The 57153-nt window shown below is 67.4% G+C and carries 53 protein-coding genes, 2 tRNA genes and 1 pseudogene (1 of these 56 only partly in view); 32 read left to right on the top strand and 24 right to left on the bottom strand.

The window, feature by feature from the left end; all coding sequences use genetic code 11:
• Nucleotides 1–591, top strand: the 3' portion of a protein-coding gene (locus ACFWUR_RS24620; protein ID WP_378909898.1) for an MspA family porin. It extends 75 nt beyond the left edge of the window; only the last 591 of its 666 coding nucleotides appear in the window; its start codon lies beyond the left edge, outside the window; its stop codon occupies nt 589–591.
• A gap of 44 nt (nt 592–635) precedes the next feature.
• Here ACFWUR_RS24620 and ACFWUR_RS24615 read toward each other — a convergent pair whose 3' ends face one another.
• Nucleotides 636–2234 (bottom strand): MFS transporter, encoded by a 1599-nt coding sequence (locus ACFWUR_RS24615; RefSeq protein WP_378909897.1) that lies wholly within the window; start codon nt 2232–2234, stop codon nt 636–638.
• 98 nt (nt 2235–2332) lie between these two features.
• On the opposite strand from ACFWUR_RS24615, the gene ACFWUR_RS24610 reads away from it, so the two are divergent.
• Entirely contained in the window at nt 2333–3490 is a 1158-nt protein-coding gene (locus ACFWUR_RS24610; protein ID WP_378909995.1) for a DUF5925 domain-containing protein, read from the top strand.
• On the opposite strand, the gene ACFWUR_RS24605 is transcribed toward ACFWUR_RS24610, so the two are convergent.
• The 3 genes from ACFWUR_RS24605 to ACFWUR_RS24595 all read right to left on the bottom strand — a co-directional run bounded on the left by ACFWUR_RS24605 (nt 3487) and on the right by ACFWUR_RS24595 (nt 5891).
• Entirely contained in the window at nt 3487–3723 is a 237-nt protein-coding gene (locus tag ACFWUR_RS24605) for a hypothetical protein (RefSeq protein ID WP_378909895.1), read from the bottom strand. The genes ACFWUR_RS24610 and ACFWUR_RS24605 overlap by 4 nt on opposite strands.
• 19 nt (nt 3724–3742) lie before the next feature.
• Nucleotides 3743–4930 (bottom strand): MFS transporter, encoded by a 1188-nt coding sequence (locus ACFWUR_RS24600; protein WP_378909894.1) that lies wholly within the window; start codon nt 4928–4930, stop codon nt 3743–3745.
• A gap of 115 nt (nt 4931–5045) precedes the next feature.
• Complete coding sequence (locus ACFWUR_RS24595; RefSeq protein ID WP_378909892.1) at nt 5046–5891, bottom strand: NmrA family transcriptional regulator; 846 nt, start codon at nt 5889–5891, stop codon at nt 5046–5048.
• Between the two features lie 94 nt (nt 5892–5985).
• Here ACFWUR_RS24595 and ACFWUR_RS24590 point away from each other — a divergent pair, with 94 nt between their 5' ends.
• Together ACFWUR_RS24590 and ACFWUR_RS24585 are read left to right on the top strand one after the other, a co-directional pair.
• A complete protein-coding gene (locus ACFWUR_RS24590; protein WP_378909891.1) occupies nt 5986–6918 on the top strand; it encodes an AraC family transcriptional regulator in 933 nt (310 codons plus the stop codon).
• 7 nt (nt 6919–6925) lie between these two features.
• Nucleotides 6926–7342 (top strand): acyl-CoA thioesterase, encoded by a 417-nt coding sequence (locus ACFWUR_RS24585; protein ID WP_378909890.1) that lies wholly within the window; start codon nt 6926–6928, stop codon nt 7340–7342.
• A gap of 98 nt (nt 7343–7440) precedes the next feature.
• Here ACFWUR_RS24585 and ACFWUR_RS24580 read toward each other — a convergent pair whose 3' ends face one another.
• The 5 genes and pseudogenes from ACFWUR_RS24580 to pdhA all read right to left on the bottom strand — a co-directional run bounded on the left by ACFWUR_RS24580 (nt 7441) and on the right by pdhA (nt 12156).
• The gene (locus ACFWUR_RS24580) at nt 7441–7659 is read right to left on the bottom strand and encodes a hypothetical protein (protein WP_378909888.1); all 219 of its coding nucleotides are present in this window, start codon (nt 7657–7659) and stop codon (nt 7441–7443) included.
• Nucleotides 7660–7785: 126 nt separating this feature from the next.
• Nucleotides 7786–8589, bottom strand: a complete 804-nt coding sequence (locus tag ACFWUR_RS24575; RefSeq protein ID WP_378909887.1) for an SDR family oxidoreductase — start codon at nt 8587–8589, stop codon at nt 7786–7788.
• A gap of 180 nt (nt 8590–8769) precedes the next feature.
• Nucleotides 8770–10103 (bottom strand): annotated as a pseudogene (locus tag ACFWUR_RS24570) (dihydrolipoamide acetyltransferase family protein).
• Nucleotides 10103–11077, bottom strand: coding sequence for an alpha-ketoacid dehydrogenase subunit beta (locus tag ACFWUR_RS24565; protein ID WP_378909886.1), 975 nt, complete (start codon nt 11075–11077; stop codon nt 10103–10105). Before ACFWUR_RS24565 ends, ACFWUR_RS24570 begins: the two are co-directional and overlap by 1 nt.
• Nucleotides 11074–12156, bottom strand: a complete 1083-nt coding sequence (pdhA, locus tag ACFWUR_RS24560; RefSeq protein ID WP_378909885.1) for a pyruvate dehydrogenase (acetyl-transferring) E1 component subunit alpha — start codon at nt 12154–12156, stop codon at nt 11074–11076. Before pdhA ends, ACFWUR_RS24565 begins: the two co-directional genes overlap by 4 nt.
• Before the next feature lie 172 nt (nt 12157–12328).
• On the opposite strand from pdhA, the gene ACFWUR_RS24555 reads away from it, so the two are divergent.
• Nucleotides 12329–12820 carry an Lrp/AsnC family transcriptional regulator gene (locus ACFWUR_RS24555; protein ID WP_378909884.1) on the top strand — a complete coding sequence of 164 codons (492 nt, stop codon included), beginning with the start codon at nt 12329–12331 and terminating at the stop codon, nt 12818–12820.
• Here the strand turns inward: ACFWUR_RS24555 and ACFWUR_RS24550 are convergent.
• Entirely contained in the window at nt 12817–14019 is a 1203-nt protein-coding gene (locus ACFWUR_RS24550; protein ID WP_378909883.1) for a benzoate/H(+) symporter BenE family transporter, read from the bottom strand. The genes ACFWUR_RS24555 and ACFWUR_RS24550 overlap by 4 nt on opposite strands.
• Before the next feature lie 235 nt (nt 14020–14254).
• Between ACFWUR_RS24550 and ACFWUR_RS24545 the strand changes: the two genes are divergently transcribed.
• The gene (locus ACFWUR_RS24545; protein WP_378909882.1) at nt 14255–15079 is read left to right on the top strand and encodes a sulfurtransferase; all 825 of its coding nucleotides are present in this window, start codon (nt 14255–14257) and stop codon (nt 15077–15079) included.
• Nucleotides 15080–15142: 63 nt separating this feature from the next.
• Here the strand turns inward: ACFWUR_RS24545 and ACFWUR_RS24540 are convergent, their stop codons facing one another.
• A complete protein-coding gene (locus ACFWUR_RS24540; RefSeq protein WP_378909881.1) occupies nt 15143–15829 on the bottom strand; it encodes an HNH endonuclease family protein in 687 nt (228 codons plus the stop codon).
• 76 nt (nt 15830–15905) lie between these two features.
• Complete coding sequence (locus tag ACFWUR_RS24535; protein WP_378909880.1) at nt 15906–16268, bottom strand: hypothetical protein; 363 nt, start codon at nt 16266–16268, stop codon at nt 15906–15908.
• A gap of 190 nt (nt 16269–16458) precedes the next feature.
• Here ACFWUR_RS24535 and ACFWUR_RS24530 point away from each other — a divergent pair, with 190 nt between their 5' ends.
• On the top strand, nt 16459–19296 hold the full coding sequence (locus ACFWUR_RS24530; RefSeq protein WP_378909878.1) for a DEAD/DEAH box helicase: 2838 nt from the start codon (nt 16459–16461) through the stop codon (nt 19294–19296).
• Nucleotides 19297–20046: an SWIM zinc finger family protein gene (locus ACFWUR_RS24525; RefSeq protein WP_378909877.1), complete on the top strand. Its 750-nt coding sequence runs from the start codon at nt 19297–19299 to the stop codon at nt 20044–20046.
• Between the two features lies 1 nt (nt 20047).
• Here ACFWUR_RS24525 and ACFWUR_RS24520 read toward each other — a convergent pair whose 3' ends face one another.
• The 4 genes from ACFWUR_RS24520 to ACFWUR_RS24505 form a co-directional block, all read right to left on the bottom strand.
• Nucleotides 20048–20455, bottom strand: a complete 408-nt coding sequence (locus ACFWUR_RS24520) for a DUF3224 domain-containing protein (RefSeq protein WP_378909876.1) — start codon at nt 20453–20455, stop codon at nt 20048–20050.
• A gap of 40 nt (nt 20456–20495) precedes the next feature.
• Nucleotides 20496–21563, bottom strand: coding sequence for an amidohydrolase family protein (locus ACFWUR_RS24515; protein WP_378909875.1), 1068 nt, complete (start codon nt 21561–21563; stop codon nt 20496–20498).
• A gap of 82 nt (nt 21564–21645) precedes the next feature.
• The gene (icmF, locus tag ACFWUR_RS24510) at nt 21646–24897 is read right to left on the bottom strand and encodes a fused isobutyryl-CoA mutase/GTPase IcmF (RefSeq protein ID WP_378909873.1); all 3252 of its coding nucleotides are present in this window, start codon (nt 24895–24897) and stop codon (nt 21646–21648) included.
• A gap of 123 nt (nt 24898–25020) precedes the next feature.
• Entirely contained in the window at nt 25021–25572 is a 552-nt protein-coding gene (locus ACFWUR_RS24505; RefSeq protein ID WP_378909872.1) for a hypothetical protein, read from the bottom strand.
• A 247-nt stretch (nt 25573–25819) separates the two neighbouring features.
• Here ACFWUR_RS24505 and ACFWUR_RS24500 point away from each other — a divergent pair, with 247 nt between their 5' ends.
• A complete protein-coding gene (locus ACFWUR_RS24500) occupies nt 25820–26614 on the top strand; it encodes an enoyl-CoA hydratase (RefSeq protein ID WP_378909870.1) in 795 nt (264 codons plus the stop codon).
• Here ACFWUR_RS24500 and ACFWUR_RS24495 read toward each other — a convergent pair.
• The 8 genes from ACFWUR_RS24495 to ACFWUR_RS24460 all read right to left on the bottom strand — a co-directional run bounded on the left by ACFWUR_RS24495 (nt 26611) and on the right by ACFWUR_RS24460 (nt 32514).
• Nucleotides 26611–27663, bottom strand: coding sequence for a hypothetical protein (locus ACFWUR_RS24495; protein ID WP_378909869.1), 1053 nt, complete (start codon nt 27661–27663; stop codon nt 26611–26613). The two genes, ACFWUR_RS24500 and ACFWUR_RS24495, sit on opposite strands and share 4 nt — an antisense overlap.
• A 25-nt stretch (nt 27664–27688) precedes the next feature.
• Nucleotides 27689–28276 carry a MarR family winged helix-turn-helix transcriptional regulator gene (locus tag ACFWUR_RS24490; RefSeq protein ID WP_378909868.1) on the bottom strand — a complete coding sequence of 196 codons (588 nt, stop codon included), beginning with the start codon at nt 28274–28276 and terminating at the stop codon, nt 27689–27691.
• 37 nt (nt 28277–28313) lie between these two features.
• Nucleotides 28314–28385: transfer RNA gene (locus ACFWUR_RS24485), tRNA-Cys, on the bottom strand.
• Nucleotides 28386–28535: 150 nt separating this feature from the next.
• Nucleotides 28536–29912, bottom strand: a complete 1377-nt coding sequence (locus ACFWUR_RS24480; RefSeq protein WP_378909867.1) for a metallophosphoesterase — start codon at nt 29910–29912, stop codon at nt 28536–28538.
• Between the two features lie 57 nt (nt 29913–29969).
• Nucleotides 29970–30599 carry a hypothetical protein gene (locus ACFWUR_RS24475; protein ID WP_378909866.1) on the bottom strand — a complete coding sequence of 210 codons (630 nt, stop codon included), beginning with the start codon at nt 30597–30599 and terminating at the stop codon, nt 29970–29972.
• A 116-nt stretch (nt 30600–30715) separates the two neighbouring features.
• Nucleotides 30716–30788: transfer RNA gene (locus tag ACFWUR_RS24470), tRNA-Arg, on the bottom strand.
• A 110-nt stretch (nt 30789–30898) separates the two neighbouring features.
• Nucleotides 30899–31627 carry a DUF305 domain-containing protein gene (locus tag ACFWUR_RS24465; protein WP_378909864.1) on the bottom strand — a complete coding sequence of 243 codons (729 nt, stop codon included), beginning with the start codon at nt 31625–31627 and terminating at the stop codon, nt 30899–30901.
• On the bottom strand, nt 31627–32514 hold the full coding sequence (locus ACFWUR_RS24460) for a DUF3105 domain-containing protein (protein ID WP_378909862.1): 888 nt from the start codon (nt 32512–32514) through the stop codon (nt 31627–31629). The genes ACFWUR_RS24465 and ACFWUR_RS24460 overlap by 1 nt, the downstream gene beginning before the upstream one ends.
• An 89-nt stretch (nt 32515–32603) precedes the next feature.
• On the opposite strand from ACFWUR_RS24460, the gene argS reads away from it, so the two are divergent.
• The 23 genes from argS to murA all read left to right on the top strand — a co-directional run bounded on the left by argS (nt 32604) and on the right by murA (nt 56885).
• Nucleotides 32604–34265, top strand: a complete 1662-nt coding sequence (gene argS / locus ACFWUR_RS24455) for an arginine--tRNA ligase (RefSeq protein ID WP_378909861.1) — start codon at nt 32604–32606, stop codon at nt 34263–34265.
• Nucleotides 34266–34299: 34 nt separating this feature from the next.
• Nucleotides 34300–35724, top strand: coding sequence for a diaminopimelate decarboxylase (gene lysA / locus ACFWUR_RS24450; RefSeq protein WP_378909859.1), 1425 nt, complete (start codon nt 34300–34302; stop codon nt 35722–35724).
• Nucleotides 35721–37061 carry a homoserine dehydrogenase gene (locus ACFWUR_RS24445; RefSeq protein ID WP_378909858.1) on the top strand — a complete coding sequence of 447 codons (1341 nt, stop codon included), beginning with the start codon at nt 35721–35723 and terminating at the stop codon, nt 37059–37061. Before lysA ends, ACFWUR_RS24445 begins: the two co-directional genes overlap by 4 nt.
• 94 nt (nt 37062–37155) lie before the next feature.
• Nucleotides 37156–38250, top strand: coding sequence for a threonine synthase (thrC, locus tag ACFWUR_RS24440; protein WP_378909857.1), 1095 nt, complete (start codon nt 37156–37158; stop codon nt 38248–38250).
• Nucleotides 38251–38272: 22 nt separating this feature from the next.
• Complete coding sequence (gene thrB / locus ACFWUR_RS24435) at nt 38273–39199, top strand: homoserine kinase (RefSeq protein ID WP_378909993.1); 927 nt, start codon at nt 38273–38275, stop codon at nt 39197–39199.
• A 359-nt stretch (nt 39200–39558) separates the two neighbouring features.
• The gene (rho, locus tag ACFWUR_RS24430; RefSeq protein WP_378909855.1) at nt 39559–41625 is read left to right on the top strand and encodes a transcription termination factor Rho; all 2067 of its coding nucleotides are present in this window, start codon (nt 39559–39561) and stop codon (nt 41623–41625) included.
• A 331-nt stretch (nt 41626–41956) separates the two neighbouring features.
• The gene (gene rpmE / locus ACFWUR_RS24425; RefSeq protein ID WP_378909853.1) at nt 41957–42193 is read left to right on the top strand and encodes a 50S ribosomal protein L31; all 237 of its coding nucleotides are present in this window, start codon (nt 41957–41959) and stop codon (nt 42191–42193) included.
• A 98-nt stretch (nt 42194–42291) separates the two neighbouring features.
• Nucleotides 42292–43362 carry a peptide chain release factor 1 gene (prfA, locus tag ACFWUR_RS24420; RefSeq protein ID WP_378909852.1) on the top strand — a complete coding sequence of 357 codons (1071 nt, stop codon included), beginning with the start codon at nt 42292–42294 and terminating at the stop codon, nt 43360–43362.
• A 69-nt stretch (nt 43363–43431) separates the two neighbouring features.
• A complete protein-coding gene (prmC, locus tag ACFWUR_RS24415; protein WP_378909850.1) occupies nt 43432–44313 on the top strand; it encodes a peptide chain release factor N(5)-glutamine methyltransferase in 882 nt (293 codons plus the stop codon).
• Between the two features lie 269 nt (nt 44314–44582).
• On the top strand, nt 44583–45248 hold the full coding sequence (locus ACFWUR_RS24410) for an L-threonylcarbamoyladenylate synthase (RefSeq protein WP_056817909.1): 666 nt from the start codon (nt 44583–44585) through the stop codon (nt 45246–45248).
• A 13-nt stretch (nt 45249–45261) separates the two neighbouring features.
• A complete protein-coding gene (locus ACFWUR_RS24405) occupies nt 45262–46392 on the top strand; it encodes an MraY family glycosyltransferase (protein WP_378909848.1) in 1131 nt (376 codons plus the stop codon).
• A 28-nt stretch (nt 46393–46420) separates the two neighbouring features.
• Nucleotides 46421–46879 carry a hypothetical protein gene (locus ACFWUR_RS24400; RefSeq protein ID WP_378909847.1) on the top strand — a complete coding sequence of 153 codons (459 nt, stop codon included), beginning with the start codon at nt 46421–46423 and terminating at the stop codon, nt 46877–46879.
• A gap of 286 nt (nt 46880–47165) precedes the next feature.
• Nucleotides 47166–48020, top strand: coding sequence for a F0F1 ATP synthase subunit A (gene atpB / locus ACFWUR_RS24395; RefSeq protein WP_378909846.1), 855 nt, complete (start codon nt 47166–47168; stop codon nt 48018–48020).
• A 73-nt stretch (nt 48021–48093) separates the two neighbouring features.
• Nucleotides 48094–48342, top strand: a complete 249-nt coding sequence (locus ACFWUR_RS24390) for an ATP synthase F0 subunit C (RefSeq protein ID WP_056817903.1) — start codon at nt 48094–48096, stop codon at nt 48340–48342.
• Nucleotides 48343–48347: 5 nt separating this feature from the next.
• On the top strand, nt 48348–48902 hold the full coding sequence (locus ACFWUR_RS24385) for a F0F1 ATP synthase subunit B (protein ID WP_378909844.1): 555 nt from the start codon (nt 48348–48350) through the stop codon (nt 48900–48902).
• A 19-nt stretch (nt 48903–48921) separates the two neighbouring features.
• Nucleotides 48922–49734, top strand: coding sequence for a F0F1 ATP synthase subunit delta (locus tag ACFWUR_RS24380; protein WP_378909843.1), 813 nt, complete (start codon nt 48922–48924; stop codon nt 49732–49734).
• 58 nt (nt 49735–49792) lie between these two features.
• Nucleotides 49793–51433, top strand: coding sequence for a F0F1 ATP synthase subunit alpha (gene atpA, locus ACFWUR_RS24375; RefSeq protein WP_378909841.1), 1641 nt, complete (start codon nt 49793–49795; stop codon nt 51431–51433).
• Between the two features lie 59 nt (nt 51434–51492).
• Nucleotides 51493–52464: a F0F1 ATP synthase subunit gamma gene (locus tag ACFWUR_RS24370; RefSeq protein ID WP_378909839.1), complete on the top strand. Its 972-nt coding sequence runs from the start codon at nt 51493–51495 to the stop codon at nt 52462–52464.
• A gap of 25 nt (nt 52465–52489) precedes the next feature.
• The gene (gene atpD / locus ACFWUR_RS24365) at nt 52490–53938 is read left to right on the top strand and encodes a F0F1 ATP synthase subunit beta (RefSeq protein WP_378909837.1); all 1449 of its coding nucleotides are present in this window, start codon (nt 52490–52492) and stop codon (nt 53936–53938) included.
• 6 nt (nt 53939–53944) lie between these two features.
• Nucleotides 53945–54322: a F0F1 ATP synthase subunit epsilon gene (locus ACFWUR_RS24360; RefSeq protein ID WP_378909836.1), complete on the top strand. Its 378-nt coding sequence runs from the start codon at nt 53945–53947 to the stop codon at nt 54320–54322.
• A gap of 187 nt (nt 54323–54509) precedes the next feature.
• On the top strand, nt 54510–54938 hold the full coding sequence (locus ACFWUR_RS24355; protein WP_378909834.1) for a DUF2550 domain-containing protein: 429 nt from the start codon (nt 54510–54512) through the stop codon (nt 54936–54938).
• Nucleotides 54935–55513: a cob(I)yrinic acid a,c-diamide adenosyltransferase gene (locus tag ACFWUR_RS24350; RefSeq protein ID WP_378909832.1), complete on the top strand. Its 579-nt coding sequence runs from the start codon at nt 54935–54937 to the stop codon at nt 55511–55513. The genes ACFWUR_RS24355 and ACFWUR_RS24350 overlap by 4 nt, the downstream gene beginning before the upstream one ends.
• A 91-nt stretch (nt 55514–55604) precedes the next feature.
• The gene (gene murA / locus ACFWUR_RS24345; protein WP_378909831.1) at nt 55605–56885 is read left to right on the top strand and encodes a UDP-N-acetylglucosamine 1-carboxyvinyltransferase; all 1281 of its coding nucleotides are present in this window, start codon (nt 55605–55607) and stop codon (nt 56883–56885) included.
• Nucleotides 56886–57153 lie beyond the last annotated feature (268 nt).

The raw sequence follows: 57153 nt of genomic DNA, 5'->3' as shown, positions 1-57153 counted from the left end.
TCCACCGGCGCCGCGAACGCCGACACCTTCATCCCGCTGCCCGGCGGTGAGATCACCGAGACGCTGCCCGACGGCACCGCGGTGACCATCCGGCTGGTCAACGAATCGGTCAACATCAGCCCCTCCATGGGCTCGACTCCGTTGCACCGCAACGTCTGGGCCTCCGGCCGCGCCGAGGTGCAGGTGCACGGCGAGCACAACGGCGTCAAGCTCTACCCCGGCTATGTCGTCGGTTGCCAGGTCGACATCTCCGGCGGTAACGCCAACGGTGGAGCCAACGGTGCGGTGAACAGCTCGGGCAACGGCAGCGGCGGCGTGACCTCCGGCGGCAACCTGACGCTGGGCCCGGGCCAGGCGTCGACCTTCTGGCTGCTCCAGGTCGAGGGCGCGGACGCCTACGGCGAGGAGAGCTACGTCCCCGCCATCAAGTTCAAGGGCCAGGAAGGGTCGGTGACCTGGTCCGACTCGACCCTCGGGCTCGGGGGCTGCGCGGGCTACGCCCAGGCGCGCGCGTTCGTCGCCGTCGAGGTGACCACCCAGTTCGGCCGTTCCGAACTGCGCCTGTGGGGCCAGCCGTTCAGCCTCGGCTGATCGGAATCCGGCACTGAGAGCGGACTCTCGCTGACCCGTGACGGTCAGTGAGAGTCCGCTTTGCTCACCACGGGCTGGTCGGCGGACTCCGTCGCGGCGTGGTTCGGCGCGGGAATATGGCGGAGCAGAACCATCACCAGCCCGGCGGCGAGAGCGGTCAAACCGATGCCGACCAGCGAATTCACCTGCAGTGCGTGGGTATACGCCTGGCGGGCGACCGTGGTCAGTTCGGCGCCGAGTGTTTCGGGTAGCGCCGCCGCGACGTGCAGCGCACCGGCGAGGGTGTCCTCGGCGACGGCCGCGGCCTCGGGCGGAAGTCCGGCGGGCAGCTGGTCGGCCATCTGCCCGCGGTACACAGCGGTACCGATGCTGCCGATCACCGCGACACCCAGCGCGGCCGAAAGCTCCTGCCCGGTCTCGGAAATGGCCGACGCGGCGCCGGCGCGAGCCGGGTCGACCGCGCCGACGATCAGGTCGAGGCCGAGCACGAACATCGGGCTCAGACCGAGCGAGAACACCACCATGCCGGTGACGATCAGGGCGAGGTCGTCGCCGCCGGAGAGCTGGGTGAAGATCGCGAACCCGGCGATCGCGATCAGCAGACCGCCTGTCATCAGGTACGCGGGCCGGATCCTGGGCGCCAGCGCGCTCACCACGCCCGCCGCCACCACCATGGCCACCGCCTGCGGCACTGTCCACAGTCCTGCCTCGAACGCCGACAAGCCGAGCACGAGTTGCAGATACTGGGCGAGCAGCAGGAACAGCCCACCCATCGCCAGCATGGCGACCATCAACGCCACCAGCGATCCGCTGAACCGGACATTGGCGAACAGTCGCAGGTCGATCAGCGGATTGGTCAGACGCTGCTGGCGCAGGACGAAAACCGTACCGAGCACCAGACCGGCCACCAGCACACCGACGGCCTCGACCGACCACCCGTCCTTGGCGAGTTCCTTGATGCCGTAGATGACGGCCATCACCGACAGCAACGACAGCAACGCGCTGAGAATGTCGAGCTTGCCCGGATTCGGGTCCTTGTACTCGGGCAGCAGGAACGGGCCGGTCGCCAGCAGCAACACCATCGCCGGCACCGCGACCAGGAACACCGAGCCCCACCAGAAGTTCTCCAACATCGCGCCACCGACCAGCGGTCCGATCACCATGCCGACCATGAAACTGGTCATCCACACGCTGATCGCGGCGGTGCGCTGGCGGTCGTCGTGGAACATGTTGCGGATGAGCGCCAGCGTGGACGGCATCAGCGTCGCGCCCGCGATGCCGAGCAGCGCGCGGGTGCCGATCAGCATGTTCGCACTGGTCGAGTACGCGGCGATCACCGAGGCGGCGCCGAAGGCGAGTGCGCCGATCATCAGCAGTTTGCGTCGGCCGATGCGGTCGCCGAGGGTGCCCATGGTGATGAGGAAGCCGGCGACCAGGAAGCCGTAGATGTCGAGGATCCACAGCAGCTGTGAGCTGCTGGGTTCGAGCGCTTCGCTGATACGGGGGATCGCCAGGTAGAGCACGCTCATGTCCATCGAGATGAGCAGCGTCGGCAGCGCGAGTACGGCCAGGCCGATCCACTCCTTCAACCCTGCCGTCGAGAAGGATTCCGGCGGGGACTGGTCGTGCTGAGTGGACGTCACCCTACGACCGTACCGACCGATTCGCCTCCGGTGCCAGCGAGTTTTCCGGCGGGTGCTGGTGGTAAGTCATTGGACATTGCCCGCGGGTAGCCACGATGATGGGCTCGGTGTCCACACGTAATGAACAGCTCAGGCTCGTCGATTCGCCGCGTGCACCGCAGGATCAGGGCGAGCCGTTTCCGTGGTCTGCGACCATCGACTCCACCTATTCGACCCGCGACGCGATCGACGCGCTGGCCTTGGCGCCGTTCCTGCGCGGTGACCAGCCCTTCGCCCGTCAGGCTCACCTGGACCGGGTGCGTCCCGAAGCGACGCTGCGCCCCGTCGACTCGCGGATCGTGCGCTCGGTCGCCGATGACGACAGCAGTGCCTTGCTCGCGGCGGGTGAAGGGTGGGCGCTGCGCGCCGTGCGGTGGGCCAGCGGGTCGGCCACGATCGAAGTGACCGCGGTGAGCGACGAACTCGCTGTCGAGGTGTTGGCGCAGGCCACCGAGGGCGCGGCACTGTCACGTGACAGTGAGGCGACGGTCGAGATGGGCTTCTGGCACATGGATGTTCGACGCCCCGCGCGCAGACGGCGCCAGATCGCGGCGCCCGCGTGGGCCGAGATTCGGGGGAATTACACCGGCTCGGTGGCCTCGAGTATGGAGCGGTTGATGGGGCTCGGTGTCGCCGACATCAAGGGGCGGCTGGTGCTGCTGCACGGCGAGCCCGGCACCGGCAAGACCACCGCGCTGCGTGCGCTCGCACGGTCATGGTCGCCGTGGTGTCAGGTCGACTGTGTTGTCGATCCGGAAGAACTGTTCAGCAATCCCGGATACCTGATGGAGGTCGCGGCGGGTGCCGACGGCGACGACGAGGACGGGCGCTGGCGACTGCTGGTGTTGGAGGACTGCGACGAGCTCATTCGTGGTGAGGCGAAAGAAGCTGCGGGGCAGAAGCTCTCACGTCTGCTCAACCTGACCGACGGGATGCTCGGGCAGGGGCGCAATGTGTTGATCGCGATCACCACCAACGAAGATCTCTCCCGCCTGCACCCCGCCGTCGTTCGACCGGGGCGCTGTCTGGCTCAGCTCGAGGTGGGTCGGTTGTCGGCAGCCGAAGCCCACGAATGGCTCAGCCGCCACGACGGTGTTCCCGCCACGCCGAGCTTCCCCGACGGCGCGACTCTCGCCGAGTTGGTCGCCCACCGCGACGGCGGCATCCAGATCCAGTCGACCATCGACCACTCGACCGACGTCGGCATGTACCTCTAGCCGTCGGCACCGCGTGCTTCGACGACGTCCCTGGCCTCGATCAACGAGGCGTCCGGCCGAAGTTGTCGATACGCCCTGATCGCCTGGATCTTCTTCCCCTGGCGCACGAGGTCGTCGACCTCACGGAGATCCAGCTCCGATGCGGGGTCGCTGATTCCCAGGTGCCGCATGATCAGATCGAGCTTGCGTTCGATCCTCAGGAGTTTCGCTTCGTGCCTGTCTTGGGCGAACATAGTTCCAGAGTAAGTGACTTCAGCGGCGCACGACCGGCGCGGCGACGGCACAGCCGAGGGTGAGCACGAGGGGGATGAGCAGCGCCGCGGTGAGGGGGACGACGGCGGCGAGCCAGCCGATCATGGCGGGGCCCGCGAGGAGGCCCAGGTATCCGATGGTGAAGACGCGCGACATGTCGGTGGCGGCTGTCGTGCCACCGAGATTGCCCGCGGTCGAGAAGATCTGCGGAACGCCGCCGGCGAGGCCGAGCCCACACAGGGCCCAGCCGAGGAGGGTGAGCGGGAGCCAAGGGGAGCCGATGACCAGCGCGAATCCGGCTGCGGCGAGCAGGCTTCCGTAGCGGACGACGGCTACCGGGCCGAAGGCGCCGCTCACCCGGTCGGCGAGGAATCGGCCGAGGGTCATGGTGGCGGAGAAGGCGCCGAACGCGAGAGCGGCAGCGGCCTCGGACGTGCCGAGGCGTTCGCGAACCTGCAGCGCGCTCCAGTCGGCTGCGACGCCTTCCGCGAGCAGGAGCACAAACGCGATGCTCCCGAGCAAGAATACTTTTCGTGTGCGCTCGGCGCCGAGCCGAGTGGACACGGCGGCGTCGGCCTTGTCGTAATGCTCCGCATGCGAGGGTGATTCAGCCCGTTGGTGGTCGACCAGATGCGGTACCAGCACCGCGGTGACGAGCAACCCACAGACCGACGCACAGGTCAGCGTCACCTGTGGCGACCATCCAGCGTGCTGAGCAGCTGCGCCCAACAGTGAACCGGCGAACCCGCCCGCCGAGAACATCGCATGAAACGCGGCCATGATCGGTCGGCGATACGCTCGTTCGACCTGCACCGCCTGGGCATTCATCGACACATCGAGCGCGCCGTTGCCGATCCCGAAGCAGGCCAGAGCGATCGCCAAGGTGATCGGATCGGTCGCCAGTCCCGGGCCGAGCACCGTCACCGAAATGGCAGCCGCGGCCAGCATGACGAGGGTGCGGCTACCGAACCGGTCGGCGGCGGGGCCCGCCAGCCGCATACCGACCAGCGCGGCCCCCGCCATCAGCAACACGAGCAAGCTGAGCGCCGACGTCGACACCCCCGTCCGCCCGGTGATCGCCGGAATATGGACAACCCACATAGCCAGCAAAACCCCGTTCAGCGAAAAAGCCGCAAACACCGCCCCCCGAGCCCGCCGAAGACGACGATCGACCACCACAGAACTCACCGCCCAACGCTACCGGCCACCCTCGCACCCTGGCAGTTCAAGATCATCAGGCCGTCAGGGATTTTCGCTCTCGGGCGATGTCTCCCTGATGGCCTGGTGATCAATTGTCCAACTGCTACTGCTGGGGTGTCCAGGCTCCGGTGGCGGCGGTCTCCTTGGCGTAGTCGGTGAAATCGCGGGCTTCGCGGCCGAGGGCGCGGCGGACGCCGTCGGCGGTGGCGGTGTTGCGGCCGTCGAGGATGGTGCCGAAGAGGTAGTCGAGCAGGCTGATCGTGTCGTCGGGCACCTGGTATTCGCTCAGGGCCGCCACGAATTCGGGCCGGGACACGGGGATGAAGGCGATCTCGCGACCGGTGGCCGCGGCGATCTCACCGACCGCGTCGGCGAAGGTCAGGGCGCGGGGGCCGGTGAGCTCGTAGAGCTGACCCGCGTGACGATCGTCGGTCAGCGCGGCCGCCGCCACCTCGGCGATGTCGTCGACGTGCACGAATGGCTCCGGCACATCGCCGTTGGGCAGCGCCACCGCACCGGCGAGCACGTCGTCGACGAAGGCGCCCTCACTGAAGTTGTGGGCGAAGAAGGCACAGCGCACGATGGTCCAGCTCAGACCCGAATTCTGCACGATCTCTTCGCATTCCAGCGCTTCGGGCTCGCCACGCCCGGACAGCAGCACCACCGAGCGCACACCGGCGGACCGGGCGGCGACGGTGAATGCGCGGATGATGTCCGGGGCGCCGGGGACGGCGAGGTCGGGCTGGAAGGCGAGGTAGACGGAGTCGACGCCGGCCAGCGCGGGTGCCCAGGTCTCGCGGTCGGTCCAGTCGAAGGGGATCTCGGCGGTGCGCGAGCCGAGGCGAACCGGTCGGCCCGCGGCTTCGAGGAGAGCCGCCACCCGGCTGCCGGTCTTGCCGGTAGCGCCGGTGATGAGGGAAAGCTGCTGGTGAGAAGCGGTGTTTGTCATGAGATAAGTACACCGCCGCGCGGCTCACGGCAACATCGTCGTACCGCTCACGAACATGCGTTGTCGTCTACGGGTTGTCGTCTACTGTGGAAGGGTGGATGCGTTAGCCGGTCTGCTCGAAGGTCCACGCGCCCGCGGCGCGTTCCTCATGTGTTCGCTGCTGAACCCGCCGTGGTCACTGCGCGTGCAGGATGAAGCCCCGCTCACGGTGCTCGCGATGATCCGCGGAAAGGCTTGGGTCAGTACGGATTCGATGCCGCCGCGGCAACTCTCGGCGGGCGATGTCGCGGTGTTCCGTGGGCCCCAGCCGTATACGGTGGCCGACGATCCCGCGACCGAACCTCAGGTCGTCATCCAGCCGGGTCAGGTCACAACCACCCCGGAAGGTGAGATCCTGTGCGAGACACTGAGTCTCGGCGTCCGGCAGTGGGGCACCGATCCCGACGGTGAGACGCTGATGGTCACCGGAACCTACGAGTCGGCGGGCGCGGTGAGTCGGCGGTTGCTGCGCGCGCTGCCGCGGGTCGCGGTGCTACCGCGCGGTGAGCTCGACGCGCGCCTGCTCGACCTGCTCGTCGACGAGGCGACCAAGGACCTGCCCGCCCAAACCGTCGTCCTCGACCGCCTGCTCGACCTGTTGCTCATCGCCGCGCTGCGCGCCTGGTTCGCCCGCGACGACGCCCCAGCGTGGTACCACGCCTACAGCGATCCACTGGTAGGCAAGGCCCTGCGCCTGCTCCAGCACAATCCGGCGCATCCGTGGACGGTGGTCGCCCTGGCCGAGGCGGTGGGTATGTCCCGCGCCGCGTTGGCTCGCCGGTTCACCGAGTTGGTCGGTGAACCCCCGATGAGCTTCCTGACCGAATGGCGGCTCTCGCTCGCGGCCGACCTGCTCGCGGAATCCGACGCGACGGTGGAATCCATTGCCCACCAGGTGGGATACGGCAGCGCGTTCGCCCTCAGCACCGCCTTCAAACGGCACTTCGGGGTGAGCCCGCGTGATCACCGACAGGGCAGCGCGGCATGATGGCCCGATGAGCTATCCCGTCCTGTGGCCGATGCCGACCCGGTGGGCCGACAACGACCAGTACGGCCACGTGAACAACGTGACCTACTACTCCTACTTCGACACCGCTGTGAACGCCTGGCTGATGCGTGCCACCGGCACCGACATCACCGCGTTGCCCGCGCTCGGCGTGGTCGCGCAGACCTCGTGCCGTTTCCACGGATCGGTCAGTTTTCCCGACCAGCTACAGGTGGGGCTGCGGATCGCCCGACTCGGCAACTCGAGCATCACCTACGATCTCGCGATCTTTCGCGAGGGCGAGGCCGGTCTCGAGCTGGCCGCGACGGGCGAATTCGTCCACGTCTACGTCGACGCCGACACCCGCAAGCCGGTGGCGATCCCCGACGCGGTGCGCACGGCGGCCGCGGAACTGGTCACCGAGTAGCGCCTGTAACCCAGCCCGTCGTGGTGTTGCCGCTCAGGAGGCGATGACGCCTACCTCGGGCTGATGTGTTGCTCCGGACCCCGTCGTGGTGTTGCCGCTCAGGAAGCGATTACCCCTACCTCGGGCCATTCGCTGCCGCGGCGGGCGCGCAGGATGATCTGGCCCGCCGGTGAGTAGCCGGGTGGTCCGGGGAGGGCGGCGAAGGTGGTTTTGTCGATAACCAGCGACGAGTCGAGCTGTTCCCGGCTCGGCCCCCAGTGGTACTCGACCTGGGTGAGTTCGTCGCGAACCTTCTTGAAATACATCAGGTGTGCCATCGCCGGATCTCCGCCTAGACCTCCGCCGGTCAGCGGATCGTGACCGGCGGCTACCGACCATCGTGGCAGGAATCGAGCGATCTCGCGGCTACCTCGCCGAATTTTTTCGGGCGCACCGACCGGTTGTCATGCACGCAGCATGGTCTGGAATCGCCGCATACCGGAAATCCACCGGTCGTAGTCGGAACCCTTGTTGCGATACATCTGCAGTACCTCGGGGTGCGGCAGGATCAAGAAGTGCTCGGCGGCCATCGCCTCGACGACGGTGTCGGCGACTTCCTCGGGAGACAGCACCGCGCCCGCCGTCTTCACCGCCTTGATCGCCAGTTCGCCCGCTTCGGGGTTGTCCGGGATGAGCCCGCCGGTGAGCAGTTGGGTGTCCACGCCCATCGGGCACAGGCAGCTCACGCGAATTCCCTGGTCGCCGTAGGTGACCGAGAGCCATTCCGCGAACCCGACAGCCGCGTGTTTGGTCACCGAGTACGGGGCGGAACCGATTTGGGTGAGCAGGCCCGCCGCCGACGCGGTGGAGATGAAGTAGCCGCTGCCGCGCTCCAGCCAACCGGGGACGAGCAGTTTCGCCGCGCGCACGTGGGCCATCACATTCACGTCGATGGTGCTCGCCCACTGCGCCTCGGTGCTGTCGAGTCCGGGTCCTCCGCCGATGCCCGCGTTCGCGAAATACAGGTCCACCGGCCCGAATTCGCGTTGTGCTGTGGCGATCAGTTCCGCGACGACCTGCTCGTCGGCCACATCGCCACCGACCGCGACCGCGTGGTCGCCGAGTTCGGCCGCCACCTCGGCCGCACTGTCCGCGTCGAGATCGGCGACGACAACGCGCGCGTCGCCGGCGACGAGACGACGAGCGAGTGCGGCGCCGATACCCGCGCCAGCGCCGGTGACGATCGCGACCTTGCCTGCTATCTCCATCCCCGCACCCTATCGGCGCCACCCACGACCCGCACCGAATCCGCAGCCGGTGCGGACTCGTCCCGGCACCCACCGAGGCGAGTCCGCCGATGCGACTGCCGGGACCGCGCGGGTGGAGCGATCGTGGCACCCCGGCGAGTGGTCACCGACCGAAGTGTACGGACGGGGTCCGGTACTCGCTCAGATGCGGCTGAGCAGGGTCAACGGGTCCTCGAGGAAGCCTGCGGTGGTGGCGAGGAAGTGGGCGCCGAGTTCGCCGTCGACCATGCGGTGGTCGAAGCTGAGGCCGAGGGTGGTGACCCAGCGGACAGCGAGCTCGTCGCGGAACACCCACGGGGCTTGCGAATCGAGCCGATGCACAGGATCGCCGCCTCGCCCGGATTCACCAGGGGCACGCCGGTGTCGACGCCGAACACCCCGACATTGGAGAGGGTGAAGGTACCTCCGCGTAGATCGGCGGGGGTGGCGCTGCCGGAGCGGGCTGTCTCGGCCGCCCAGCTGATCTCGCGGCACAGCTCACGCAGGCTCAGTGCCTGCGCCTCTTTGAGATTGGGCACCATCAGGCCGCGATCCGAGGCGACCGCGATTCCCAGGTTCACATAGTGCTTGGTGACGATTTCCTGGTTCTGCTCGTCCCAGGAGGTATTGATTCCCGGATACTCCGCGATCGCCGCCAGTGCCGCTTTGGCGACCAGGGCCAGCGGGGTGAGGGTGAGGCCCTCGAAGGACTTGGTGGTGCGCAGGTGGTCGAGCAACTCCATCGACGCGGTGCAGTCGACGGTGACGAAGGTGCTGGCCTGCGGAATCGTGCGCGCACTGGCCTGCATCGCGGCGGCGGTGCGTTTGCGGATCCCCGTGACGGGGGTGCGTTCCTCGCGAGCGGTCGGCTCGATGAGGCCGTCGGCGTCGGTGAGATGTCCGTTCGACGGCGTCGGCGCGATGTCACCGAGGCGCGCGGGAGTGCGTGGCTGGGTCACCGGCACGGCCGAGCGCACGTCTTCGACGGTGACCGCGCCCTCCGGTCCCGAGCCCGCGACGAACCACAGATCGATACCGAGTTCCTTGGCCAGTCTGCGTGCGGCCGGGGTCGCCGCCGCGCGATGGGCGCTCGGGGTGTTCGACGCCATCGAAGGCGTGGATTTCTTTCTACGCGAAGTGGATTCGGCCTCGGGCCCGTAGCCGACGAGCACGTTGGTTCGCGGCTCGGCGGCGGGTGGCGCGCTCACCTCCAGATCGTTGCGCACCCGGATCAGCGGTGCGCCGACCGGCACGGTGTCGCCCGGCTGGGCCAGCAATTCCACCACGATCCCGGAGAACGGTGACGGCAACGCGACCACCGCCTTCGCGGTCTCCACCTCGGCGATGGTCTGGTTCAGTTCCACCGTGTCGCCGACCGCGACGGCCCAGGACACCAGGTCGCCGTCGGCCAGGCCTTCACCCAGGTCGGGAAGGCGGAACTCGAGAACATGACCGTCGTCGGTGGCGGCTGGTTCCGGCACGAGGGCACCTTTCATCACGCGGCTAGACAGCGATCGACCGCCGCCAGAATGCGGTCGGGGTCGGGCAGATGGTGCTTTTCGAGCTTAGCCGGGGGGTAGGGGATGTCGTAGCCACCGACGCGCAGCACCGGCGCCTCCAAGTGATAGAAGCAGCGTTCGGTGACGCGGGCGGCGATCTCGGCGCCGAGCCCGGCGAACACGGGCGCCTCGTGCACGACGATCAGCCTGCCGGTCTTGTCCACCGATTCGGCGATCGTGTCGACGTCGATCGGCGAGAGACTGCGCAGGTCGATCACCTCGAGCGAATGTCCTTCCTCGGCAGCTATCTTCGCCGCGGTCAGCGCGGTGGCGACGGTGCCGCCGTAGGCGACGACGGTGGCATCCGCGCCACGGGTACAAACCCTGGCCTTGTGCAGCGGCAGATCCGGTTCGCCTTCGAAATCTACGTCGGCCTTGTCCCAATAGCGACGTTTCGGTTCGAAGAAGATCACCGGGTCGTCCAGTGAGATGGCCTGACGAATCATCGAATAGGCGTCGGCGGGCGTACTCGGTGATACAACGCGAAGGCCCGCGGTGTGGGCGAAGTACACCTCGGGTGATTCCGAATGGTGCTCGACCGCACCGATTCCGCCACCGAACGGAATGCGGATCGTCAACGGGGCCTTCACTTTTCCGCCGGTGCGGTTGTGGATCTTGGCGACCTGAGAAACGATCTGGTCGAAGGCCGGATAGACGAACCCGTCGAACTGGATCTCCACCACGGGCCGATATCCGCGCAAAGCCATCCCGAAAGCCGTTCCGACGATGCCGGATTCGGCCAACGGTGTGTCGATGACGCGGTTGTCGCCGAAATCCTTCTGCAGGGTCTGGGTCACCCGGAACACGCCACCGAGTCGGCCGATGTCCTCACCGAGCAAGACGACCTTGGCATCGTCTTCCATCGCATGGCGCAAGCCGGTGTTGAGGGCGGCGGCGAAGGTGGTGATCATGACTGCGCTCCTTCGGCGAGGTGGGCCGAGAACTGTTCGCGCTCTTCGGTCATCAATGGGTGCTCGGTCGCGTAGACGTGGTCGAACATCCGCTCGGGATCGGGGTCGGGCATCTCGATCGTGGCGGTGCGTAGGCGGCGAGTGACATCGTCGGCGTCGTCGGTGACCTGCTGGGTGAACTCGGGGGAGAGGTCGCCTTCCCGTTCGAGGAGCAGACGCACCCGCTCGATGGGGTCGCGTTGTCCCCAGTACTCGGTGTCGGCGGCGGTTCGGTAGCGGGTCGGGTCGTCGGCGGTGGTGTGCGGGCCCATGCGGTAGGTCATCGCTTCGATGAAGGTGGGGCCGCCCCCGCCGCGAGCGCGCTCGACCGCTCGGCGGGTCACGGCGAGGACGGCGAGGACATCGTTGCCGTCCACCTGCACGCCCGGGATGCCGTACCCGTCGGCACGGCGCACCAGTGGCACGTGGCTCTGCACGCTGACCGGTTCGCTGATCGCCCACTGATTGTTCTGGCAGAAGAACACGACCGGCGCACTCCACGCCGCGGCGAATCCGAGTGCCTCGGCGATATCGCCCTGGCTCGTCGCGCCGTCCCCGAAATAGGCGATGGTGGCGATGTCGGCGCCGTCGAGGTGGGCGGCGAAGGCGTAACCGGTGGCATGCAGGCCCTGGGAACCGACGACGATATTGGCATTGGTCATGTTGACCTCGTCGGGGTCCCAGCAGTGGTGGGAGACGCCGCGCCACAGGGCGGTGAGCTGCTCGGGCGCGACACCGCGGCAGTAGGCGACGGCGGTTTCGCGGTAGGAGCAGAACGCGTAGTCGTCGGGGTGCAGTGCGTGCGCCGAGCCGACCTGCGCGGCTTCCTGACCCAACAGGGGCGGCCACAATCCGAGCTGACCTTGGCGTTGCAAGGCGGTCGCTTCGACATCGATCCGGCGGGTGATCACCATGTCCCGATACAACTGCCGCAACCGCTCGGCATCGATATCGGCGACCAGCGCGCCGTGCTCCCTGTCGAAGACCCGACGGCCGTCGGGCTGGACCAGCTGGACCGGGTAGGTCTGCTTCTGCGACATCGTGATCGCCTCCTCGCCACCGTGCCTTGTGGGCCGATGCAGGTACGCCACTTTCGCTGAGTGCGATGTGTATCACTCAGCATCCACGATTATGCGGTGTGCGCAAGCGGTACACGCACACCTGGGCAGAATGCATGGTCCGCCGGGGTTCAGCGCTGTCATACTCCGTTGTATGACCAGTCGTGGACCCGACGTGACACTCGACGCCACCGATGCGCGACTGCTGCGCGAGTTGATCGCCAACCCCCGGGCCACCGGGGTGGAACTCGCCGCGCGCCTCGGCCTGTCGCGCAATACCGTGCAGGCGCGGCTGGCCCGATGGGACTCCGGTGGGGTGCTCGGCAGTTTCGAGCGGCGAGTCGAACCCCGGGCCCTCGGCTACCCACTGGCAGCGTTCGTCGCGGTGGTGGTCGATCAGCACCGTCTCGACGCCGTGGTGGACGACCTCGCCGAGGTTCCCGAGGTCACCGAGGTCTGCGGCATGACGGGGGCGACCGATCTCATCGTCCGCATCGTCGCCCGTGACGCCGACGACCTCTACCGCATCGCGGGCCGAATCCTGAAGATCCCCGGCGTGGAACGCACCAACATGGCCCTGGTCATGCGCGAGTTGGTCGGCCCCCGCACCGGCCCGTTGCTCGACCGATTGGCCGACCCGAGTTAGGTGCCGGTGGGGAGGAAGCGGCGCACGGCAAGGCCCGCCAGGACAGCCCAGAAGGCGCCGCCGATGCCGAAGAGTGTGGTGCCGGAGGCGGCGACGAGGAAAGTGACCAGGGCTGCCATGCGGTGGGCGGGATCGCTCAGGGCGCCGGTCAGCGCCGCCGCGAGAGTCGCGAGCAGGGCCAGACCCGCGACGGTTTCGATGGTGCCCGCGGGGGCGGCGGCGATGAGGGTGACCAGGGCGGCCGACGCCAGGCCGAGGACGAGGTAGGTGGCGCCCGCGGTGGCCGCGGCGATCCACCGGCGTTTGGGGTCGGGCCCGGCCGACGGGGCGGCGGCGAGGGCGGCGCTGATGGCGGCGAGGTTGATCGCGTGGCCGCCCGCCGCCGCGCCGAGGATGGTGCCGATGCCGGTGACGAGCATGGCGGGGCGCCACGGAACCTGGAAGTCGAACGAGCGCATCACCGCGACGCCGGGAATGTTCTGGGAGGCCATGGTGACGATGTAGAGCGGAACGGCGATACCGATGATCGCCTGCCAATGCCAGTGGGGGACGGTCCATTCCACCGTCGGGATCATGGCGGAGGTTTCCAGGTGCCGGTGGTCGGCGACGATGTCGATGCCGGTACCGACCGCCGCGGTCGCGAAGGCGGCGAGCACCGCCCACTTCGGGGCGAAGCGTTGCAACACCAGCCACACCACGATGACCGGAACCACCACCGCGGGTGAGGTGCGCAGTGCCTGCACCGGCGCCAGGCACAGTGGCACGAGGACACCGGCCAGCATCGCCTGGGCGATCGGCACCGGGATCGCGGCGACCAGCGAGCCCAGTCGTTTCCACAGTCCGGTGATGACGATGAGCACGCCGGTCACCGCGAAGGCCGCGACCGCGCCGGGCCAGCCGCCCGCGACCAGTCCGGTGCTCACCAGCAGCGCGGCGCCGGGCGTCGACCAGGCGAGGGTGATCGGGATCCGGTACCGGAAACTCAGCAGCAGGATGCCGATGCCCTGGGTGAAGCACAGCACCAGCAACCCCGAGGCCGCCTGTGCCGGACTCGCCCCGACTGCCCGCAACCCGCTCAGCACCACCGCGAACGAACTGGTGAACCCGACCAGTGCGGTGATCGCGCCCGCGCCGAGAGACAGCGCGATGCCCGTCGGTTTGTCGGCGATATCAGGGGGAGTGGTGGAGACCTGCGACATTGTGCCGATATTGCCCGACGAATCCGCGGTCGTCGCCTGCCAGTCCCGCGAAACTGGACTGATTCACCCGCGCTGTTCGCCGGTCCAGTTCCGTAACCGGCCTGCGTATTTCTCGACTCGGTAGATGCTGCGGGCCGAGCGAGGGTCGGCGGCAGCCACCTCGCGCGCAATCGGTGCCGGAACTCGGGCGGGTGCGTAGGGTATCGGCAACGGTTTCGGGGGGCGGCTGGGAGGAATGGTAGTGAGTACGGTGTTGATCTCTGCGGCGGAACTTCGGGAAGAGCTGGCGGACAAGGTGATCCATCTACTCGATGTGCGCTGGGCGCTGGGTGATCCGGACGGTCCGCAGCACTATCTCGACGGGCATATTCCGGGCGCGGTGTTCGTCGATCTGGAGACCGAGTTGGCCGCCGCCCCATCACCCGCCCGCGGCCGGCACCCGCTGCCCGACCCCGGCACCTTCGAGAAATGCGCGCGCAGTTGGGGAGTGAGCGACGGCGAGCCGGTGGTGGTGTACGACGCGACCGGTGCGACGGCGGCCGCGAGGGCGTGGTGGCTGTTGCGGTGGGCAGGTGTGGACGACGTGCGCATCCTCGATGGTGGATTGCCCGCCTGGACCGCGGCAGGCGGGGCGCTCGCGACCGGCGCCGAACCTGACCCGATCGGTGGTTATCTGGTGGTGCGTCCCGGCGGGCTGCCGGTGATCGACGCCGATGCCGCCGCGAAGTGGCCGGGCGTGCTGCTCGACGCGCGAGCCGGTGAGCGGTATCGCGGCGAGGTCGAACCGATCGACCCGCGTCCCGGGCACATCCCCGGCGCGGTCAGCGCGCCGACCGTCGAAAACCTCGATGACACAGCGCATTTCCGTAGCGTCGAAGAACTGCGAACCCGATTCGCGGGATTCGGTGAAGGCCCGGTCGCGGTGTATTGCGGCTCCGGCGTCACCGCTGCCCATCAGATCGCGGCGCTCGCCGTCGCGGGCATCGACGCCGCGCTCTACCCGGGCTCGTACTCGCAGTGGTCGAACGACCCCAAGCGGGCCGTGGCCACCGGGGCGTAGGCATTTTCGGGGAGTCCGCCGCCGACCCTCGGCCGTACCCGCCTGCTCGTATCGGCCGCGGGTTCACGGGCAGCCCCGGGCGACTTCGTGGAGGGTCGCGTTGTCCGCGGCGGTGATGGGCAGGTTGTAGTCGACTGCCACCGTGAGGTATTTGGCGGCGTAGAAGCAATGGTTGGGGCGGGCGGGCGGTAGCCATTCGGCGGGGGTGTCGTCGCCTTTGGACTGATTGGTGGCGGCTCCGGTCGCGAGGAGATTCACCGCGAGGTCGTTGGCGAAGCGGCGTCGCCTGTCGGGGGTCCAGCGGGCGGCGCCCATGTCCCAGGCGGCGGCCAGTGGGTAGACGTGATCGATCTGGACGCGGCCCCCGTCGGACTTGCTGAAGGGGATGTCGGTGGCGGTGTAGGGGTCGGTGAGAATGCCTGCCACGACGACGCAGCGACCGCGATGCACTACCTCGCGCAATTGCGCGGCCAGGACATTGTTGCGGGTGTCGCAGCCGTCGTGGCCGCCGGGCGCGTCGGAGTCGTCGGTCCAGGCCGGGCCGAAGACGCACGCCTGGCCCGCCTTGCAGCCACGTTCGTAGCCGCCCGGTCGAGGGCGCGCGGCGATGACGCGCACGGAGTCGAGCAGGGCGGTGACCTCGGCTCGCGTGGGGCTGCCCGGTGCGGGAGCGACCGGCTCGGCCGGTCCGATCACCCCACACCCGGCGACCGCGAGCACTGTGACGAGCGACCACGCCTGTTTCCCCATACCCGCATGTTGTAGCCGGTGGCACCGACAACAACCACGGGGCGAGGGGAACAGTCGCGTCAGTCGAGGGCGCGGCCTATAACCAGGCTCGGGCCAGCAGATCGTCGGCGGCCAGTTCGGCCGGATGGGGCGGGAAGCGTGTCGCGGCGATCGAGGAGACATGGGCGCCGTCGTGGCCGACCAGCCAGGAGCCGCCACGGTCTTCGCATTCGGCGATCTTGGCGAAGACGGTGAGCAGGAAGGTGATGGATTCCCTGGGGTCGATGGTGTGGGCCAGGCGCTGGGATTCGCCGGGCCGCGACAGATCGAGCCAGACGCCCGCTTGGCCGTCCAGTCGCATGCCGAGGATCTTCGTGGTGTCGATGAAGGTGAATTTGCGCCGTTCCCATGGGGTGTTGGGTGTGTAGCTCTGCTCGAGAACCTGGAGCAGAATCGTCATCGCTGCCCTCCGCACGAATTACAAGGGGGTCATCGGCCGAACCGGATCGAGGCCGGTTCGCCTGGGTCGGTATGGAGTTGTCGCCGGTGGGTATTCCGGCCGTGACCAGGGGTTATTTAAGTATGTTCCCGTTGCGGCGAGAAATCCAGAGGTATGGCGGCCGTGATCGGTGTCGGTACCGCCTGCTTGGATGGTGTCCATGCTGCACGGTCTGTGGTCCCCCGAATCGGGCCTGCTGCTGTGGCACGACGGGGAGCCGGTCGCCGTGGGGTCGGTGCTCGGCGACATCCTGGACCGCGCCAGATTCCGCCACCGTGCCCAGGTGCTCGTCGTGGATGCCGCGGGGCAGTCCGGCACCGCCGAGGTTCGCGCGCACGCGCTCGCGCCACCGACGGCGGCCGTCGTGCTGCGCAGCCGACTGCCGCGCGAGAACATCTCCGGCGATCTGCGGTTCCTCGCGCACGTCGCGCGCGGCGTCGAACGATGGGTGCGGGCCGGCCGCGTGGTACCCCAGATCGAGCGAGCGGACGGTCAGTGGTGGGTGCGCTGGCGGCTGGTCGGCGGACAACGTCAGCGGGCGTGGCTGGCCGAGCTGGCCACCGCGATGCCGCCGGCGCTGCGCGTAGCCGGTCCACCTACCGCGGTGCTCGAGGACCTGTGCGCCCACCTCACCGACCCGATCGCCCGCGAATATCTCGGGCATCGCACCATGACACACCCGCTGCTGGCCGCGCTGATCGCCGATACCCCGCTCGACGTCGGGTCCTACCGCCTGTCGGAAACCTTGACGCTGTGGCGCGAGGGCTACGCCGCCGACGAGCCGGAACTCGTGCTGCGACTGTGCGAACCCGACGGCGAGTTCGGCACCGCCGACGAATCGGTGGCGCTGTGGCGGCTGCAGGTGTGCCTGCGCCCGGTCGACGACGCACCCGCACCCGTTGTCTTCGACGACGATCCGGTGCTCGTGCGAACCGCGGCGGAGAAACTCGGCCAGGCCCGCAAGGCCTACCCGCGCCTGCGTGACCTGCCGACCGATCCGCGCGGTCTCGACCTGCTGCTCCCGACCGAGGTGGTCGCCGATCTGGTGGCTCACGGCGCGCATGCCCTGCAGGAAGCCGGCATTCGACTACTCCTGCCGCGCGCCTGGAACATCGCCGAACCGAGCATGCGGTTGCGGGTGAGCAGCCCCGCCGCCGCCGAATCCACGGTCGGCCTCAGCGGACTGCTCTCCTACCGTTGGGAATTGGCGCTCGGCGATCTCGTGCTCACCCAGGCCGAGATGGAGCGGCTGATCAGCAGCAAATCCGACCTGGTCCAGCTGCGCGGTGAGTGGGTGCAGGCCGATCACCGAGCGCTGGCCGCCGCCGCCCGCTACGTCGCCCAGCACGCCGACGACAGCCCGATCACCCTGGCCGACATGATCGGTGAACTGGCCGCCGAACGCGTCGACAACGTCCCGGTCACCGAGGTCACCGCCGACGGGTGGGCGGCCGAATTGTTCTCCGGGGAAAGCGAACCGGAGCCGGTTCCGGTGCCGGTCGGCCTGAAGGCTCAGCTGCGCCCGTACCAGGAGCGAGGGTTGAGCTGGCTGGCTACCATGAGCCGACTGAACTGCGGCGCGATCCTCGCCGACGACATGGGCTTGGGCAAAACCGTGCAGGTCCTCGCGCTGCTGGTCCACGAGCGCGAGGTCGGCGTGGCAGGCGTGCGACCGGCGGCCATGGGCGAGTCGGCCGTCGGACCGACGCTGCTGGTGTGCCCGATGTCGGTGGTCGGCAACTGGCAGCGGGAAACGCAGCGGTTCGCGCCCGACCTGCGCGTGCTCGTGCACCACGGCCCCGGACGCCTCACCGGCGCGGAATTCGCTGCGGCGGTGGCTGATTCGGACTTGGTCATCACCACCTACGCGCTGCTCGCCCGCGACGTCACCGTGCTGAGCGAACAGCGGTGGGAGCGGATCACCCTCGACGAAGCACAGCACATCAAGAACGCCGCGACCAGGCAGGCGCGGGCGGCACGAGCGCTCACCGCTCGACATCGGTTGGCGCTCACCGGAACTCCGGTGGAGAACCGCCTGGAGGAACTGCGCGCCCTGTTCGACTTCGCCATGCCGAAACTGCTCGGCAGTCCGCAGTCGTTTCGCGCCAGGTTCGCCGTGCCGATCGAACGCGAACGCGACCAGCAAGCCATCGACAGGCTGCGCTTGATCACCGATCCGTTCGTGCTGCGCAGGCTCAAAACCGATCCGACGGTGATCAGCGACCTGCCGGAGAAGCTGGAGATGACGGTGCGGGCCAACCTCACCGTCGAACAGGCCGCGCTCTATCAAGCCGTGGTCGACGACATGCTGGACAAGCTCAAAGACGCGAAAGGCATGGCGCGCAAGGGTGCTGTGCTCGGTGCGCTGACCCGGCTCAAACAGGTCTGCAACCACCCCGCGCACTATCTGGGCGACGGCTCGCCGATCCTGCGCCGCGGCGGCCACCGCTCCGGCAAGCTGGCGCTGGTCGAGGACGTGCTCGACGCCGTACTCGCCGATGGTGAGAAAGCCCTGCTCTTCACCCAGTTCCGCGAATTCGGCGACTTGATCCTGCCGTATCTCACCGAACGATTCGGCACGCCGATCCCGTTCCTGCACGGTGGTGTGGCCAAGCAGCGCCGCGACGACATGGTCACCGGCTTCCAGAGCGAGAACGGGCCACCGCTGATGTTGCTCTCGCTCAAGGCCGGCGGTACCGGCCTCAACCTCACCGCCGCCAATCACGTGATCCACCTGGACCGCTGGTGGAATCCCGCGGTCGAGAACCAGGCCACCGACCGCGCGTTCCGGATCGGCCAGCAGCGCGCCGTGCAGGTCCGCAAGCTGGTGTGCGTCGACACCATCGAGGAGCGGATCGACGAGATGATCAACGGCAAGAAGCAATTGGCCGATCTGGCCGTCGGCGCGGGGGAGAACTGGATCACCGAGATGAGCACCGACGAACTGCGTGAGCTGTTCACCCTCGGCGCCGAGGCGGTGGGTGAGTAGATGGCCGACTTCAGCCAGTTCGGCCCGCGTAAGCCGGTCCGCGGTGGGGCCCGGGCTCGCGGCGGATTCGGCCGGACCTGGTGGGGTAAGTCGCTGCTCGACGCGGTGGAGAAGGTGGCCGACGCGGGCAGGCTCTCGCGCGGACGCACCTACGCCAGGGTCGGGCAGGTCGTGAACTACCGGATCGAACGCGGTGCGGTGACGGCGGAGGTGCAGGGCAGCCAGCCGAGCCCGTTCACCTCGGTACTGTCGATCCGACCGCTGCGCGAGGACGAGGTCGAGCTGTTGCTGGCCGAGATCAGGGAGGCGCCGGGCATGCTCGCCGAGATCGCCTCGGGCGCGCTCCCGCCCGCGCTCGGCCCACACCTGCTGCCGACCACAGCCTCGGAACTGGACTTCACCTGCAGCTGCCCGGACATGGGCTGGCCGTGCAAGCACGTCGCCGCGGTCTGCTACCTGCTCGCCGAGCGCCTCGACGAACAGCCGAGCGAGATCCTCACCTTGCGCGGCCTCGACCTCGACACCCTCATCGGCGGGGTCGAGAAATCCGCGCGCACCACCGATTCCGATGACCCCTACGGCGACGACTTGGTGCTGCCCGAGCTGCCACGCGTGGAGTTCCACGCCGTCATCGAGGACCTCGACGCGATTCCACTGCGCCGCGCGCTGCGCATGTGCGCCGAGGACGAACCGACGGCGGCATCCGGCCTGCGTGAATTACGTTCTCTCTACGCCGAATTCGACAGCTGAGTCAGCTCAACTCGTACTCGAACCAGATGTGGTGAGCTCCTTCGGCATCCACATACAGCGCGCCGGTCCCGCTGATGCCGGTCAGGTCCCCGGTGCCACTGGCGGGGACGATGTGGAAGAACTCCGCGGTGCGGTCGGTGCCACCGGTGGTGGCGGAGTGGACGAAGTTGAACGCGCCGGCCTTACCGTTGAGCGCACCCTCGAACGACTCCATCGCGAGGTAGGTGCCCGCGCCGGTGTTCATGTCGAAGGCCGCGGTGAACAGCGTCGCCGAGAGCCCTTCGATCTCACCCGCGTAGGACTTCGTCATGGTCGAGACGCCGACCGGCATCCCGGTGACGACAGGGGGCTGTGGCGTCAGTTCGGTGGGCTCGAACGCGGTGATCTCGAAGGTGCCGATGGCTTTCATGCGCCGATGGTAAACCCGGCCACCGACAGCGCTCGGCGATTCACCCCGGCTGATCGACCCGGTAGAACCGGGCAGCGTTGCCGCCGAACACCTTCCGCAGGTCAGCGTTGCTCGCGCCTGCGTCACTCAGACCCGTGGACACCATCTCGACCGCCCCGCTGATGCTGGTGATCGGCTTGTCGACCGGGAAGTTCGACCCCCAGATCAGCCGGTCGGCACCGAACACCGCCCATGCGTGCGCCAGCAGCGGACCGACCCGTGCGAGCAGCGTCGGCACTGGCGTCGGGGTGCCGCGCGGCGGTACCGGATGCCCGAGCACCGGCATCATCAGCCCACTCAGCTTGGCCACCACATTCGGCTGTGCGGCCAGATCGGTGAGATCCTCGCGCCAGCGTTCGAACAGCGCCTCCCGCTGTCCGGCGGTGTGCCCGGTGTTCTTGCCGACCGGGCCGAAGATTCCCGCCGGCGTCCCCAGATGGTCGAGCACGATCGGCACCTCGGGAAACCGTTCGGCCAGCGCCGTCACCTCGGGGAGCTGCCCCGAGTACACCCACGCGTCGAACGAGAGCCCCCGCTCGGCGAGTTGCCCGAAGCCGTTCAGGAAGGCACGGGAGGTGAGCACGCCGTCGTGGGCGGCGAACGACTTCACGTCGGGGTCGGGGTGATGGGCGACCATCGTCCGGATGCCACGAAACAACGGCGACGCCGATTGATGCGCGTCGAGCACCGCACCGAAACCCTCGGCGTCGGGGTCGGCCGAGCCGACGATCGTCGCCAAGGCGGGTGTGTCGACGCCGAACGGCAGGCTCGCCACCCACCGCGTCTCGTCGGGCTTCCAGCCCGTCCACTGCACCTCGATTTCCACCACCGATGCGACCGGCGTATCGCCCAGGTCGTCGCGGTAGTCGGCGGGCAGATAGGGCTGCAGGTAGGCACCCGGGTGGCCGACGAATTGGCGGTCACGGCGCGGGGCCAGCTTCGCCGCGATATCGACCGGCACCGGCAGCCGGCGCATCAGCTTGGCGAGCTTGCTGAACTCGCGTGGTGTGGCATGCGGATCCCACTGGTGAATATGGGCATCGATGATGTCGAAATCGGTCAGATCCATGCTGTGCGTCCCATCGCCGCCGCTGGCATTGCTCGCAGGCGATTGTCACACGGCGAGCGCGGCGCCGGCCGGATTGCGCTGCTCATACAGTGCGCCGATATTGGCCGCCCACCGCGAAGAAGGCATCGGTGACCTGCTGCAATGTGCACACCCGTGCCGCGTCCATGAGCACATCGAAAATATTTCCGTCGGTGTGGGCGACCTCGGTCAGCCGGGCCAGCGCGCGATGTGACTGCTCGGCGTGCTCGGCCTGGAAACCGCGCAACCGGTCGAGTTGGGAGCGGCGTTCGGTTTCGGTGCCACGGGCCAGTTCCAGCGGTGCGTGCGCGGTGTCGTGGTCGCGGCCGCGGAAGGTGTTCACCCCGACGATCGGCAGTGATCCGTCGTGTTTGCGCTGTTCGTAGCGCATGGACTCGTCCTGGATGCGCCCGCGCTGGTACCCCGTCTCCATGGCGCCGAGCACCCCGCCGCGTTCGCTGATCCGCTCGAATTCGACGAGCACCGCTTCCTCGACGAGATCGGTGAGTTCCTCGACGACGAAGCTGCCCTGGAGTGGATTCTCGTTGACGGCCGGCCCCCATTCCTTGGCGATGATGAGCTGAATCGCCAGTGCGCGGCGCACCGAATCCTCGGTGGGGGTGGTCACCGCCTCGTCGAAGGCATTGGTGTGCAGGCTGTTGCAATTGTCGTAGACGGCGATCAATGCCTGCAGGGTGGTGCGAATGTCGTTGAACTGCATTTCCTGTGCGTGCAGCGAACGCCCCGAGGTCTGCACGTGGTACTTGAGTTTCTGGGCGCGTTCGCCCGCGCCGTAGCGATCGCGCATCGCGATCGCCCAGATACGTCGGGCCACCCGGCCGATCACCGTGTATTCGGGGTCCATGCCATTGGAGAAGAAGAACGACAGATTGGGGGCGAAGTCGTCGATCGCCAGCCCGCGCGCGAGATAGGTCTCCACATAGGTGAATCCGTTGGCGAGGGTGAAGGCGAGCTGGCTGATGGGGTTCGCGCCCGCTTCGGCGATGTGATATCCCGAAATCGAGACCGAGTAGAAATTGCGGACGTCGTTGCGCACGAACCACTCCTGCACATCGGCCATCATGCGCAGACTGAACTCGGTGGAGAACAGGCAGGTGTTCTGGCCCTGGTCCTCCTTGAGGATGTCGGCCTGCACCGTGCCACGCACCGTCGACAAGGTGCGCGCGCGAAGGTCAGCGGCTTCCCCGGCCGTCGGTTCACGGCCCTGCGCGACGGAGAAGCGGTGCAGCGCTTGGTCGATCGCGGTGTTGAGGAAGAAGGCGAGAATGGTCGGGGCGGGGCCGTTGATGGTCATCGAGACCGAGGTGGTCGGGGCGCCGAGGTCGAAACCGTCGAACAGGGTGCGCATGTCCTCGATCGTGGCCACCGAGACACCCGAGGTGCCCACCTTGCCGTAGATGTCGGGACGCGGCGCCGGATCGTGGCCGTAGAGGGTGACCGAGTCGAAGGCGGTGGACAGGCGGGTTGCTTCGGCGTGGGCGCTGAGGACTTTGAACCGACGATTGGTCCGAGCCGGATCGCCCTCGCCCGCGAACATTCTGGCGGGGTCCTCGTTGTCTCGTTTGAACGGGAAAACGCCTGCGGTGAAGGGGAATCGGCCGGGCAGGTTCTCCGCCCGCAGAAAGCGAAGGAGTTCGCCGTGATCGGTGAAACGGGGGAGCGCGACGCGAGGAATGCTGGTGCCGGACAGGGATTCTCGGCGCAGGGGCGTGCGCGATTCACGGTCGCGGATCCGGACCACCTGTTCGTCACCGCGATAGCTCTCTGCGACGGTGGGCCATTCGGCCAGCGCCGCGGTCGACGCCGCGCCGAGCGCGGGCCGGGCCTGAGCGAGCAGATCGGCTACCGCCGTGTCGTCGGGGAGCTCGGCGTGGACCATCGTCAGGCGCTGAATCCGTTGCGCCGCATCGGATTCACGCTGGGTATCGGCGTGGTACCCGCGGACCGTCTCGGCGATGTCGGCCAGGTACCTGACCCGTGACGGGGGCACGAGCTGGGCGAAGCGCGTGGAGACCGAGGTGTCGACGCGGGGTAGCGCGCCGGGTTCGAGAGTCAGACCGTGCTCGGTGAGCAGGCCGGTGAGGTGCTGGTACAGCGCCGTGACACCGTCGTCGTCGAAAGTCGCCGCACTGGTACCGAAGACGGGCATATCAGCGGGACTCGCGCCGAATTCCGAACGGTTGCGGATCAATTGGCGTGCCACATCGCGGACAGCGTCGGCCGCGCCACGGCGCTCGTACTTGTTGATCGCGACCACATCGGCGTAGTCGAGCATGTCGATCTTCTCGAGCTGGGAGGCGGCGCCGAATTCCGGCGTCATCACATACAGCGCCACATCGACGTGGTCGACGATGCCCGCGTCGCCCTGGCCGATACCGGGGGTCTCGAGGACGACCAGGTCGTGACCGGCGGCTCGGCACGCCGCGATCATGGTGTCGATATCGTCGGGCAGCTCGTGATTGCCCCGGGTGGCCAGGGAACGGAAATAGACATGGTCGCCGTCGAGGGCGTTCATCCGGATGCGGTCACCGAGCAGGGCGCCGCCCGCTCGTCTGCGGGTCGGGTCCACCGCGAGCACGGCGATGCGCAGTTTGTCCTGCTGGTCGGTGCGCAGGCGGCGCACCAATTCGTCGGTGAGCGAGGACTTGCCGGAGCCGCCGGTGCCGGTGATGCCGAGAACCGGCACGCGCCGCTGGTCTGCCGCCGCCACGATCGCGCTTCGATCCGCCGCGGTCAGCGCACCCTGCTGCAAGCAGGTGATGGTGCGCGCCAGGGCGTGTCGATCGCCGGTGTAGAGAGCGTCGAGGTCCGGTGCGGTTCGCGCGGGGTCGACATCGCACAGCTGGATCAGTTCGTTGATCATCCCGGGTAGTCCGAGCCGCTGGCCGTCCTCGGGCGAGAAGATCCGCACGCCGCTCGCCGCGAGCCGTTCGATCTCCTCGGCGACGATCACCCCGCCGCCCCCGCCGAAGATCCGCACCTCACCTGCCCCCGCCTCGCGCAGTGCCTCGGCCAGATATTCGAAGAACTCGATGTGTCCGCCCTGATACGAGCTGACCGCGACCCCCTGGACGTCCTCCTCGATCACCGCGTCGACGATCTCGCGCACCGACCGGTTGTGCCCGAGATGGATCACCTCGGCGCCCTGGGCTTGCAGGATGCGCCGCATGATGTTGATCGCCGCGTCGTGTCCGTCGAACAGGGCCGCCGACGTCACGAACCGCACCGGATTCACAGGAACATGCAGGCTCATGGCCGCCTCCGCCGTGTGGTAGATCGCCCGATACTCGGACATCAAACTAATTCTAGTGTGAACAGCGTCACTTCGCCGGGAAAACGGCTCGCTGAATTCGGGGTGCGTCGGGCGCGTCGACTCGGTTGCGGTGCGGCTCGCGTCGGCGTCGGCAACCGGGGTGGATCAGCGGATCAGGGTGGTTTCCTGTGCGCGGATCGTGCGGAAGAAGCGCGGGCCGACATCGGCGCCGTCGTGGTTGTAGCTGTCGATCACCTCGGCGAGCTCGTCGGCGAGTCGGCGCAGGTCGACGGTGGCGGTGATGCGGTCGAACTCGTCCGATTCCCACCCCCAGGTGGGCGGTATGTCGGTGATGGTGACCACGATCTGGTCGGCGAACGGAGTGGTGACAACGATCGTGAGCTCGGCGGGGGCCGCGGCGAGGGGGCTGTGGACAGTGACCTCGCCGGGGGCGCCCGCGGTGGCGAAGGTACGGGCGAAGGCGATGTCCTCGCGGACCGATTCGACGATCGACGCCGTGCTTGCGTGCCTGCCCGCCCGGTGGTGACGTGAACCGTAGACACGGTCGGGGGCGGCGCCGGAAGGATTGTGGCCCACGGATTTCCGTAGCAGGCGCTCCAGCATTCGTTCCGCGGTGGCGCGCTCGCCCGCGCCGGTGTTCTCGTGGTCGATCAGTGCGCGCAGGCGGGTGATCCGCACGAAATGGTCGCTGCCCATGGGCCTGATTGTGCCGCACATCGGCGGTGGTGGAATGCGTCACAGACGGCGAGCCACGGTTTCAGCTCGCCGACCCCGATCTGCGCGGCGAGCAGGGACGACGGGTGCGGCCGATCGGCAGCGGCTCGCCGACAGGCCCGACGACGGTGGAGGTACGGGGCCCGGCAGCGGTAGGCGGAACCCAGACTGCGGCGGGGCTCGGTATCGTCAGCGTCATCCGTGACCGTTGATCGACAAGAGGGTGGCCGTGACCGAATTCGAGACGATTCTGCTGGAGCGCAAGGGCGGCGCCGACGGTAAAGGTGGGGTCGGCTGGATCACCCTGAACCGCCCCAAGGCACTCAACGCTCTCAACGCACAGGTCCTCGACGACGTCATCGCCGCGCTCGACGAACTCGACCGCGACGACTCCATCGGCGCCGTCGTGATCACCGGCTCGGCGAAGGCCTTCGCGGCAGGCGCCGATATCAAGGAAATGGCACCGAAGTCGTATATGGACATGTTCATGGCCGACTTCTTCGCTCGGTGGGACCGTCTGGCCGACTTCCGCAAGCCCACCATCGCCGCCGTCGCGGGTTACGCGCTCGGTGGCGGCTGTGAGCTGGCGATGCTGTGCGACATCCTGATCGCCGCCGACAACGCCAAGTTCGGTCAGCCCGAGATCACCCTCGGCGTGATCCCCGGCATCGGCGGCTCACAGCGTCTCACCCGCGCGATCGGCAAGGCCAAGGCGATGGACCTGATCCTGACCGGCCGCACGATCGGCGCCGAGGAGGCCGAGCGTTCCGGGCTCGTCTCCCGCGTCGTGCCCGCCGACGAACTGCTCGACACCGCGCTCGAGGCCGCGCAGACCATCGCGTCGATGTCGCTGCCGGTCGCGATGATCGCCAAGGAGGCGGTGAACCGCTCGTTCGAGACCACCCTGGCCGAGGGGCTGCTGTTCGAACGCCGGGTGTTCCATTCGCTGTTCGCGACCGAGGACCAGAAGGAAGGCATGGCCGCCTTCGTGGAGAAGCGTCCGCCGAACTTCAACAACCGCTAGTTCGGTTTCCCGCGCGGCGCGCCGTCGATGAACTGCGCGGTCGTCGGCGCGGTGCCCTGTTCGGGGGACCGCGCCGAGGAATTGTCGTTACCGAGCAGTCCGACGACCGTGCCACCGAGGGTGGCCGTCACCGCGACCGCGGCGAGAAGTTTTCGTCGGCCCTCGGGCGGTGAGACCAGGACGGCCCCGGCGCGTCGACGCGGCATGCGCAGGCGCGCCGAGGGACGGCGGGCGCACATCAGCACCGCCCCGCGCGCCGAAACATACTCCGGCTCGGGGTCGTACACGATCGGCAGGCCGATCAGCCGCGCCAGGTCGGCGCGCAGGCTCGGGTTGCGGGCGCAGCCGCCGAGCAGCGCCATGGCGCCCGGTCGTACCCCGGTCTCCTCGATCAGTTGGCGCACGAACGAGGCCGAATGGTGCAGTCCCGCTTCGCACAATTCCGCCAGATCGCTGCGCGTGAGTACCGCGCGGCCGCCGGTGTCGGCGTCGGTGGCGGTGACAACTCTGGTGCGGCTCAACGATTCCCGGTGCTCTCGGCTGGATTGCTCGTCGGCGCTGACGCCGCTGCGCGCGAGTTGCCGGCGCAGGAGCGCGTCGTAGCCGTTGCCGCTGATCACCGTGCTGCGTTGGCAGCCGAGGATCGTTTCGGTGCGGCAGTCGGCGTGGGTGATGGTCAAACCCGAGCTGCCGAGGTCGTAGAGCATGACCGAGTCGGTGGCGGGCAATAGGCCGGTGAAGCGGAGGTAGCGCAGCTGGGCCAGCGGTTCGTCGACGATCGCGAAATCGGCCCGGCCCGCGGCGGCTCTGATCGCGTCGGCCTGTAGTTCGCTGCGGCAGGTGACGGCGGTGCCGGAGACATATTCGTCGCGGTCGGCTGCCGCCGCGCGCATGCGGTGGATCGCGGTGAGGACCGCCTCCTCCACCGAGCCGCCCGCTCGGCGCGGCACCCGGATGCGGTCGATGGGCGGCATGTGTGGCTGATCGGAATGGGTCAGTACGGCGCGGGCACCACCCGCGCCCGCCGACACCCCGAGGATCAGCACCATGGGCTACATCGTGGACCTTTTCGCGCTAGCTGCCAAGGGGATCGGTCGAAGATTTCCCAGACGGTTGCCAGGTCGCGTGGAATGCGAGGTTTTGCGCGTCGTCGGCGTCGAAATCACCCGCGTCGTGGCGGAACTGTGCGAGCAGTCGCAACAGGTCGCGGCCCTGTTCGGGAGGAAGACCGGGTTCGGCGAACACCTGGGCGTTGAGCGCCGCCGTGGCCTCGGCTACGGATTTTCTTCCCGCGCTCGTAATTTCGATCAGTGTTGCCCGACGGTCGCTGGGGTGGGGGACCCGGACCACCAACCCGGCGGCTTCGAGTCGATCGACGGTATTGGTCACGCTGGTCGGATGTACCTGCAGCCGCGCGCTCGCCTTGGCCATCGGCAGGGCGCCGGTGCGGCTGAAACCGAGCAGTTGCAGCAGTTCGTAGCGCGAGAACGTCAGGCCGGACGGTTTGAGCGCCTCGTCCACGCGCGCCATCACGATCTGCTGTGCCCGAACAAGCGAGGTCACCAGCGCCATGCCGTCGGCAACCGACTCCCAGCCATGCGCGATCCACTGCCGGTACGCCTCGGCGATGGGGTCCTGGGAGAGCGGTCTGGGCCGTGACATGAAAACGATCATTCCACGACCCAGCCGCTGCACACAGAGCGAGCGGCGGGAATCGAACCCGCGTCGACGGCTTTGCAGACCGTTGCCTCAACCTCTCAGCCACGCCCGCCTCGCCATTGATAGTGCCGGGTACTCGCGCTCGCGGCGAGGGTTGCGATCACCGTGATCGCAATGTCGGTAGGCGACCGCGGATCCGTGGGACACCGAGTCGGGCGCGGTCACCCCCGCCAGGCGTGCGGGCGATGCCCGCGACCGAGAATCAGAGCCCGGAGAAATCCCGCGCGACGACATGGTTGCGGTCCTCGATCGTGCCGAGCAGATAGTCCGGTGCGGTGCCGAAATACTGGCCGCGGGTCAGGCTGCTCCACCGGCGGGCCTGGTCGGTGCGGGTCTTGTAGAAGTTGACCCGGTAGCCACCGTCGTAGATGCGGAGCAGGCAGTAACCGCCCGGATACTCCTTCACCGCACCGACTTCCAGGAATTCCACCTCGCACGGCAGGTCCGGTCGCGTGCGACGGGTCCGGTGGGTGTGGCCGCTGTGGTGCAGGAAGACGCCGGGTGCTCGCTGGTAGAGCGTCTGTAGTTCGATCGCGGTCGCGCGGTCGAGGACGAAGCCGGGACCGCCGATATTGGTGAAGCCGGCTTCCGTGGTGACGGGGTGGTGGCCGAAGACGAGGGTGGGACGGTCCGGATCGGCGCGCAGGGTATCGGCGAGGGCGTCGAGTTGAGGGCGGTCCATGACGCCGCCCGACGCGTCCGGGGCGCTGGTGTCGAGGCCGAGGATGCGCAGGTCGCCGAGGTGGTGTTCGGTCATGTGCTGGCGGGGCAAGAAGCTGTCGCCCCAGCAGTCGGCGCGGCCGTCGGTCGGTGCGCAGTTCGGGTAGCCGGGGTGGGGGCGATCGTGGTTGCCACGGGCCACCAGGTAGTCGGTGCCGAGGGCGCCCCAGGTGTCGAGATGCGCTCGGACGGAACGGGACTCGTCGGCAGTCGCCTCGTTGGTCAGATCGCCTGCCACCAGCAGGAGCGAGGCGTCGCGGGCGCGGGCGTCATCGAGGAGGGCATCGAGCATGAACTGCGGATACGGTGGGTCACTGCGGTATCCGGGCGGGAATCCGGCGATCACGATGCCGCTGACCGTTTCGCCGTAGTGCACGTCGTTGGCCAGGGCGATGGTGTGCAGCAGGCGCCCGGGAGGCGTTGTGAGCGTGGTGAATTCGCCGCAAGCCTCGGGGGAGCCCGGTGCCGCGGTGGTGAGGGTCGGGCCGGGCAGCGCGCGAATTCCGTTGGACAGAGCCAGGAATCGGTAGGCGCGGCCGGGTTCGAGGCCGTCGATCTCGGCGTAGTGGTACGGGGTTCGGGCGTCGTCGTGGTAGACCGCGACCGGCTCGCGAGGTGAATCCGCCGGCGCCAGACGCACTTCGGTATCGGCGGGGACCGGAACCGGCAGGCCCGCCGGGTCGAGACCGAACGTGGTCCAGGTGAGTACCACGCCACGTTCGGTCACGGTGACGATTTCCAGATCGAGCGCGATCAGTGGCTCGGATTGTGCTGCGGCAGAGCCCGGTACCGCCGCGGCGAGCATCGCACCCGCCGCGGCGGCGAGCACTGTCCGGCGTGACGCTCCGCAGCAGCCCATGACACCGAGGGTAACGGCGGTCGTGGGCGACAACGAGAGGCGTCACCGGGTGTTCGGTCAGTGTTTGTTGGCCGGTGCCGAGCAGATCTTCCAGGTGCCGTCTTCTTTGGTGAGGTGCTCCTCGGTGCTGGACTCGGTATCGGGCTGCTCGCCCTCCACCGACAGCGTCAACTGACCGACCACCGTCGCCTTCGCGTCGTCACCGGTGATGACGATGTCGGTGACATCGTCGATCGTCACCTGCACGGTCGCCTTCTCGAACTGCGAACGCTGCTCGGGGGTGAGATTGTCGATCTCGGTCCGGTCGGCCTGGCACGCCAAGGCGGCGGCGGCGATGAACCCGTCGGAATCGAGGGTGTCGTAGAAATCGCGCACGGCCACATCGATCTGCTTCTCGTCCGACGACAGCGGCGTGCGCCCCTGCAGGGTCAGCACGATCCCCGCGATCAGCACCCCGGCCACCACCAGCGCCACAATCCCGAGCCCGACGAACAACCCGGTCCGCTTCTTCTTCGGCGGCTGTGGCGCCAGCCCTTGGGCCCCACCCGGATACCCCGCCCCCTGCGGTCCACCCGCCTGCGGATATCCCGGCGGCCCCTGCGGCGGAACTCCCTGCGAAGGGGTTCCCTGAGGGACCGGCGGCTGCTGACCGAAGGGCGGTTGCTGGCCCTCTGGCGGATTCGTCATGGCAACGCTCCTGATGTCATCGGGGGCGTCGGCCCCCAAAACGTGTGGAACCGTGCGAGATCAAACCTGATATCGAAAAAACGAGGCCCCGACCGAACGGACGGGACCTCGTTTTGTGCCCTCGGCAGGAATCGAACCTGCGGCCTTCTGCTCCGGAGGCAGACGCTCTATCCCCTGAGCTACGAGGGCGGGATAGATGCCGGTCGCGGTGAGGCGATCGGGCAGCGACAGCGTATCGCATGGAGTGCGGTGCGCCAAAAACCAAGCCGGACCGGGGGTTGCCCGGTCCGGCGCGGTGGTCAGTTGAATGGCAGGGGGGTGGCGTTGCGGGTGGCGAGCATGCTGGTCATCAGCTGGGACTCGCTTTCCTGGGTTTTCGACATGGTGGCGGCCAGGGTGCGGACGGCAGTGGTGTCGGCGTGCTCGGCGGCGTAGTCGAGCATCGGGACGCCACCCTGGTGGTGGCGCAGCATCAGCTGCAGGAACATCGTGTCCAGGGCGGGGCCGGTGGACCGGCGCAGCGCGGTCATCTCCTCCTGGCTCGCCATGCCCGGCATCTGCTGCATCGGGCCCGACATCGCGGGTCCGGCCGTGGTGTCACCGTGGTGGCCGCTGCTGCCGTGGTCGTCGGTCATCCAGCCCATGTAGCCGTCGACGTTCTGATTGGACTCGCCCCACAGCTGCAACCACGCCTGCATGCGGCCGATCTGGTTCTGCTGGGTGGTCAGGATGTCGTAGGCGAGCCTGCGCACGTCGTTGTCGGTCGAGGCGATCAGCGCCACCCCGGCCATATCGACGGCCTGGGCGTGATGGGCCGACATGTCCTGACTGAAACCGATGTCGACAGCGCTCGGTTCGGGTTCGGAGTTCTTCTCCAACGGCATCCGCAACAGCACCCCGGCCACCGCGCCGAGCAGCAGCAGACCGATCGCGCCGAGAACGAGGACCGCCCCGGTCGGGCGCCGCGCGCCCGAGTCGGGAGCGGTGTCCGAGTCGAGGGCGGCGTCGCCGGGTTCGACCGTGCTCACTACTGGCCCGAGGGCAGGCCGCCCGGCATCGGGATGTTCGGCAGGCCGGGAATCCCCGAGCCGATGCCGCCGCCGCCGAGTTCGGTCGCGTCCGGGGTCAGGCCCTTACCGTCCATCGGCACCGCTTCCGGACCGTAGGGCGAGGAGTCGAACGGCGGCGGGTTGTTCGCGTCGAAGATCGGGTTCGAGCAGCTCGCGCCGACCTCGGGGTAGGCGTAGGGGTTCTCGCGCAGGGCGGAGATGAACTGCTTGATCCGCGCGTCGTCGGCATTGTCCAGCTTGAGCTGGTGGCCCCACGACTGCAGCGAGATCGCCGAGTCCAGACCCGGGTACGGCGACATCAGCGAGAACTGACGGCCCTTGACGAAGTTCGACAGCTTCTCGACACCGGCCGCGTCGACCTTGTCCGGGTTGTAGGTGATCCAGACCGCGCCGTGCTCGAGCGAGTGCACCGCGTTCTCCATGCGGATCGGCTTGGCGTAGACGGTGCCTGTGCAGTTCGCCCACGCGCCGTCGTGCGGGCCACCGAAGGCAGGGGCCTTGTCGTAGGCCACGCGCTGGCTGCTGGTCACGTGCAGGCCGGCCGGGTACTCCGCCTTCACCACGCCGTCGATCTTCGTCGACGGGTCCTGGTTCTCCTTGGAGGGCACCCATTCCTTGAGGTCGGTCTGGGCCTCGCGGATGGCGGCCTGGTCCATGTACTTGGGCACCAGGCTGTAGGCGAGCAGGCCGACCAGCGCGACGATGGCAACGCCGGCGCCGATCAGGGCCCATGGGGTGTCGCGCTTCTTACCCGGAAGGTTGCCCTTGCGGGTCTTGCGGGACGGAGACGACTTCCCCGCGGCCCGCACGGCCTTGGCTGATGTGGCGCTGGTCCTACTCGGCATCGCTGCTTGTGCTCTTTCGACGTGTGGATCGGTGGGTTCGTGGCGGGCGGTCGTGGTTGCGAGGGGCCCAGCCAATAGGATAGAGACTCGTGACTCCAGCTGACCTTGCAGATCTCCTTCGTACCACCGCGGCGAAGGTGCTTGTCGAACGCGGACTGGACTCGTCGGTCCTGCCCGAGCAGGTCACAGTGGAGCGTCCGCGTAACCCCGAACACGGCGACTATGCCACGAATGTGGCCATGCAGGTGGCCAAGCGGGTCGGAACCAACCCTCGGGAGCTGGCCGGCTGGCTGGCCGAGGCGCTGTCGGCCTCCGAGGGGATCGATGTGGCCGAGATCGCGGGCCCCGGCTTCCTGAACATCCGCCTCGCCGCGTCGGCGCAGGGCGCGATCGTCAGCCAGATCCTGGCCGCGGGGGAGATCTACGGCACCGGGTTCGCACTGGCGGGCACCAAGATCAATCTCGAGTTCGTCTCCGCGAACCCGACCGGCCCGGTGCACCTCGGTGGCACCCGGTGGGCCGCCGTCGGTGACGCGCTGGGTCGCATCCTGGCCGCTCAGGGCGCCGACGTGACCCGGGAGTACTACTTCAACGACCACGGCGCGCAGATCGACCGCTTCGCGAAGTCCCTGGTGGCGTCCGCGCTGGGCGAGCCGACCCCCGAGGACGGGTACGCGGGCGAGTACATCGCCGAGATCAGCTCGGGCATCGTCGCCGCGCATCCCGAGGTGCTCACCCTGCCCGCCGACGAGCGGCACGAGGTGTTCCGCAGTGCGGGCGTGCAGCAGATGTTCGCCCAGATCCGGGCCGACCTGCACGAGTTCGGCACCGATTTCGACGTGTACTTCAACGAGAGCGAACTGTTCGCCTCCGGCGCCGTCGAGCAGGCCGTCGAGCAGCTCAAGAACTCGGGCAACCTGTACGAGAAGGACGGTGCGTGGTGGATCGCCAGCACCGAGTACGGCGACGACAAGGACCGCGTGGTCCTCAAGAGTGACGGCAACGCCGCCTACATCGCCGGTGACATCGCCTACTTCCAGAACAAGCGTGGCCGTGGCTTCGACCTGGCCATCTACATGCTCGGCGCCGACCACCACGGCTACATCGGCCGGCTCAAGGCCGCCGCCGCCGCGTTCGGCGACAACCCCGACACCGTCGAGGTGTTGATCGGGCAGATGGTGAACCTGGTGCGCGACGGTGTGGCCGTGAAGATGAGCAAGCGCGCGGGCACCGTGGTGACCCTCAACGATCTGGTCGAGCAGATCGGTGTCGACGCCTCGCGTTATTCGCTGGTGCGTTCCTCGGTGAACTCGAGCATCGACATCGACCTGGACCTGTGGACCAAGGCGAGCAGCGAGAACCCGGTCTACTACGTCCAGTACGCGCACTCGCGGACCAACAGCATTATCGGCAACGCGGCGAAGTATCCCGAATTTGCTTCTGTCGAACCGGATTTCGCGCTGATGACCTCCGGTCGTGAGGGTGATCTGATCCGCACCCTCGGCGATTTCCCCCGTGTCGTCGCCACCGCGGCCGATACCCGCGAACCGCACCGCATCGCCCGTTATCTCGAGGAACTGGCCGGGGTCTACCACCCGTTCCAGTCCGACGACGACATGCGCGTGCTCCCCAAGGGCGACGACGCCGTCACCCCGCTCAACGCCGCCCGGTTGGAACTGGTCAAGGCGACCCGTCAGGTGCTGGCCAACGGTCTGGCCCTGCTCGGCGTGAGCGCACCGGAGCGCATGTGAGCTCCCACAGACTTTTCAGGAAGGACGCACAACGATGAGTGGCGCACACCCCGCCGGTCCCCGGCACGCAGAGATCCCGCACGCGCCGAGTCTGGCCGAGCGCCCGACCGACCCGCAGGAGATGATCGACCTCCCCGCGAACGTGTGGCCGCGCAACGCCCTGCGCGGTGACGACGGAGTGGTCCGGCTCGCCGGTGTGCCCGTCACCGGGCTCGCCGAGCAGTACGGCACGCCGCTGTTCGTGATCGACGAGGACGACTTCCGCTCGCGCTGCCGCGACATGGTGGCCGCGTTCGGGTCGAACGCCCGCGTGCACTACGCGTCCAAGGCGTTCCTGTGCGGCGAGATCGCGCGCTGGATCCGTGACGAGGGCCTTTCCCTGGACGTGTGCTCCGGCGGCGAGCTGGCGGTGGCGCTCAACGCCGGTTTCCCCGCCGAGCGGATCGCGTTGCACGGCAACAACAAATCGGTGCCCGAGCTCGAAGCGGCCGTGGCGGCCGGTGTCGGGCACGTGGTCGTCGACTCGCTCTACGAGATCGAGCGGCTCGAAGCCGTAGCCGCCGCGGCGGGTGTGGTGCAGGACGTGCTGGTCCGTGTCACCGTCGGTGTCGAGGCGCACACCCACGAGTACATCTCCACCGCGCACGAGGACCAGAAGTTCGGTTTCTCGATCGCCGGTGGCGACGCGATGGAAGCCCTCGCCCGCGTTTTCGAGGCCGACAACCTGCGTCTGGTCGGCCTGCACAGCCATATCGGCTCGCAGATCTTCGAACTCGACGGCTTCGAGATCGCCGCGCGACGCATGCTCGGCCTGCTGCGCGAGGCCATCGACAAGTTCGGCATCGACCGCACCGCGCAGATCTCGACCCTGGATCTCGGCGGCGGCCTCGGTATTTCGTATCTGCCGAGCGACAGCCCGCCGCCGCTGGGCGAGTTCGCCGCCAACCTGCGCGCCCTGGTCGCCGCCGAGGCCGCCCGCGCCGGGCTGCCCGAGCCGACCATCGCCGTCGAACCGGGTCGCGCCATCGCGGGCCCCGGCACGGTGACCCTGTACGAGGTCGGCACCATCAAGGATGTCGAACTCGACGGTGGCGCGCGCCGTCGCTACGTCAGCGTGGACGGTGGGATGAGCGACAATATCCGCCCCGCGCTGTACCAGGCCGACTACGATTGCCGTCTGGTCTCGCGCTCGTCGGACGCCCATGCGGTCGTCGCGCGCGTGGTCGGAAAGCATTGCGAGAGTGGCGATATCGTCATTCGTGACACCTGGATTCCCGCCGACGCCGGCCCCGGTGACCTGGTGGCCGTGGCGGCGACCGGTGCGTACTGCTATTCGATGTCGAGTCGCTACAACCTGCTCACCCGGCCCGCTGTGGTCGCGGTGCGTGACGGTGCGGCCCGACTGATTCTGCGCCGGGAAACGGTGGCGGACCTGCTCAGCCTGGAGGTAGAAGAATGAACGGCACCAAAGATGCGGGTCGTCCGCTCGGCGTAGCCGTGCTCGGGATGGGCACTGTCGGTACCGAGGTGGTTCGCGTGCTGCGCGATCACGCCGATGACCTGCGTTCGCGCGTCGGAGCGCCACTCGTGCTGCGCGGTGTCGCGGTGCGCGACGTCAGCAAGGACCGCGGTCTGCCCGCCGAGTTGCTCACCACCGATGCCGCCGCGCTCGTCGCCCGCGACGACGTCGATCTGGTGGTGGAGGTCATGGGCGGTATCGATCCCGCCCGCAAGCTGATCGGCGACGCGCTCATCGCGGGCAAGTCCGTGGTGACCGCCAATAAGGCGCTGCTGGCCGACTACACCGGTGAGCTCGCCGCCGCCGCCGAGGGCAGCCGCGCCGACCTGTACTTCGAGGCCGCCGTCGCCGGTGCGATCCCGGTGGTCCGGCCGCTGATCCAGTCGCTGTCGGGTGACCGGGTGAACAAGGTCGTCGGCATCGTCAACGGCACCACCAACTTCATCCTCTCCGCGATGGACGAGACCGGCGCCGCCTACGACGACGTGCTCGCCGAAGCCACCGAACTCGGCTACGCCGAGGCCGACCCCACCGCCGATGTCGAGGGCTACGACGCCGCCGCCAAGGCCGCGATCCTGGCCTCGCTGGCCTTCCACACGCGTGTGACCGCGGCCGATGTCTACCGCGAGGGCATCTCCAAGATCACCGCCGAAGACCTCGAGACCGCGTCGGCCGTCGGCTGCACGGTCAAGCTGCTCGCCATCTGCGAGCGCGTCTCGGCCGGTCCGGGCGAGCCGACCCTGGAAGAGGGCGGCAAGGATCGCGTCTCGGTGCGCGTCTACCCGGCGCTCATCCCGCGCAAGCACCCGCTGGCCTCGGTCAACGGCGCGTTCAACGCCGTTGTCGTCGAAGCCGACAACGCCGGTCGCCTGATGTTCTACGGGCAGGGTGCCGGTGGCGCCCCCACCGCGTCGGCCGTGCTCGGCGACCTGGTGATGGCCGCGCGCAACAAGTTCTACGGTGGTCGCGCACCCGGTGAATCGGTCTATGCTGAGCTGCCGATCGCGCCGATCGGTGACACCCCCACCCGCTACCACGTGAACCTGCAGGTGGAGGACCGTCCCGGCGTGCTCGCCGCGGTCGCCGACACCTTCGCCCAGCACGGGGTGAGCATCTCCACCGTGCGTCAGCAGGGCCACGGCGACGGCGCCCGACTCGTGGTCGTCACCCACCATGCGGTGGAGTCGTCGCTGGCGGATACTGTCGCCGTATTGGCGGACATGGAATCCGTCACCGCTGTGACCAGCGTTCTCAGACTGGAAGGCACAGAAGAATGAGGCGGAATGTGCGCGGCGTCGCCGACATTCGCACCGCATCGTACGCAGAAGACACGTGCGCGCATGATTGCGCCGCGACGCAGGGAGCGTTGGCATGAGCACGACTGGAATCGCACCGCAGTTGGGCGTGCACTCGCGCTGGCCCGGTCTGATCGCTGCCTACCGTGACCGCTTGGCCGGTGCGGCCGACTGGGAGCCGGTGACCCTGTTCGAGGGTGGTACCCCGCTGGTCCCCGCACCGCACCTGTCCGCGCTCACCGGATGCGAGGTGTATCTCAAGGTCGAGGGCGCCAACCCCACCGGGTCGTTCAAGGACCGCGGTATGACCATGGCGATGACCGACGCCAAGTACCGCGGTCAGAAGGCTGTGCTGTGCGCGTCGACCGGTAACACCTCGGCCTCGGCCGCGGCGTACGCCACCCGCGCCGGCATGGAATGCGCGGTGCTGATCCCGCAGGGCAAGATCGCGATGGGCAAGCTGGCCCAGGCCGTGATGCTCGGCGCCAAGATCATCCAGGTCGAGGGCAACTTCGACGACTGCCTCGAGCTCGCGCGCAAGGTGACCGCGGAATTCCCGCAGGTCGGCCTGGTGAACTCGGTGAACCCGGCCCGGATCGAGGGGCAGAAGACCGCCTCGTTCGAGATCTGCGACGTGCTCGGCAAGGCGCCCGATGTGCACGTGCTCCCGGTCGGCAACGCGGGCAACATCACCGCCTACTGGCGCGGATACCGCGAATACCACGCCGACGGCATCACCTCGGTGCTCCCGCGCATGCTCGGTGTGCAGGCCGCCGGTGCCGCGCCGCTGGTCAACGGTGCCCCGGTGAAGGACCCCGAGACCATCGCGACGGCCATCCGGATCGGTGCCCCGGCGTCGTGGAACGGTGCGATGGAGGCCAAGGAGCAGTCCGGTGGCGCGTTCCGCGCGGCCACCGACGACGAGATCCTGGCCGCCTACCGTCTCGTCGCCGCGAAGGAGGGTGTCTTCGTGGAGCCCGCGTCGGCCGCGAGCGTGGCCGGCCTGCTGGCCGCGCGCGCGGAAGGTTGGCTGGATTCGGGTCTGACCGTAGTGTGCACCGTGACCGGTAACGGTCTCAAGGACCCCGACAACGCGCTGGCCGGAATGCCCGAGGTCAAGCCGATCGCCGTCGACCCGATCGCCATCGCCCGCGAACTCGAGCTGGCCTGAGTTGAGCCGCGAGCCCACCCTGATGACAGCGACGCTGCCCGCCGGTCTCGAAGTGACCGTGCGTGTCCCCGCCTCCACCGCCAATCTCGGTCCCGGATTCGATTGTCTAGGAATGGCATTGGGCATCTACGACGAGATCGTGGTGCGCACCACCGAGTCGGGGCTCGACATCCGAGTCGAGGGTGAAGGCGCCGACGACGTGCCTTGGGGTCCAACGCATCTGGTGGTTCGCGCGATCGAGCGTGGACTGGAATCGCTGGGTGTGTGGGCCGACGGCCTCGATGTGGTGTGCCGCAACGTGATCCCGCACTCGCGCGGACTGGGTTCCAGTGCCTCGGCCGTGGTCGGCGGGCTCGCCGCCGGTGCCGGGCTGGCCGCGAAGTTCGACCCCGCGCTGCGCATGGACGGTGACCGTCTGGTGCAGCTCGCCTCGGAGTTCGAGGGTCACCCCGACAATGCCGCGGCCAGTGTGCTCGGCGCAATCGTGGTGTCGTGGACCGAAACCGATGCCGAGCAGAACCGCGCCTACCGGGCCGTGCGGCTGACGCCCTCGCCCGCACTGCGCCCGGTGGTGCTGATCCCGCAGGAACGCTCCTCCACGGCGCACACCCGCGGGTTGTTGCCCGAGCAGGTGCCCCACGGCGACGCGGCGTTCAACGTGAGCCGGGCGGCGCTGGCCGTCGTCGCGCTCTCCGAACGCCCCGATCTGCTGATGTCGGCCACCGCCGACCGGCTGCACCAGACCCAGCGTGCACCCGCGCTACCGCTCACCACGAAGTGGATCGAGCTGTTGCGCGCGGCGGGAATCGCGGCGACGGTCTCGGGTGCCGGGCCGACAATTCTCGCGTTGACCACCGAAGAATTCCCCGATGACCTGCGCAAACAGGCCGAATCGGACGGTTTGCGCGTGATCGAGCCCGGTATCGCCGACGGGGTGGCGATCGACTGACGGCGTGCCTGCCTTGCCGTTGTTCGCAATGGGCAGCTATTCTGGGCAGGTCCGTACATCGTGCGCATCAGACGCCGGTGCTTCATCAGGGCAATCGCTCCCCTCACCACTGTCTTCTGGTGGCGAAGCCTCCGGTCCTTCCGCGGCGGGTAGTACGGCACAGGCGTCGAACATGGACGCATAATCCGAGCTCGGCATATGGTGCCGGTCTACGGAACGGAACCCTCGAATCAGCACACGGCATTCGAGGGAAGGAAAGGACTTCCGTGACAGAAACGGACCTGCTCGCGACACCCGGGGTGGATTCCAACCCTACGAACTCGGGCAGCCGCGAAAGTGAATCCGGACAGATTTCGAAAATGAGCGAACACACCGACGTCGCACGATCGGGGCTGACTGGAATGCTGTTGCCGCAGTTGCGCGCACTGGCGGGGGAGCTCGGTATCCGAGGTACCTCCGGAATGCGTAAGGGCGATCTCATCGCCGCTATCAAGGAAAATCAATCCGGAGCGCCTGCCAAGGGTGACAAGCCCGCCGCCGCCGTGACGGCCGCCGCGCCTGTCGCGAACGAGGCGCCTGCCAAGAACGAAGCGCCTGCGAAGAACGAAGCGCCCGCCAAGAACGAAGCGCCTGCCAAGAACGAAGCGCCGGCGAAGGCGGATCGGTCCGCCAAGGCCGACAAGCAGGCCGCGCCCGCCGAGAAGAAGGCTCCCGCCGAGGTCAAGGCCGCTGAGGCCAAGACCGTCGAGGCTCCGGCCGAGCAGGTCGCGACCGAGCAGGTCAAGACCGATGCCCCCGCCGACGCAGGCGAGGATTCCGGTCGTGACGGTGGTCAGCGTGGTCGTGGCAGGCAGCGTCGTGGGCGTGACCAGGCCCGTTCCGGTGGTGGCGACAACGCTCCCGCCGAGAACCGCGCTCCCGCCGAGAATCGCGCCGAGGAGACCAAGCAGGCCGACAAGGCCGAGGGCGGCGATCAGAACGAACGTCGCCGCGAGCGTGGCGATCGCAACGGCGCCGAGCGCAACGACCGCAACGGCAACGACCGTGGTGAGCGCGCCGGTGGCGACCGTAATCAGAACGAGCGCAACCAGAATCAGGGCTCCAACGGCAACAGCGGCGGCAATCGCGGTCCCCGCGACGACCGCGGCGGTGACGACGAGGAAGGCGGCCGCGGTCGCCGGGGTCGTCGATTCCGTGAGCGTCGTCGTGGTCGCGACCGCGACGGCGGCCCCGTGGGCAACGGCCCGACCGAGGCCCGCGATTACGACATTCGCGAGGACGACGTCCTGCAGCCGGTCGCCGGCATTCTCGATGTCCTCGACAACTACGCGTTCGTGCGGACCTCCGGCTACCTCGCCGGCCCCAACGACGTGTACGTGTCGATGAACCTGGTCCGCAAGAACGGCCTGCGCCGCGGTGACGCGATCACCGGTGCGGTGCGTGCCCCGCGCGACGGCGAGCAGAACAACCAGCGGCAGAAGTTCGACCCGCTGGTTCGCCTGGACACCGTCAACGGTGGCGAGCTGGAAGCGGCGCGTCGTCGTCCGGACTTCCAGAAGCTCACCCCGCTGTACCCGAACGAGCGGCTGCGCCTGGAAACCGCGCAGAACAAGCTCACCACGCGCGTGATCGACCTGATCATGCCGATCGGTAAGGGTCAGCGTGCGCTGATCGTGTCCCCGCCCAAGGCGGGTAAGACCACGATCATGCAGGACATCGCCAACGCGATCGCGATCAACAACCCCGAGTGCTACCTCATGGTTGTCCTGGTCGACGAACGTCCCGAAGAGGTCACCGACATGCAGCGTTCGGTGAAGGGTGAGGTCATCGCCTCCACCTTCGACCGCCCGCCGGGTGACCACACCTCCGTCGCCGAGCTCGCCATCGAGCGCGCGAAGCGCCTGGTGGAAATGGGCAAAGACGTTGTGGTGCTGCTCGACTCGATCACCCGATTGGGCCGTGCGTACAACAACTCCTCGCCCGCCTCGGGCCGCATCCTCTCCGGTGGTGTCGACTCGACCGCGCTGTACCCGCCCAAGCGGTTCCTCGGCGCGGCCCGCAACATCGAGAACGGTGGCTCGCTCACCATCATCGCCACGGCGATGGTGGAGACCGGTTCCACCGGCGACACGGTGATCTTCGAAGAGTTCAAGGGCACCGGCAACGCCGAGCTCAAGCTCGACCGCAAGATCGCCGAGCGGCGCGTGTTCCCCGCGGTGGACATCAACCCGTCGAGCACCAGGCACGACGAGCTGCTGCTCTCGCCCGACGAGATGGCCGTGGTGCACAAGTTGCGTCGCGTGCTGTCGGGTCTGGACTCGCACCAGGCGATCGATCTGCTGATGGATCGCCTGCGCAAGTCGAAGAACAACCTCGAGTTCTTGATGACGGTCTCCAAGACCGCACCGAGCGCTCTCGACGAGTGATCGTCTAGAACTACCGACAAGGGCCCCGCTTCGGTGGGGCCCTTGCTTTGTTCTCGGCGCGCCTCCGCCGATGGACTGACCGAAGGGTGCGACGAAGGAGTACCCGTAGGGAGGGAAGAGGTGGAGTTCAGCGCCGAGAACCGCGGCACCAGCCGCCATATATCCGGGAACAAACTCGTGGTGGGGGGTGTTCTGTAGGCGTGCGGTCTGCTCTGGCATACTGGACAACTGTGTGTCTTGCGAGTTCGCAGACATCCCGCCTAGTCGGTTCCGGTTCACGTACTCCACTCCATGGAGCTACGACCCGGCGACCATTATCGAGAGGACGCCCATGAAGGCAGGAATCCACCCCACGTATGTCGACACCACCGTCGTGTGTGGTTGCGGCAACACCTTCCAGACTCGCTCCACCAAGGAGTCCGGTCAGATCTCCGTCGAGGTCTGCTCGCAGTGCCACCCGTTCTACACGGGCAAGCAGAAGATCCTCGACACCGGCGGCCGCGTGGCCCGCTTCGAGGCTCGCTACGGCAAGCGCGCGGGTGCCAAGCAGGCCGAAGACGCCTCCTAGTTACCTCTCCCGACGCCCGGACTGCTTTTCGCAGGCCGGGCGTTGGTGGTTTCTGTACCCGAGGTCATCGCTTTCGCACACCACATAAGGAACTTCACGTGACGCAGCCGTCCGCAATCGACGACATTCTGGCCGAATATGCCGGTCTGGAGATGCAGCTCGCCGATCCGGCGTTGCACAACGACACGGGTGCGGCGCGGCGGGTGGGGAAGCGGTTCGCCGAGTTGGCACCGGTGATGAGCACCTATCGCAAGCTCGAGTCCGTGCGCGACGATCTGGAGGCCGCTCGTGAGCTGGCCTCCGACGACGCGTCGTTCGCCGCGGAGGTGCCGGGGCTACAGACCCAACTGGTGGAGCTGGAACAGGCTCTCGCCGACTTGCTCGCCCCGCGCGACCCGCACGACGGTGACGACGTGGTGCTCGAGGTGAAGTCCGGCGAGGGCGGTGAGGAATCGGCGCTGTTCGCCGCTGATCTGGCGCGCATGTACATCCGCTACGCCGAGCGGCACGGGTGGAAGGTGGAGACGCTCGACGTCACCTACTCCGACCTGGGCGGGTACAAGGACGCGACACTGTCGATCAAGAGCAAGGACGCGGCACGCGACGGGGTGTGGTCGCGCTTCAAGTTCGAGGGCGGGGTGCACCGGGTGCAGCGCGTGCCGGTGACCGAATCGCAGGGCCGCATCCATACTTCGGCCGCGGGCGTGTTGATCTACCCCGAACCCGACGAGGTCGAGCAGGTGCAGATCGACGAGACCGATCTGCGCGTCGACGTCTACCGCTCCTCCGGCAAGGGCGGCCAGGGCGTCAACACCACCGACTCCGCGGTCCGCCTCACCCATTTGCCGTCGGGCATCGTGGTGACCTGCCAGAACGAACGTTCCCAGCTGCAGAACAAGGCGCGCGCGATGCAGGTGCTCGCCGCGCGACTGCAGGCGCTGGCCGAGGAGCAGGCCGATCAGGAAGCCGCGGCCGGTCGCGCGAGCCAGATCCGCACGGTCGACCGTTCCGAACGCATCCGCACCTACAACTTCCCGGAGAACCGGATCGCCGACCATCGCATCGGTTTCAAGTCGCACAATCTCGACGCCGTCCTCGACGGCGATCTCGACCCGTTGCTCGACGCGCTCGGCAAGGCGGACCGCGACGCTCGCATGGCTGCCGAGTAAAGGGATGAGCCGTCAGCGCCTGGGGCAACCGGCTCACGTAGCCACGCGAGGCACCCGAGGGACGACGCCGTGACCGAGCGGCTCCGATTGCGTCCGCTGATCGTCGAGGCCGCCGCGCGGCTGGCCGAGGCGGGTGTCGGTTCGCCCATGCCCGACGCGGAGAGCCTGGCCGCCCATGTACTCGACACCGAGCGCATGCGGCTGGCGCTGATCCCGATGATCGAGATCGAGACCGCCGACCGATACCGGGCGCTGATCGAACAGCGCGCAGCGCGAATTCCGTTGCAGCACCTGACCGGAACGGCGGCGATGGGCGAGATCGACCTCGCTGTCGGCCCCGGCGTCTTCGTGCCGCGCCCGGAAACCGAACTGCTGTTCGCCTGGGCACTGGCCCACCTCGCGACCCTCCCGCACGATCACGCGCCGACCGTCGTCGACCTGTGTACAGGGTCGGGCGCACTGGCACTGGCCATCGCGCACGCCCGTCCCGACGCCGAGGTCCACGCCGTCGAACTCGACCCCGATGCGCTCATCTGGGCGCGCCGCAACGCCGAGACCCGCGCGGCCGAGGGCGACACACCGATCATCCTGCATCCCGACGATGTCACCGACCCGGCCCTGCTCGCCCTGCTGACGGCCCGCGTCGACCTGGTCGTGACCAACCCGCCCTATATTCCCGACGCGGCGATCCTCGATCCCGAGGTGGCCGACCACGACCCTCATCGAGCCCTCTTCGGCGGCCCGGACGGCCTCGACATCATCCGAGCGATGGTTCCCACCATCGGCCGTCTGCTGCGTCCCGGCGGCGCCACCGCCATCGAGCACGACGACACCAACGGCGGGGGAGTGGCCGCGCTGCTCGCGGACGCCGATTTCATCGACGTCGTCGAACACACCGACCTCACCGACAAGCCTCGCTTCGTCGTCGCCCGCCGCCCCGCCGACCGCTGACCGCGACCGAGCCCCGCGGCGACGACGTGCGGCTGCTGCCGTACCCGGCAAACACCCGTCATAGGCGAATCGCATGGTCGAGCGAGCACCCGTGCGGTGCAGCACACTCCGAGCATCTGACGCATCGGCTGATCTCGCGCGCACAGGGCAACTCCCCGACGACGCCCAAAAGTCCCCCGTCACCTGACCGCGGGCCCGGGGACTAGACTCTTGCCGCACCCGAGACCGGCTAGGAGTCGCGGGGAGGCGGACTAGAGAGGCGGAACAGGGTGAGTACCGTCTATGACTGTGCTGAAGCCGATTCGCGGGCGGCCGGCATCACCGCCGCGACCAGCGCGTTGAAGTCCGGGCGGCTGGTCGTCATGCCGACGGATACGCTCTATGGCCTCGCCGCCGACGCATTCGATTCCGCCGCCGTGAGCGATCTACTGGCTGCTAAACGGCGCGGGCGCGATATGCCCGTTCCGGTGCTCGTCGGGTCGTGGCACACGATCGATGGGCTGGTGTTCTCGGTGCGGCCGCAGGCACGCGACTTGATTCGCGCGTTCTGGCCCGGTGCGCTGAGTCTTGTCGTGCAGGCGGCGCCCTCGCTCGCGTGGGATCTCGGCGATACCCGTGGCACGGTGATGCTGCGGATGCCGTTGCATCCGGTGGCACTCGAACTGTTGCGTGAGGTCGGGCCGCTGGCGGTGTCGAGCGCCAATGTGTCGGGCCAGCCGCCGGCGACCACCGCCGCGCAGGCGCGTGAGCAGCTGGGGTCGCTGGCGAGTGTGTATCTCGACGGTGGCCCGGCCGAACACGCCGTGGCCTCGACGATTGTCGATCTCACCGCGGATCAGCCGCGGGTGTTGCGGGAGGGTGCTGTGTCGGTGGCCGATATCGCGGAGGTGCTCGGGATGGTGCCGGAAGCCCTGATCAGCTCCGCGCAGCGGTGATCGCACGCAGCTGATGAGTTCAGTCGTCCCCCTGCGCGAGCTGTTGCTCGTGCTGCTCGTCTCCGCCACCGTGACCTTCCTCGCCACCGGTGGTGTGCGAGTGCTCGCCATCGGGTTCGGTGCGGTGGCGGTGCCGCGCGAGCGCGATGTGCACGTGAAGCCGGTACCGCGAATGGGCGGTGTCGGCATGTATGTCGGCGTCGTCGCCGCGGTGTTGTTCGCACACCAATTGCCCGCGCTGCGAAGAGGTTTCGACTACGCCCCGGACATTCCTGCGGTGCTGGTCGCCGCGACGATCATCGTGCTGGTCGGCATCGTCGACGACCGATGGGGACTGGACGCGCTCACCAAATTCGTCGGTCAGATCACCGCGGCGGGCGTGATGGCCGTGATGGGTCTGAGCTGGTACGTGATCTACAACCCGTTCAACGACACCACCGTGGTGCTCGACGCGTTGCAGGGCGGTCTGGTCACCGTCGGCATCACCGTCACCCTGGTGAACGCGATGAACTTCGTCGACGGTTTGGACGGCCTGGCCGCGGGCCTCGGTTTGATCTGCGCGACCGCGGTTTTCGTGTTCTCCATCGGTCTGCTCTATGACCAGGGCGGTTCGGTCGACACCTATCCGCCCGCGCTGTTGGCCGCCGCGCTGGCGGGCGCGTGCCTGGGATTTCTGCCGCACAATTTCTCCCCGGCCCGAATATTCATGGGCGATACCGGCTCCATGATGATCGGTTTGATCCTGGCCGCGGTATCCACCGGCGCTTCCGGCCGAATTCCGCTGCAGGGTTACGGCCCGCGCGACATTGTCGGTTTGCTGTCGCCGCTGTTGCTGGTCGGCGCGGTGATGTTCATTCCGGTACTCGACCTGTTGCTGGCGATCGTGCGCCGGGTGCGCGCCGGCGTGAGTTTCTCCACACCGGACAAAATGCATCTGCACCACCGATTGCTCCAGATCGGGCATTCGCACCGCCGCGTCGTACTGCTGATCTATTTATGGGTCGGCGTACTCGCGTTCGGTGCGGTGGGAACGTCATTGATGGATAGACGCCTCGTTGTCCTGCTGGTGGCGGGCGGATTGGTGTTCGCGCTGGTAGTGACCGCGATCCCGTCGGTGCGCAGGTCGGAGTCGGCGCAGCACTGAGTTCGCCCCGCAAGGTAAAGTTCGGGCCGTGAGCTCTACACCGGAAACCGTGCCAGGCCCTGACGCCCCCCTGCGCGCCGCGCTGCGCTACGGCCTGATCGGCCTCGGCGTGCTCGTGGTCGTCTCCGTGGCGATCGCTTCGGCCGTGGCCGGGATGCCCGGGCTGTGGGGTGCGCTGCTCGGTGCCGCGATCGGGGGCGGATTCATCCTCACCACGGTCGTGGCGGTGCTGTTCGGCGCCAAGCTGCCGCCGACCATGGCCGGCGCGGTCATGCTGGTCAGCTGGGTCGGCAAGATGCTGGTGGCGCTGCTGGTGATCGTCGTGCTCAACCAGTTCGACTTCTACAGCAGGCCCGCGCTGTTCTTTACGGTGGTAGGAGCCCTGCTGATCGTCCTCGGCGCCGAGACGTACGGCGTTGTGAGCCAGAAGGTTCCGTACGTCACGACACGCGCGGGAGACGGCGAAACGGCTTCCGAGCAGGAATAATCCCACCCAGCTACGCACTGTCGTAGATAGCTTGGTAAAGTGTTGGTAAGCAAGCACCCAAGCTAGAGACTCGGCCCGACAAACTCGGGGCAATGTCTCGAGTTACCAGGGGGGATCATAACGATCCCACCCGGTGCCGCTATGCTTACTGCCGATCCGGGTGGATAGTGCCCGGTTGAAGCATGTCGACGATGTCGCCGACGCCCGAACAGAAGCCGATACGGGTTACACCGTACGAGCGGCTGTCGAATTTCGAGCCGACCAGAGTCGACCCCATTGATCGTCAATGTCCGATCGAACCGCGGGAATGACAGTCGTACCTGCGGCCCGAACACGGGAGAGAACGCTGAGCGTCATCACTTTGGCGGCGGGCGAGTTTCACGCGCCATCGCTGTCCGACTTCTACCCTCCAGCAGTGCTGTTCGCGGGGACGCCGTTCGAACTCGATCGCCTGATGCTGGTCCGGCTGCTGATGACCGCTGTTTTGGTGGCCGTCTTCGTGCTGGCATTCCGCTCGCCGAAGATCGTGCCGCGCGGCCTGCAGAACGTGATGGAAGCCGGTGTGGTTTTCGTCAAGGAGCAGATCGCCGACGAGGTACTCGGCAAGGAAACCGGCAAGAAGTTCCTCCCGCTGATCGCGACGATCTTCTTCACGGTTCTCTTCCTGAACTTCTCCGGTGTGATTCCGGGATTGAACATCTCGTCCAATGCGCGCATCGGCATGCCGCTGGTTCTGGCCGCGATCGTCTATATCGCGTACAACTACGTCGGCATCCGGAAGTACGGGTTCTTCTCCTACATCCGCCACAGCATCGTCGTTCCCGACGTGCCGATCGCGCTGCACGTGCTGCTGATCCCGATCGAGTTCATCTCGACCTTCATCCTGCGCCCGTTCACGCTGACCGTGCGTCTTCTGGCCAACATGCTGGCCGGCCACATCATGCTGGTGCTGTTCTTCAGCGCGACCTGGTTCTTCCTGTTCGACGCCGCCGCGTGGATGAAGGTCTTCTCGCCGTTCTCGCTGCTGGCCGGCATCGGCTTCACGCTCTTCGAGCTGCTGGTGATCTTCCTGCAGGCCTACGTTTTCGCGCTGCTGACTGCCGTGTACATCGGCCAGTCGCAGCACGCTGCCGACCACTGACCCGACTGAACCAACGACCGGAAACCTGCTACACACGCCGACCGGCGGGTGAGCAACAGAAAGGGAAAGATTCATGAGCCTCGCTTACCTGGCCCAGGAAGCCGCGACCACCGAGAGCACCTTCAAGGGCTTCGGCGCCATCGGCTACGGTCTGGCCGCGATCGGCCCCGGCATCGGCGTGGGTATCGTCGTCGGTAAGGCCATCGAGGGCATCGCTCGTCAGCCCGAGCTGTCCGGCCAGATCCGTACCACCATGTTCCTCGGTATCGCGTTCACCGAGGCGCTGGCACTGATCGGCCTCGTCGCCGGCTTCATCTTCTGATTCCGATGCGCGAACTCATCACGCTCGCCGCAGAGGGAGAGGATGTGAATCCCCTCCTCCCCGCAACGTACGACATCGTCTGGTCGATCGTCTGTGTCGTCATCATCGGCGTGCTCTTCTGGAAATACGTGATCCCACGTGTGACCAAGACACTCGAAGAGCGCACGGACAAGATCGAAGGCGGTATCGCCAGGGCTGAAGCAGCCCAGGCCGAAGCACAGCAAACGCTGGAGCAGTATCAGCAGCAGCTGGCCGACGCCCGGCTCGAGGCCGCGCGCATCCGTGAGGAAGCACGCACCCAGGGTCAGCAGATCCTCGCGCAGATGCGCACGGATGCCCAGGCCGAAAGCGACCGTATCGTCGCCGCCGGTCACTCCCAGCTGGAAGCCCAGCGCCAGCAGATCCTGACGGAGCTGCGTTCCGAGGTCGGCCGTACGGCCGTCGACCTGGCCGAGAAGATCATCGGTCAGTCTGTTTCGGACGAAGCCAAGCAGGCGGCGTCGATCGACAAGTTCCTCAGTGAACTCGACGACACCGACGCCATCGGGGTCGGAAGGTAGCGACGCGAAAGTGAGAAGCATGTACGCAGCGAGCCGCGAGGCCAGTACCCGGTCTCGCGAGGCGCTTCGGGTCGCTCTGACCGGAAGCGAAACTGTTGCGGCCACAACGGGGTCGGAACTGTTCGCCGTTGTCGCCGTGCTGGACGACCAGCGTTCGCTGCGTGTGGCGCTCGCGGACGCCTCGGTGCCGGGTTCGGCGCGCGCTGAACTCAGTGAGCGGGTCTTCGGCGGCAAGGTCAGCGCTGCCACGCAGGCAGTGCTGACCACCGCGGTGGCACAGAACTGGTCACGCACCCGCGATCTGGTCGACACCCTGGTGCTGCTCGGGCAGGAAGCTCTGCTGGAGTCGGCCGCCGTCGGTGGCCGTCAGGACGCGGTGGAGGACGAGCTGTTCCGGCTCGGACGCATCGTCGCCGACAACCCGCAGCTGGAGCAGGCACTCTCCGATCACGGCAAGCCCGCTTCGGCGCGGCGCGAACTGATCGAGCGGCTGCTCACCGGCAAGGCCGAGCCGGTCACACTGGCCCTGGCCGAGCAGGCGGTGACCCGACTGCGGGCCAACAACATCGGCGTCACCTTCGACGCCCTGTCCGATCTGGCGGCGGCCCGTCGTGACCAGATCGTCGCCCACGCGCACTCGGCGGTCGAGCTGACCGGTTCGCAGAAGGAGAAGCTGTCGGCTTCCCTGCAGCGGATCTACGGCAAAGCGGTCACCGTGCACGTGCAGGTCGACCCGACGCTGCTGAGCGGCGTCGTCGTCCGCGTCGGAGACGACGTGATCGACGGCAGCGCCACCGGCCGACTGGAGAAGCTGCGTCGGGCCCTGTCCTGACGGACACCACGCAGACTCCAACCCCCGAATTCGAGACCACAGCGAGAGCAGGAACAACATGGCGGAGCTGACGATCTCCTCCGACGAGATCCGTAGCGCGATCGAGAGCTACACCCAGAGCTACACCCCGGAAACCTCCATCGAAGAAGTCGGCCTCGTGACCGATACCGGCGACGGCATCGCGCACGTCAGCGGTCTGCCTTCGGCGATGGCCAACGAGCTGCTCGAGTTCCCCGGCGGGGTTCTCGGCGTCGCGCTGAACCTCGAGGACACCAACATCGGTGCCGTCATCCTCGGCGAGTACGCCTCGCTGGAAGAGGGCCAGCAGGTCCGTCGCACCGGCGACGTGCTCTCCGTTCCCGTGGGTGACAAGTTCCTCGGTCGCGTCGTCAACCCGCTCGGCCAGCCGATCGACGGCCTGGGCGAGATCGAGACCGACGAGCGCCGCGTGCTGGAGCTGCAGGCCGCGTCCGTGCTGGAACGTCAGCCGGTCGAAGAGCCCCTCGCCACCGGTATCACCGCGATCGACGCGCTGACCGCCATCGGCCGCGGCCAGCGTCAGCTGATCATCGGCGACCGTAAGACGGGCAAGACCGCCGTCGCGATCGACGCGATCCTGAACCAGAAGGCGAACTGGGAGACCGGCGACGCCGACAAGCAGGTTCGCTGCATCTATGTCGCGATCGGCCAGAAGGGTTCCACCATCGCGGGCGTCAAGACCGCGCTCGAGGAGCACGGCGCGATGGAGTACACCACCATCGTCGCGGCCCCGGCCTCCGACTCCGCCGGCTTCAAGTGGCTGGCTCCGTACACCGGTTCGGCCATCGGCCAGCACTGGATGTACCAGGGCAAGCACGTCCTCATCGTGTTCGACGACCTGACCAAGCAGGCCGAGGCGTACCGCGCCATCTCGCTGCTGCTGCGTCGTCCGCCGGGCCGCGAGGCGTACCCCGGTGACGTCTTCTACCTGCACTCCCGTCTGCTGGAGCGTTGCGCGAAGCTGTCCGACGAAATGGGCGCGGGCTCGATGACCGGTCTGCCGATCATCGAGACCAAGGCCAACGACGTCTCGGCGTTCATCCCGACCAACGTCATCTCCATCACCGACGGCCAGGTCTTCCTCGAGTCCGACCTGTTCAACAAGGGCGTCCGCCCGGCGATCAACGTCGGTACCTCGGTCTCCCGTGTCGGTGGCGCCGCCCAGACCAAGGCCATGAAGAAGGTCGCCGGTTCGCTGCGTCTGGAAATGGCGCAGTACCGCGAGCTGGAGGCGTTCTCCGCCTTCGCCTCCGACCTCGATGCCGCGTCGCTGGCGCAGCTCGAGCGCGGTGCCCGCTGGGTCGAGCTGCTCAAGCAGGACCAGTACTCCCCGGTCTCGGTCGAGGATCAGGTCGTCTCGATCTTCCTGGTCGACGCCGGTTACTACGAGTCGGTGCCCGTCGAAGACGTGCGTCGCTTCACCGCCGAGCTGCTCGAGTACCTGCACGGCGCGACCCAGAGCTCGTTCGACGCGCTCGAGGGCGGCAAGAAGCCGCTCGCCGGCGAGGCCGCCGACGCGATCAAGGCCGAGACCGAGAAGTTCAAGCAGGGCTTCCTCGCTTCGGACGGCTCTCGCATCGTGAACGAGGCCGCTGCCGGCGATCTGGATCACGAAGAGGTCGAATCGCTGTCGGTCACTCGCAAGCACGTCGACAAGTAAGCCGGGTCCATGATGTCGGCAATTTCCGATCTGACGAATGAGGGGAGTGTGAACCGCTAGTGGCTAGTTTGCGCGAATTGCGCTCCCGCATTCGTGGTGTGAATTCGATCAAGAAGATCACCAAGGCTCAGGAACTGATCGCGACCTCGCGAATTTCCAAGGCCCAGGCCAGGGTTGCGGCTGCCAAGCCGTACGCCGAGGAGATCACCAAGGTCCTCGGCGAACTGGCGAGCGCTTCGAAGAACCTGTCGCACCCGCTGCTGACCGAGCGTCCCAACGCTCGTCGGGCCGCCGTCCTGGTGATCACCAGTGACAGCGGTATGTGCGGTGGCTACAACTCGAACGTGCTCAAGCGTGCCGAAGAGCTCATGACCACGCTGCGTGGCGACGGCAAGGAACCCGTTCTGTACGTGATGGGCAGTAAGGGCATCACGTACTACAAGTTCCGCAACCGTCCGTACCAGGCGTCGTGGTTCGGGTTCTCCCAGCAGCCCAAGTACACCGACGCGTCGGCCGCGTGCGGGCACCTGGTCGAGGCCTTCATGGCCGGCTCCGACGGCGAGGTCCCCTCGCTCGACGGCACCGGAACCATCGAGGGTGTCGACGAGCTGCACATCGTGTACACCAAGTTCGTGTCGATGCTGACCCAGAACCCGGAGGTGCGCCGCCTGGCGCCGATCCAGGTCAGCTACGTCGACGAGAGCTACGAGCTCGGCGACGACATCATGTCGGACTCGCCGAACGTGGTGGCCACGGCACAGTACGAGTTCGAGCCGGATGCCGACGTGCTACTCGGGGCTCTGCTGCCCAAGTACATCAACACGCGTATCTACGCATCGTTGCTCGAGGCAGCGGCATCCGAGTCCGCGGCTCGGCGCACCGCAATGAAGGCGGCGACCGATAACGCCAACGAGCTGGCCAATGTGCTCCAGCGCGAGGCGAACTCGGTGCGTCAGGCCCAGATCACGCAGGAAATCAGCGAAATCGTCGGCGGCGTCAACGCGCTGGCGTCGAGCTCGGACCGCGACTAAGAAGCGCAGGAAGAGAACCAATCTAATGACCGCAGCTGTCACTCAGGACAACGCGAAGAAGGCGGGCGAAACCGCTGGTCGCGTCGTCCGTGTCATCGGCCCCGTCGTGGACGTCGAGTTCCCGCGTGGCGCCATCCCCGAGCTCTTCAATGCTCTGAACTCCGACATCGAACTCCCGTCGGTAGCCAAGACCCTCACCCTCGAGGTCGCTCAGCACCTCGGCGACAACATCGTGCGCACCATCTCGATGCAGCCGACCGACGGCCTGGTCCGTGGCGCGACTGTCACCGATACCGGCAAGCCGATCTCGGTGCCCGTCGGTGACATCGTCAAGGGCCACGTGTTCAACGCCCTCGGTGACTGCCTCGACACTCCCGGCCTCGGCCGTGACGGCGAGCAGTGGGGCATCCACCGTCAGCCGCCGAGCTTCGACCAGCTCGAGGGCAAGACCGAGATCCTCGAGACCGGCGTCAAGGTCATCGACCTGCTGACCCCGTACGTCAAGGGCGGCAAGATCGGTCTGTTCGGTGGTGCCGGTGTCGGCAAGACCGTGCTGATCCAGGAGATGATCACCCGTATCGCTCGCGAGTTCTCGGGCACCTCGGTGTTCGCGGGCGTCGGTGAGCGTACTCGTGAGGGCACCGACCTCCGTCTGGAAATGGAAGAGATGGGCGTCCTTCCGGACACCGCCCTCGTCTTCGGCCAGATGGACGAGCCGCCGGGCACGCGTATGCGCGTGGCCCTGTCGGCGCTGACCATGGCGGAGTACTTCCGCGATGTCCAGCACCAGGACGTGCTGCTCTTTATCGACAACATCTTCCGTTTCACCCAGGCCGGTTCCGAGGTCTCGACCCTGCTGGGTCGCATGCCTTCGGCCGTGGGTTACCAGCCGACGCTGGCGGACGAGATGGGTCAGCTCCAGGAGCGCATCACCTCGACCAAGGGTCGCTCGATCACCTCGCTGCAGGCGATCTACGTCCCCGCCGACGACTACACCGACCCGGCGCCGGCGACCACCTTCGCCCACCTGGATGCGACGACCGAGCTTTCGCGCCCGATCTCGCAGAAGGGCATCTACCCGGCCGTCGACCCGCTGACCTCGACTTCTCGTATCCTCGAGGCTTCGATCGTCGGCGAGCGCCACTTCCGGGTCGCCAACGAGGTCAAGCGGATCCTGCAGAAGTACAAGGAACTGCAGGACATCATCGCCATCCTCGGCATGGACGAGCTCTCCGAAGAGGACAAGGTTCTCGTCGGTCGCGCCCGTCGCCTGGAGAAGTTCCTGGGTCAGAACTTCATCGTCGCCGAGAAGTTCACCGGCCAGGTCGGCTCGGTCGTTCCGCTGGAACAGACCATCGACGACTTCGACCGTGTCTGCAAGGGCGAGTTCGACCACTTCCCGGAGCAGGCGTTCAACTCCTGCGGTGGTCTCGACGACGTCGAGGCAGCCGCGAAGAAGATCCTCGGGAAGTAGTCCACTATGGCGGAGATGACAGTTGATCTCGTAGCTGTCGAGCGCAAGATCTGGTCCGGCCAGGCTTCGTTCGTCAGCGCGCAGACCACCGAGGGTCAGATCGGCATCATGGCAGGCCACGAGCCGCTGCTCGGTCAGCTCGTCGAGGGCGGCACGGTTTCGATCGTGTCGACCGACGGCGAGCGGATCGTCGCCGCGGTCCACGGCGGTTTCTTCTCGGTCACCGCCGACACCGTGCGTGTGCTGGCCGAGTCCGCGGATCTCGCGGGCGAGGTCGACGTCGACGCGGCGCGCAAGGTGTTGTCCGACGCGAGCGCCTCCGAAGTGGAGCTGCGTGCGGCACAGGGCAAGGTGCGCGCGGTCGAAGCGACCGTGACCGACTGATCGCAGTAGAACAACGCCTCTGCCGGCGAGGAACTTCGGTTCCTCGCCGGCAGAGTTGTTCATCCGGCCTCTTGCCGAGGATGGACGATCCGCCCGGAGCGCCCTGTCACGGGCGTGATTGAATATGAGGGCGGGGGTGTCTTGGACACCGGCAAGAGCGAAAGGGCGTACGGCATTGCAAACCGGGATGGTTCTCCTGATCATTCTGGTGCTGACGCTCGTGTTCGTAGCCGGTGCGTCGACCTACCGCCTGGTGATGTTGCGCCGCGGGGGCACGGCCGCGCTGCTACGCGCGCTGCCCGCGCGCGGCGGTCACGGATGGCGCCACGGGCTCATTCGCTACGACGAGGATCGCCTCGTCTTCTTCAAACTGACCAGCCTGAAATTCGGGCCCGACTCCACGGTGCATCGGCAGGGTCTCGAGATCGTCGAGCGTCGAGCGCCGCAGGGCGACGAGTTCGACATCATGAGCGATGACATCGTGGTGGTAGCCGTCACCGATCCGCAGAGCAATTTCGAGCTGGCGCTCGACCGCGGTTCGATGGCGGCCTTTCTGTCCTGGGTGGAGTCGCGACCGTCCGATCGAGCCCGCCGTACCCGTGGAGGCCAGCCGTGAGCGTGCATTTGACCCGGATCTATACCCGCACCGGTGATGACGGTACGACCGGCCTCAGCGATTTCTCTCGTGTCGCCAAGAACGATCCGCGCCTGATCGCCTACGCCGACTGCGACGAGGCCAACTCCGCTCTCGGTGTCGCTGTTGCTCTCGGTGCGCCCGAACCCACAGTGCTCGCGGTGCTGCGCCAGATCCAGAACGATCTGTTCGACGCGGGCGCCGACCTGTCCACCCCGGTTGTCGCCGAACCCAAGTATCCGCCGTTGCGGATCACCCAGCCCTATATCGACCGGCTCGAGGCATGGTGCGATGAGTTCAACGACGGTCTCGCACCGTTGAATTCGTTCATTCTGCCCGGCGGCACGCCGTTGGCTGCGTTGTTGCACACAGCCCGTACCGTGGTTCGCCGCGCCGAGCGATCCGCGTGGGCGGCCGTCGAAGCCCACCCCGACGACACCGGTGTGCTGCCCGCGAAATATCTGAATCGTCTCTCGGACCTGCTGTTCATCCTCAGCCGGGCCACCAATCCCTCCGGTGACGTGTTGTGGCAACCCGGCGGCGGTCTGCCGCGCTGAAAGCGACTCTCCGACGCGGAGAATCGGCCGGTTTCTTGTTGTTTCGTGACAGGGGGGCGTGTCGTCGCGTGACGGTCGATAAGCTGGCGTGGTGAGCGAACGGTTTCTGGTGTCCGGCGGCAATCGACTCGTCGGCGAGGTCGCGGTCGGCGGCGCGAAGAACAGCGTGCTGAAGCTGATGGCTGCCTCGTTGCTGGCCGAGGGCACGACCATCATCACCAACTGCCCGGACATCCTCGATGTCCCCCTGATGGCGGAGGTGCTGCGCGGCCTCGGCTGCGACGTGACGATCTCCGACGATGTCAGTGGCGACAACTCGGTGGTGACGATCGATACCCCCGCCGAACCCAAGTACCACGCGGATTTTCCCGCGGTGACGCAGTTCCGCGCGTCGGTGTGTGTGCTCGGTCCGCTGATGGCGCGCTGCAAACGTGCGGTCGTCGCGCTGCCCGGTGGTGACGCGATCGGTTCGCGACCGCTGGACATGCACCAGGCCGGTCTGCGGTTGCTCGGTGCGACCAGCGCGATCGAGCACGGTTGCGTGGTGGCTTCCGCCGAACAGCTGCAGGGCGCGCGGATCCGCCTCGACTTCCCGTCGGTGGGCGCGACCGAGAACATCCTGATGGCCGCGGTCTTGGCCGAGGGGGAGACGGTCATCGACAACGCGGCGCGCGAGCCCGACATCGTCGACCTGTGCACCATGCTCATCCAGATGGGTGCGCGGATCGAGGGTGCCGGTTCCTCGGTGCTCACCGTGCAGGGCGTGAAGAGCCTCTCGCCCACCACCCACCGGGTGATCGGCGACCGGATCGTCGCCGCCACCTGGGGCATCGCTGCCGCGATGACCACCGGCGATGTCCGGGTCACCGGCGTCAACCCCAAGCACCTGGCGTTGGTGCTGGACAAGTTGCGCTCGGCCGGAGCACGAATCTCCTACGAGCCCAATGGTTTCCGGGTTGTTCAGGCCGAGCGTCCGCGTGCGGTGAACTTCGCGACCCTGCCGTTCCCCGGGTTCCCGACCGATCTGCAGCCGATGGCCATCGGCCTGGCCGCCATCGCCGACGGCACCTCGATGATCACCGAGAACGTCTTCGAGGCGCGGTTCCGCTTCGTGGAGGAGATGATCCGGCTCGGCTCCGACGCCCGGACCGACGGTCACCATGCGGTAGTTCGCGGGATCCCGCGGTTGTCGAGTGCGCCGGTCTGGTCTTCGGACATCCGTGCGGGAGCGGGCCTGGTCCTGGCCGGCCTGGTCGCCGATGGTGTCACCGAAGTGCACGACGTCTATCACATCGACCGCGGGTACCCCCGGTTCGTCGAGCAGATGCAAGCGCTCGGAGGACAGGTCGAACGGGTCGATACGCCCAAATAGGGCCCTGACCAGCCGATTTGACTTCCCGCAGGTCGGCACGTAACTTTATTCGAGTCAGAGCGACACGGACACCGACTCGGCCACTGGCTGGGACACAAGGTAGGACGTTGAGCGCCTGACTGATCATGTGTTCAGGGTTACATGCTTCGGAACTTGCTTCCGGGGATGGCCTCGAGCTAAAGTTTGAACCCTTGCCTCACCGAAACCCCTACGAGAAGTTGTGGGTAGAAGTGTGTGCGTGTGTTCTTTGAGAACTCAATAGTGTGTC

This window comes from Nocardia sp. NPDC058633 (genome assembly GCF_042717045.1).
GTDB lineage: Bacteria > Actinomycetota > Actinomycetes > Mycobacteriales > Mycobacteriaceae > Nocardia.
This window is presented reverse-complemented; position numbering and strand designations above follow the sequence as displayed.

Coding starts and splice junctions, on each gene's coding strand:
- ACFWUR_RS24595 (WP_378909892.1), bottom strand. CDS start 5,891: ATGACAAACACCGCTTCTCACCAGCAGCTTTCCCTCATCACCGGCGCT.
- atpA (WP_378909841.1), top strand. CDS start 49,793: ATGGCGGAGCTGACGATCTCCTCCGACGAGATCCGTAGCGCGATCGAG.
- atpB (WP_378909846.1), top strand. CDS start 47,166: ATGTCCGATCGAACCGCGGGAATGACAGTCGTACCTGCGGCCCGAACA.
- ACFWUR_RS24550 (WP_378909883.1), bottom strand. CDS start 14,019: ATGTCGCAGGTCTCCACCACTCCCCCTGATATCGCCGACAAACCGACG.
- ACFWUR_RS24480 (WP_378909867.1), bottom strand. CDS start 29,912: ATGGGCTGCTGCGGAGCGTCACGCCGGACAGTGCTCGCCGCCGCGGCG.
- ACFWUR_RS24585 (WP_378909890.1), top strand. CDS start 6,926: ATGAGCTATCCCGTCCTGTGGCCGATGCCGACCCGGTGGGCCGACAAC.
- ACFWUR_RS24520 (WP_378909876.1), bottom strand. CDS start 20,455: ATGAAAGCCATCGGCACCTTCGAGATCACCGCGTTCGAGCCCACCGAA.
- ACFWUR_RS24445 (WP_378909858.1), top strand. CDS start 35,721: ATGAACGGCACCAAAGATGCGGGTCGTCCGCTCGGCGTAGCCGTGCTC.
- ACFWUR_RS24580 (WP_378909888.1), bottom strand. CDS start 7,659: ATGGCACACCTGATGTATTTCAAGAAGGTTCGCGACGAACTCACCCAG.
- ACFWUR_RS24475 (WP_378909866.1), bottom strand. CDS start 30,599: ATGACGAATCCGCCAGAGGGCCAGCAACCGCCCTTCGGTCAGCAGCCG.
- thrB (WP_378909993.1), top strand. CDS start 38,273: ATGACAGCGACGCTGCCCGCCGGTCTCGAAGTGACCGTGCGTGTCCCC.
- pdhA (WP_378909885.1), bottom strand. CDS start 12,156: ATGTCGCAGAAGCAGACCTACCCGGTCCAGCTGGTCCAGCCCGACGGC.
- ACFWUR_RS24460 (WP_378909862.1), bottom strand. CDS start 32,514: ATGCCGAGTAGGACCAGCGCCACATCAGCCAAGGCCGTGCGGGCCGCG.
- ACFWUR_RS24380 (WP_378909843.1), top strand. CDS start 48,922: ATGTACGCAGCGAGCCGCGAGGCCAGTACCCGGTCTCGCGAGGCGCTT.
- ACFWUR_RS24540 (WP_378909881.1), bottom strand. CDS start 15,829: ATGGGGAAACAGGCGTGGTCGCTCGTCACAGTGCTCGCGGTCGCCGGG.
- icmF (WP_378909873.1), bottom strand. CDS start 24,897: ATGTCCGAGTATCGGGCGATCTACCACACGGCGGAGGCGGCCATGAGC.
- ACFWUR_RS24405 (WP_378909848.1), top strand. CDS start 45,262: ATGAGTTCAGTCGTCCCCCTGCGCGAGCTGTTGCTCGTGCTGCTCGTC.
- ACFWUR_RS24610 (WP_378909995.1), top strand. CDS start 2,333: ATGGGCTCGGTGTCCACACGTAATGAACAGCTCAGGCTCGTCGATTCG.
- thrC (WP_378909857.1), top strand. CDS start 37,156: ATGAGCACGACTGGAATCGCACCGCAGTTGGGCGTGCACTCGCGCTGG.
- ACFWUR_RS24360 (WP_378909836.1), top strand. CDS start 53,945: ATGGCGGAGATGACAGTTGATCTCGTAGCTGTCGAGCGCAAGATCTGG.
- ACFWUR_RS24505 (WP_378909872.1), bottom strand. CDS start 25,572: ATGGGCAGCGACCATTTCGTGCGGATCACCCGCCTGCGCGCACTGATC.
- ACFWUR_RS24535 (WP_378909880.1), bottom strand. CDS start 16,268: ATGACGATTCTGCTCCAGGTTCTCGAGCAGAGCTACACACCCAACACC.
- ACFWUR_RS24525 (WP_378909877.1), top strand. CDS start 19,297: ATGGCCGACTTCAGCCAGTTCGGCCCGCGTAAGCCGGTCCGCGGTGGG.
- ACFWUR_RS24530 (WP_378909878.1), top strand. CDS start 16,459: ATGGTGTCCATGCTGCACGGTCTGTGGTCCCCCGAATCGGGCCTGCTG.
- rpmE (WP_378909853.1), top strand. CDS start 41,957: ATGAAGGCAGGAATCCACCCCACGTATGTCGACACCACCGTCGTGTGT.
- rho (WP_378909855.1), top strand. CDS start 39,559: ATGAGCGAACACACCGACGTCGCACGATCGGGGCTGACTGGAATGCTG.
- ACFWUR_RS24565 (WP_378909886.1), bottom strand. CDS start 11,077: ATGATCACCACCTTCGCCGCCGCCCTCAACACCGGCTTGCGCCATGCG.
- ACFWUR_RS24555 (WP_378909884.1), top strand. CDS start 12,329: ATGACCAGTCGTGGACCCGACGTGACACTCGACGCCACCGATGCGCGA.
- lysA (WP_378909859.1), top strand. CDS start 34,300: ATGAGTGGCGCACACCCCGCCGGTCCCCGGCACGCAGAGATCCCGCAC.
- ACFWUR_RS24390 (WP_056817903.1), top strand. CDS start 48,094: ATGAGCCTCGCTTACCTGGCCCAGGAAGCCGCGACCACCGAGAGCACC.
- ACFWUR_RS24490 (WP_378909868.1), bottom strand. CDS start 28,276: ATGTCACGGCCCAGACCGCTCTCCCAGGACCCCATCGCCGAGGCGTAC.
- ACFWUR_RS24545 (WP_378909882.1), top strand. CDS start 14,255: ATGGTAGTGAGTACGGTGTTGATCTCTGCGGCGGAACTTCGGGAAGAG.
- ACFWUR_RS24495 (WP_378909869.1), bottom strand. CDS start 27,663: ATGGTGCTGATCCTCGGGGTGTCGGCGGGCGCGGGTGGTGCCCGCGCC.
- ACFWUR_RS24575 (WP_378909887.1), bottom strand. CDS start 8,589: ATGGAGATAGCAGGCAAGGTCGCGATCGTCACCGGCGCTGGCGCGGGT.
- ACFWUR_RS24355 (WP_378909834.1), top strand. CDS start 54,510: ATGGTTCTCCTGATCATTCTGGTGCTGACGCTCGTGTTCGTAGCCGGT.
- ACFWUR_RS24515 (WP_378909875.1), bottom strand. CDS start 21,563: ATGGATCTGACCGATTTCGACATCATCGATGCCCATATTCACCAGTGG.
- ACFWUR_RS24385 (WP_378909844.1), top strand. CDS start 48,348: ATGCGCGAACTCATCACGCTCGCCGCAGAGGGAGAGGATGTGAATCCC.
- atpD (WP_378909837.1), top strand. CDS start 52,490: ATGACCGCAGCTGTCACTCAGGACAACGCGAAGAAGGCGGGCGAAACC.
- ACFWUR_RS24605 (WP_378909895.1), bottom strand. CDS start 3,723: ATGTTCGCCCAAGACAGGCACGAAGCGAAACTCCTGAGGATCGAACGC.